This is a genomic window from Alteromonas halophila (assembly GCF_014651815.1).
GTDB classification, from domain to species: domain Bacteria; phylum Pseudomonadota; class Gammaproteobacteria; order Enterobacterales; family Alteromonadaceae; genus Alteromonas; species Alteromonas halophila.
On record NZ_BMXP01000001.1, the window covers coordinates 1 to 57,671 of the forward strand.

53 protein-coding genes, 1 tRNA gene and 1 pseudogene (1 of these 55 running past the window's edge) are annotated in these 57,671 nt (G+C 52.2%); 23 read left to right on the forward strand and 32 right to left on the reverse strand.

The genetic code is table 11. The annotated features are described in order from the left end of the window. The first annotated feature begins 218 nt into the window (after positions 1-218). The 3 genes from IE054_RS00005 to IE054_RS00015 are packed head-to-tail and all read left to right on the forward strand — an operon-like array spanning position 219 to position 3,091. Positions 219-1,106, forward strand: a complete 888-nt coding sequence (locus IE054_RS00005) for a sce7726 family protein (protein ID WP_189403042.1) — start codon at positions 219-221, stop codon at positions 1,104-1,106. A 3-nt stretch (positions 1,107-1,109) separates the two neighbouring features. Continuing rightward, the gene (locus IE054_RS00010; protein ID WP_229804947.1) at positions 1,110-2,060 is read left to right on the forward strand and encodes a sce7725 family protein; all 951 of its coding nucleotides are present in this window, start codon (positions 1,110-1,112) and stop codon (positions 2,058-2,060) included. An 8-nt stretch (positions 2,061-2,068) separates the two neighbouring features. After that, on the forward strand, positions 2,069-3,091 hold the full coding sequence (locus IE054_RS00015) for an RES family NAD+ phosphorylase (protein ID WP_189403043.1): 1,023 nt from the start codon (positions 2,069-2,071) through the stop codon (positions 3,089-3,091). 274 nt (positions 3,092-3,365) lie between these two features. Here the strand turns inward: IE054_RS00015 and IE054_RS00020 are convergent. Both IE054_RS00020 and IE054_RS00025 read right to left on the reverse strand, forming a co-directional pair. Then, positions 3,366-3,442: transfer RNA gene (locus IE054_RS00020), tRNA-Ile, on the reverse strand. Positions 3,443-3,583: 141 nt separating this feature from the next. Next, a complete protein-coding gene (locus IE054_RS00025) occupies positions 3,584-6,346 on the reverse strand; it encodes a choice-of-anchor B family protein (RefSeq protein ID WP_189403044.1) in 2,763 nt (920 codons plus the stop codon). A gap of 68 nt (positions 6,347-6,414) precedes the next feature. Here IE054_RS00025 and IE054_RS00030 point away from each other — a divergent pair, with 68 nt between their 5' ends. The 3 genes from IE054_RS00030 (at position 6,415) to IE054_RS00040 (ending at position 8,744) form a co-directional block, all read left to right on the forward strand. Continuing rightward, positions 6,415-7,212, forward strand: coding sequence for an MbnP family copper-binding protein (locus tag IE054_RS00030; protein WP_189403045.1), 798 nt, complete (start codon positions 6,415-6,417; stop codon positions 7,210-7,212). Beyond that, complete coding sequence (locus IE054_RS00035; RefSeq protein ID WP_189403046.1) at positions 7,194-8,288, forward strand: methanobactin export MATE transporter MbnM; 1,095 nt, start codon at positions 7,194-7,196, stop codon at positions 8,286-8,288. The genes IE054_RS00030 and IE054_RS00035 overlap by 19 nt, the downstream gene beginning before the upstream one ends. A 126-nt stretch (positions 8,289-8,414) precedes the next feature. Then, on the forward strand, positions 8,415-8,744 hold the full coding sequence (locus tag IE054_RS00040) for a hypothetical protein (RefSeq protein ID WP_189403047.1): 330 nt from the start codon (positions 8,415-8,417) through the stop codon (positions 8,742-8,744). A gap of 25 nt (positions 8,745-8,769) precedes the next feature. Here the strand turns inward: IE054_RS00040 and IE054_RS00045 are convergent, their stop codons facing one another. Continuing rightward, positions 8,770-9,429, reverse strand: coding sequence for an NlpC/P60 family protein (locus IE054_RS00045; RefSeq protein ID WP_189403048.1), 660 nt, complete (start codon positions 9,427-9,429; stop codon positions 8,770-8,772). A gap of 217 nt (positions 9,430-9,646) precedes the next feature. Here IE054_RS00045 and IE054_RS00050 point away from each other — a divergent pair, with 217 nt between their 5' ends. From IE054_RS00050 to IE054_RS00080, 7 genes are all read left to right on the forward strand, one after another. Beyond that, positions 9,647-9,967 carry a DUF3718 domain-containing protein gene (locus IE054_RS00050; protein ID WP_189403049.1) on the forward strand — a complete coding sequence of 107 codons (321 nt, stop codon included), beginning with the start codon at positions 9,647-9,649 and terminating at the stop codon, positions 9,965-9,967. Positions 9,968-9,978: 11 nt separating this feature from the next. Then, positions 9,979-10,887, forward strand: coding sequence for a LytR/AlgR family response regulator transcription factor (locus IE054_RS00055; protein ID WP_189403050.1), 909 nt, complete (start codon positions 9,979-9,981; stop codon positions 10,885-10,887). A 117-nt stretch (positions 10,888-11,004) separates the two neighbouring features. Next, positions 11,005-11,373 carry a CidA/LrgA family protein gene (locus tag IE054_RS00060; protein WP_189403051.1) on the forward strand — a complete coding sequence of 123 codons (369 nt, stop codon included), beginning with the start codon at positions 11,005-11,007 and terminating at the stop codon, positions 11,371-11,373. Between the two features lies 1 nt (position 11,374). Next, a complete protein-coding gene (locus tag IE054_RS00065) occupies positions 11,375-12,097 on the forward strand; it encodes an LrgB family protein (protein WP_189403052.1) in 723 nt (240 codons plus the stop codon). A gap of 298 nt (positions 12,098-12,395) precedes the next feature. Next, positions 12,396-13,394, forward strand: a complete 999-nt coding sequence (locus tag IE054_RS00070) for a response regulator (RefSeq protein ID WP_189403053.1) — start codon at positions 12,396-12,398, stop codon at positions 13,392-13,394. Beyond that, positions 13,391-13,900, forward strand: coding sequence for a PAS domain S-box protein (locus tag IE054_RS00075; protein WP_189403054.1), 510 nt, complete (start codon positions 13,391-13,393; stop codon positions 13,898-13,900). The genes IE054_RS00070 and IE054_RS00075 overlap by 4 nt, the downstream gene beginning before the upstream one ends. A gap of 124 nt (positions 13,901-14,024) precedes the next feature. After that, positions 14,025-14,831, forward strand: coding sequence for a DUF2884 family protein (locus IE054_RS00080; RefSeq protein ID WP_189403055.1), 807 nt, complete (start codon positions 14,025-14,027; stop codon positions 14,829-14,831). A 37-nt stretch (positions 14,832-14,868) separates the two neighbouring features. Here the strand turns inward: IE054_RS00080 and hemW are convergent, their stop codons facing one another. The 4 genes from hemW to IE054_RS00100 form a co-directional block, all read right to left on the reverse strand. Then, on the reverse strand, positions 14,869-16,008 hold the full coding sequence (hemW, locus tag IE054_RS00085; RefSeq protein WP_189403056.1) for a radical SAM family heme chaperone HemW: 1,140 nt from the start codon (positions 16,006-16,008) through the stop codon (positions 14,869-14,871). After that, entirely contained in the window at positions 16,001-16,603 is a 603-nt protein-coding gene (gene rdgB / locus IE054_RS00090; RefSeq protein WP_189403057.1) for an RdgB/HAM1 family non-canonical purine NTP pyrophosphatase, read from the reverse strand. The genes hemW and rdgB overlap by 8 nt, the downstream gene beginning before the upstream one ends. Before the next feature lie 9 nt (positions 16,604-16,612). Continuing rightward, positions 16,613-17,815 carry an ATP-dependent RNA helicase SrmB gene (gene srmB / locus IE054_RS00095; RefSeq protein WP_189403058.1) on the reverse strand — a complete coding sequence of 401 codons (1,203 nt, stop codon included), beginning with the start codon at positions 17,813-17,815 and terminating at the stop codon, positions 16,613-16,615. Positions 17,816-17,886: 71 nt separating this feature from the next. After that, the gene (locus tag IE054_RS00100) at positions 17,887-18,987 is read right to left on the reverse strand and encodes a tRNA nucleotidyltransferase/poly(A) polymerase-related protein (protein ID WP_189403059.1); all 1,101 of its coding nucleotides are present in this window, start codon (positions 18,985-18,987) and stop codon (positions 17,887-17,889) included. A 174-nt stretch (positions 18,988-19,161) separates the two neighbouring features. Between IE054_RS00100 and IE054_RS00105 the strand changes: the two genes are divergently transcribed. Both IE054_RS00105 and IE054_RS00110 read left to right on the forward strand, forming a co-directional pair. Beyond that, positions 19,162-20,073 carry an ExeA family protein gene (locus IE054_RS00105; RefSeq protein WP_189403761.1) on the forward strand — a complete coding sequence of 304 codons (912 nt, stop codon included), beginning with the start codon at positions 19,162-19,164 and terminating at the stop codon, positions 20,071-20,073. Beyond that, entirely contained in the window at positions 20,066-21,184 is a 1,119-nt protein-coding gene (locus IE054_RS00110) for a general secretion pathway protein GspB (RefSeq protein ID WP_189403060.1), read from the forward strand. Before IE054_RS00105 ends, IE054_RS00110 begins: the two co-directional genes overlap by 8 nt. Positions 21,185-21,205: 21 nt before the next feature. On the opposite strand, the gene IE054_RS00115 is transcribed toward IE054_RS00110, so the two are convergent. The 9 genes from IE054_RS00115 to mutS all read right to left on the reverse strand — a co-directional run bounded on the left by IE054_RS00115 (position 21,206) and on the right by mutS (position 34,106). After that, positions 21,206-22,405 carry a cyclic di-GMP phosphodiesterase gene (locus IE054_RS00115; protein ID WP_189403061.1) on the reverse strand — a complete coding sequence of 400 codons (1,200 nt, stop codon included), beginning with the start codon at positions 22,403-22,405 and terminating at the stop codon, positions 21,206-21,208. Positions 22,406-22,646: 241 nt separating this feature from the next. Then, positions 22,647-23,258: a 3-isopropylmalate dehydratase small subunit gene (leuD, locus tag IE054_RS00120; protein ID WP_189403062.1), complete on the reverse strand. Its 612-nt coding sequence runs from the start codon at positions 23,256-23,258 to the stop codon at positions 22,647-22,649. 3 nt (positions 23,259-23,261) lie between these two features. Further along, positions 23,262-24,662 (reverse strand): 3-isopropylmalate dehydratase large subunit, encoded by a 1,401-nt coding sequence (leuC, locus tag IE054_RS00125; RefSeq protein ID WP_189403063.1) that lies wholly within the window; start codon positions 24,660-24,662, stop codon positions 23,262-23,264. Positions 24,663-24,665: 3 nt separating this feature from the next. Next, positions 24,666-25,772, reverse strand: a complete 1,107-nt coding sequence (leuB, locus tag IE054_RS00130; protein WP_189403064.1) for a 3-isopropylmalate dehydrogenase — start codon at positions 25,770-25,772, stop codon at positions 24,666-24,668. Then, positions 25,773-27,332, reverse strand: coding sequence for a 2-isopropylmalate synthase (gene leuA, locus IE054_RS00135; RefSeq protein ID WP_189403065.1), 1,560 nt, complete (start codon positions 27,330-27,332; stop codon positions 25,773-25,775). It abuts the gene before it with no gap. Between the two features lie 328 nt (positions 27,333-27,660). Continuing rightward, positions 27,661-28,308 carry a hypothetical protein gene (locus IE054_RS00140; RefSeq protein WP_189403066.1) on the reverse strand — a complete coding sequence of 216 codons (648 nt, stop codon included), beginning with the start codon at positions 28,306-28,308 and terminating at the stop codon, positions 27,661-27,663. A gap of 79 nt (positions 28,309-28,387) precedes the next feature. Then, complete coding sequence (gene eno, locus IE054_RS00145; protein WP_189403067.1) at positions 28,388-29,680, reverse strand: phosphopyruvate hydratase; 1,293 nt, start codon at positions 29,678-29,680, stop codon at positions 28,388-28,390. 58 nt (positions 29,681-29,738) lie between these two features. After that, complete coding sequence (gene pyrG, locus IE054_RS00150; RefSeq protein WP_189403068.1) at positions 29,739-31,370, reverse strand: CTP synthase; 1,632 nt, start codon at positions 31,368-31,370, stop codon at positions 29,739-29,741. Between the two features lie 189 nt (positions 31,371-31,559). Beyond that, the gene (gene mutS, locus IE054_RS00155; RefSeq protein WP_189403762.1) at positions 31,560-34,106 is read right to left on the reverse strand and encodes a DNA mismatch repair protein MutS; all 2,547 of its coding nucleotides are present in this window, start codon (positions 34,104-34,106) and stop codon (positions 31,560-31,562) included. 144 nt (positions 34,107-34,250) lie between these two features. On the opposite strand from mutS, the gene IE054_RS00160 reads away from it, so the two are divergent. Together IE054_RS00160 and recA are read left to right on the forward strand one after the other, a co-directional pair. Beyond that, the gene (locus IE054_RS00160) at positions 34,251-34,757 is read left to right on the forward strand and encodes a CinA family protein (protein ID WP_189403069.1); all 507 of its coding nucleotides are present in this window, start codon (positions 34,251-34,253) and stop codon (positions 34,755-34,757) included. 109 nt (positions 34,758-34,866) lie between these two features. Further along, a pseudogene (gene recA, locus IE054_RS00165) lies at positions 34,867-35,834 on the forward strand (recombinase RecA). A 189-nt stretch (positions 35,835-36,023) separates the two neighbouring features. On the opposite strand, the gene galE reads toward recA, so the two are convergent. The 8 genes from galE to IE054_RS00205 form a co-directional block, all read right to left on the reverse strand. Continuing rightward, entirely contained in the window at positions 36,024-37,043 is a 1,020-nt protein-coding gene (gene galE, locus IE054_RS00170) for a UDP-glucose 4-epimerase GalE (RefSeq protein ID WP_189403070.1), read from the reverse strand. Beyond that, positions 37,040-37,342 (reverse strand): DUF6170 family protein, encoded by a 303-nt coding sequence (locus tag IE054_RS00175; RefSeq protein WP_189403071.1) that lies wholly within the window; start codon positions 37,340-37,342, stop codon positions 37,040-37,042. The genes galE and IE054_RS00175 overlap by 4 nt, the downstream gene beginning before the upstream one ends. Before the next feature lie 79 nt (positions 37,343-37,421). After that, positions 37,422-38,951, reverse strand: a complete 1,530-nt coding sequence (locus tag IE054_RS00180) for a peptide MFS transporter (protein WP_444541875.1) — start codon at positions 38,949-38,951, stop codon at positions 37,422-37,424. 211 nt (positions 38,952-39,162) lie between these two features. Beyond that, on the reverse strand, positions 39,163-40,281 hold the full coding sequence (locus tag IE054_RS00185; protein ID WP_229804949.1) for a KpsE/RkpR family capsule polysaccharide export protein: 1,119 nt from the start codon (positions 40,279-40,281) through the stop codon (positions 39,163-39,165). An 18-nt stretch (positions 40,282-40,299) separates the two neighbouring features. Beyond that, the gene (locus IE054_RS00190) at positions 40,300-40,956 is read right to left on the reverse strand and encodes an ABC transporter ATP-binding protein (RefSeq protein ID WP_189403073.1); all 657 of its coding nucleotides are present in this window, start codon (positions 40,954-40,956) and stop codon (positions 40,300-40,302) included. Continuing rightward, positions 40,953-41,693, reverse strand: a complete 741-nt coding sequence (locus IE054_RS00195; protein WP_229804950.1) for an ABC transporter permease — start codon at positions 41,691-41,693, stop codon at positions 40,953-40,955. The genes IE054_RS00190 and IE054_RS00195 overlap by 4 nt, the downstream gene beginning before the upstream one ends. 45 nt (positions 41,694-41,738) lie before the next feature. Further along, a complete protein-coding gene (locus tag IE054_RS00200; RefSeq protein ID WP_189403075.1) occupies positions 41,739-43,559 on the reverse strand; it encodes a polysaccharide biosynthesis/export family protein in 1,821 nt (606 codons plus the stop codon). A gap of 3 nt (positions 43,560-43,562) precedes the next feature. Then, entirely contained in the window at positions 43,563-43,934 is a 372-nt protein-coding gene (locus tag IE054_RS00205) for a hypothetical protein (RefSeq protein WP_189403076.1), read from the reverse strand. A 362-nt stretch (positions 43,935-44,296) separates the two neighbouring features. On the opposite strand from IE054_RS00205, the gene wecA reads away from it, so the two are divergent. The 6 genes from wecA to IE054_RS00235 all read left to right on the forward strand — a co-directional run bounded on the left by wecA (position 44,297) and on the right by IE054_RS00235 (position 51,062). Next, positions 44,297-45,361, forward strand: a complete 1,065-nt coding sequence (wecA, locus tag IE054_RS00210; protein WP_189403077.1) for a UDP-N-acetylglucosamine--undecaprenyl-phosphate N-acetylglucosaminephosphotransferase — start codon at positions 44,297-44,299, stop codon at positions 45,359-45,361. Positions 45,362-45,462: 101 nt separating this feature from the next. After that, positions 45,463-46,362 carry a glycosyltransferase gene (locus tag IE054_RS00215; protein ID WP_308428259.1) on the forward strand — a complete coding sequence of 300 codons (900 nt, stop codon included), beginning with the start codon at positions 45,463-45,465 and terminating at the stop codon, positions 46,360-46,362. Continuing rightward, the gene (locus IE054_RS00220) at positions 46,359-47,219 is read left to right on the forward strand and encodes a glycosyltransferase family 2 protein (protein ID WP_189403078.1); all 861 of its coding nucleotides are present in this window, start codon (positions 46,359-46,361) and stop codon (positions 47,217-47,219) included. The genes IE054_RS00215 and IE054_RS00220 overlap by 4 nt, the downstream gene beginning before the upstream one ends. Positions 47,220-47,328: 109 nt before the next feature. Then, a complete protein-coding gene (locus tag IE054_RS00225) occupies positions 47,329-48,675 on the forward strand; it encodes a UDP-glucose dehydrogenase family protein (protein ID WP_189403079.1) in 1,347 nt (448 codons plus the stop codon). Further along, entirely contained in the window at positions 48,672-49,562 is an 891-nt protein-coding gene (gene galU, locus IE054_RS00230) for a UTP--glucose-1-phosphate uridylyltransferase GalU (RefSeq protein ID WP_189403080.1), read from the forward strand. The genes IE054_RS00225 and galU overlap by 4 nt, the downstream gene beginning before the upstream one ends. 336 nt (positions 49,563-49,898) lie before the next feature. Next, positions 49,899-51,062, forward strand: coding sequence for a hypothetical protein (locus tag IE054_RS00235; protein ID WP_189403081.1), 1,164 nt, complete (start codon positions 49,899-49,901; stop codon positions 51,060-51,062). A gap of 312 nt (positions 51,063-51,374) precedes the next feature. On the opposite strand, the gene IE054_RS00240 is transcribed toward IE054_RS00235, so the two are convergent. The 8 genes in view from IE054_RS00240 to IE054_RS00275 are tightly spaced (at most 30 nt apart) and all read right to left on the reverse strand, a layout consistent with a single transcriptional unit that may run on beyond the window. Further along, positions 51,375-52,205: an MlaA family lipoprotein gene (locus IE054_RS00240; RefSeq protein ID WP_189403082.1), complete on the reverse strand. Its 831-nt coding sequence runs from the start codon at positions 52,203-52,205 to the stop codon at positions 51,375-51,377. Then, the gene (ccmI, locus tag IE054_RS00245) at positions 52,202-53,449 is read right to left on the reverse strand and encodes a c-type cytochrome biogenesis protein CcmI (protein WP_189403083.1); all 1,248 of its coding nucleotides are present in this window, start codon (positions 53,447-53,449) and stop codon (positions 52,202-52,204) included. Before ccmI ends, IE054_RS00240 begins: the two co-directional genes overlap by 4 nt. Continuing rightward, a complete protein-coding gene (locus IE054_RS00250) occupies positions 53,446-53,877 on the reverse strand; it encodes a cytochrome c-type biogenesis protein (protein WP_189403765.1) in 432 nt (143 codons plus the stop codon). Before IE054_RS00250 ends, ccmI begins: the two co-directional genes overlap by 4 nt. 14 nt (positions 53,878-53,891) lie before the next feature. Next, complete coding sequence (locus IE054_RS00255) at positions 53,892-54,491, reverse strand: redoxin family protein (RefSeq protein ID WP_189403084.1); 600 nt, start codon at positions 54,489-54,491, stop codon at positions 53,892-53,894. Next, a complete protein-coding gene (locus IE054_RS00260) occupies positions 54,488-56,491 on the reverse strand; it encodes a heme lyase CcmF/NrfE family subunit (protein ID WP_189403085.1) in 2,004 nt (667 codons plus the stop codon). Before IE054_RS00260 ends, IE054_RS00255 begins: the two co-directional genes overlap by 4 nt. Positions 56,492-56,494: 3 nt before the next feature. Then, positions 56,495-56,959 carry a cytochrome c maturation protein CcmE gene (gene ccmE, locus IE054_RS00265; RefSeq protein WP_189403086.1) on the reverse strand — a complete coding sequence of 155 codons (465 nt, stop codon included), beginning with the start codon at positions 56,957-56,959 and terminating at the stop codon, positions 56,495-56,497. 30 nt (positions 56,960-56,989) lie between these two features. Continuing rightward, complete coding sequence (ccmD, locus tag IE054_RS00270; protein WP_189403087.1) at positions 56,990-57,187, reverse strand: heme exporter protein CcmD; 198 nt, start codon at positions 57,185-57,187, stop codon at positions 56,990-56,992. Further along, on the reverse strand, positions 57,177-57,671 hold the 3' portion of the coding sequence (locus tag IE054_RS00275; RefSeq protein ID WP_189403088.1) for a heme ABC transporter permease. The gene runs 261 nt beyond the window's last position; only the last 495 of its 756 coding nucleotides appear in the window; its start codon lies off the right edge, out of view — the gene reads right to left on this strand; the stop codon is at positions 57,177-57,179. Before IE054_RS00275 ends, ccmD begins: the two co-directional genes overlap by 11 nt.

Sequence of the window (57,671 nt, forward strand, 5' to 3'; positions counted from 1 at the left end):
TAAAATGTCTTCTGGTGAATCACAGCCGTCAAGCAGTTGGTCGATGAGTTTGTCTGATAATGGCATTCTGATATCCTTCTAAGGAGTTGATAAGAATGCCATTTACACAGATATTTTTACACTCTCGCACCTCAGCCGTATTTTCATTGCAATTAACACCCTATACAATACACTTGAAGAATACATGGAGTAGTTAAAAGCTATAACAATATTTTACTGTGAACCTATCTCAAGATTACAACATTTCAGCCATATCCAGGCTCTTCTCTTCCAGCGTTGTTAAGGAACTTGCGCGCAAAGGTAAGTCTCCGCTGTTTGCTCGGCTGATTAGTGAAGCAGGGGGAATATCTCAGAAATCACATGGAAACGTTGCTGATGCCTTTGAGGATGCTTTCTCTATTCTGAAAAAGAAAGATAACCGACATGAGTACGTTTATAAATCTGCTTTAACCCAAAATGTACTGCTTGGCCGCCACTCTTTAAATACAGCGTCGATGCTTACAGAGTTCAGAGTAGGTGATTGCAAAGCAGATGTTGTCATTTTAAACGGCACCGGAACCGTTTACGAAATCAAGTCAGAGCGTGACTCTCTGACCAGGCTTACCAAGCAGGTCTCAGCGTACCGCAATGTCTTTGCTAAGGTTTATGTCATTACAGGCGAAAATCATCTGGATGCTGTTTTAAATAGTGTTCCGGAAGATGTAGGTATAAATGTTTTGACTAGTGGGCACAATATTTCTGAGGTAAGACGAGCTCAGGAGTTACCGGAACGTACATGTTCATCTGCTATATTTGATTCGTTAAGAATTAACGAGGCAAAACTGATTTTGAATAAAGCTAGTGTCGAGTGCCCTGATGTGCCAAACACCGAACAGTATGCAGTGTATAAAGAAGCCTTTTCTAAACTATCCTCCACGGAAGCACATAAAGGCTTGGTAGAGGTTTTGAAAAAAACTCGTAGCCTGTTGCCATTAAAGCAGGTTGTTGACAACCTTCCTTTGTCACTACGTTCTGCAGCATTAACAACTCCCATAAGAAAGTCAGATCAACAAAGGCTTATTGATGCGGTAAATACTCCGTTAGATGAAGCGTTACAGTGGATGTAGAAAATGGCGATGTATTATCCTTATTTTCGTGGTAAGCAGAATGAGCTAATTACCATTCGAAATAATGCTGAGTTAATGGCGCAGGCCAACTTCGTTCCTATTATTGAGCCGGTAAAAGAAACACTTAATGGACTTAAAAGAGCCTTAGAGGCTGTGGTTGAGGCGGGAGGGAAAGCAGTTGTTATCGTAAACCCTTTCCATGGTGACTATTCCGGGAACGGAGATTCATTAACACAACTTCTGGCAGACCATTTTGAAGATGAAGACGGTGTCTCTGCGGGAATACTTCTGACCGGCGACATGTCATTAGTAGAGGCAACGAGCTGTTGCCAAACACATGAAAATCATGCTCTTACACTCATTCATTCCGGGTTTTCTAACGCAAAAGCGTTAAGTCAGGCTCTTGGGGATAAGCTTAACGATATTACTCATTGTTTCTATGACGATAAGGCGGGCAAGCTTTATCAGAAATACTTTTTTAGTGCTACCACGAAAATCCTGATCCGTGACGGCTTTGAAAAGCGGAAAAACAGAGAGCATCCCGACGTTGAGTTTTTCTCTGATCTGCATGCAACTTATTCGATGGAAAACATGCAAGGGTTTGGCGACTTTCTTATTGTGGGAGATGAGTATTCTGAAAGTGGTGGCCCTGCTTATGCGGTTGCAATACATTTAACATTTATTGACGATGAACAAGATGATGCAATGTTTGTTTATCATTTTATCTCCGACCGCCAGGATACACCGCAAGATCCCGCAGGGAAGTTTCTGGAAGCCCTGAATAAACTAATTCACAAATTGGATGAACCTGATTCCAAGATTCTGGCTACAAATGCGATTGCAGAGTTTCGTGACTTTCACACAAGAAAGCACTTTCCTGGCTTAGGCTACGTTAAGAAGCTCTCGATGCAGCATCACATAGAAGTTCTCGCTGACTACTTTAAAGACAAGTAGGTTTTATAATGAACTGTTGTCCAAATTGTTTTGGCGATAGCGGCCTCAAGTCCCATATCGAATTTTTATCAGAAGCTGTTGGTGTATGTGATTACTGTGGTTCTCGCAATGTGGCTCTTGTCGCACCGTCTGAATTAGAAGATAAATTTGCCTCTCTGCTTAATACCTACGATATGAGTGAACAAGGCGAGTTAATAGCTGAGTTACTCAAAAACGATTGGAGCTTATTTGCACACGAGCGAATGACGATAGCTCAAGTACAGATGTTACTTGCTGATGTACTCGATGATGGTGAGTTTGTGCGTAAAAGTTTTGTGCCCTCAGAACTCTATAGATCAAACCGGCTTGGGAAATGGGAAGAGCTTCGACTTGAGTTGATGCATAAAAATAGGTATTTCCCTGAGACAGAGATTGATTTGGATCGTCTTGAAGAGCTTTTGTCGCACATATCAATAGGTACCAATGAGTTACAGAACAGATGGTTTCGTGCCCGTACAAAGACAAAAGACGAGCTTTTCACGAACGTAGAAATGTCCGCGCCCCCTTCGAAGGTGGCATCTCATGGTCGAGCTAATCCTGCCGGGATCCCATATCTTTATTTGGGCTCGACCGTCGAAACGGCAATATCGGAAATCAGACCTCATACTGGTGACATGACCTGCGTTGCGAGTTTTGACATACCAAACACACTTAAGCTGGTTGACTTGCGAGCCCCAAGACGGTCTGTATCTCCTTTTATGCTGGAAGATGAACAAGACATTGGAATGATGCGAACTGACCTGGTGTTTTTAGAGCGTTTAGGGCATGAGCTTACGCGCCCTGTAAGACAAATGGCTGCCGCTTTTGACTATACGCCAAGTCAATATTTATGTGAATTTATTAAGAAAAGTCGGTATGACGGCGTTATCTATAGCAGCTCAGTAAGTGCTGGATTCAACCTTGCGCTATTTGACCAGTCAAAGGCGGTTATTCGAGCGATAGGGCAGCGCCGAGTTGAACAAGTAAGTGTTTCGATATCAGAAGAAATTTAAAGTTCTTGTTATTTATTAATGAGGTCACATTAATGTTGATTGATGTTTGTACATACAAAAGCATAGGTAGATATCAGTTTCAAAGATGGAGCTGTATATCTCTAATACAGAAATGGAGGAGGAACTACAGAGACCTTTATAACGTTGATAGATAAGGGACAATTGAAGCGAAAAATATTATCGCTGAGCTAGGTTGTGATAAGGTACTAAGTAGCACAGAGGTAGCACCAACCAAAACAGGTTAGTAGTAACTATCGTCGAAGAGTAGGAAAAATGGTGGCCCCACCCTGACTTGAACAGGGGACCTGCCGATTATGAGTCGGATGCTCTAACCAACTGAGCTATGGGGCCTTTGATGTGATGTGTTGTAAAAACGGAAGTTTTCACAAGCGGGGCGCAGTATAAGCAGTTTTTTTTTACTTGTCACCCCATCTGTGACGCAATCTGACATGCCCGTACAAAACCTCGACAGCCTTATACGGGCACGCCTGTTTATCGGTACCGGCGTCGCAGGGCTGCCAGGCTTATCAGAAGCAGGGCAAAGATACCTGTACTGCCGCCACCGCCACTGTTGCTGGTAGTGTTAGCGGGCGGTGCTGGTGTGTCATCGCCATTTTCGCCGCTGTCGCCACCTCCGCCTTCTTCGCTGGCTACCACTTCAATATTTACGGTATCAGAGGCCTGCACCCCAAATTCGTCCGTCGCAGTAAGGGTAAAGGTCAGCGACGCATCGGCGTCTGGCGCGGTAAAGCTGGGGCGTAGGGTGTCAGCATCATCCAGCGTCACGGCTTCGCCACTGGTTTGCGACCACTCGATGCCGGTAAGCCTTTCCTCCGGATCGCTGGCCGCGCCATTTAATTGTACGCTGGTCCGGGTGTTCACTTCCTGATCCGCACCAGCGTTAACGACGGGCGCTTCATTAGCCTCGTCATCGCGAATGGTGATTTCGGTTTGCGCAATATCACCCAGCATGTTTTCACTGGCGGCGTTTAATGCCACAACCAGGATTTCATCGCCCTCGTTATCCTCGTCATTTACTATCGAGACTGCAATAAATTTGTCTTCGGTCTCGCCATCGGCCCAGGTCAATTCCTGTGTATCCAGGGTGAAATCCTCACCGGCATTCGCGCTGCCGCCAGTGATTTCCGCGCTCAGGCTCAGTTCGCCTTCGCTGCCGCCAAGGCGCTGCACAAGCAGCGCAATACTGCCATCGGTTTCCAGCACGGTCACGTTATCGCGCACCAGCCCGGCAGAGCCGGCGAAGCTGTCAGCGCCTTCGATGGTGACCACTGTCTGGCCCTTACCTGGTTGGATTGAGCCGCCCTGCGGGTTTTCAAGGCGCACCATAAATTGTTCATCACCTTCGTCATCGGTGTTCGCGGCCACGTCAACCTCAATGGTCTTATCGGCGGTGTCACCGGCACTCCAGCTCAGTACACCCTGTTGCAGGGTTATGTCAGTGTCGGTGGTCGCGCCGTACAGGGTGCTATAGCCGATGTCCAGCGCATCACTGCCGGTACGTGTTACCGTCAGGCTCACGGTAGTCGCATCGCCGGTGAGCAGTTCGGTCTGTGTCAGCGCCACGGTGTTGGTCTCCATATCGACAGACTCGTCGTTTAAGATGTACAGCCCGCCCTGAATATCACTGACCAGCAGGTTGCCGCTGGGCAAATAGGGGTACACGCCCCAGGCACCATTGAAAGCGGTATTGTCTGACCCGGGGAAGGTATCGAAGCTGGCAATTTGTGACGGCGCGGTCGGGTCGCTGATATCCAGCACGGTCAGGCCTTTTTCGTAATTCGACATATAATAGCGGTCGCCGCGCACAAAGCCGTTGTGATCGATGGCCTTGCTGTCGCCGGTCCAGGTGGCCACCAGTTGCGGCGCAGTTAAGTCACTGATATCGAAAAAGTGCACGGTAGTGTTTAAGGCTGACTCCGACTCGTCCAGCTCATCGTGCACAATCACGTAGCGCCTATCTTCGCTCCACCAGCCGCTGTGAGTGTACGCTGCATTGGGGTAGGATTCGCTTGAAAGCTCTACCGCATCATCTGTCTGGCTGTGATCCCACAGCCGCAGCATGTTTTCGTTAAAGTCCAGCATTACGCTGCAACCACTGGCTGTGGCATTTACGCAGTCGGTGGTAGCGCGGCTGTCACTGATAAACAGCGATGAGGCATCATGGGTATAGTCGGAACGGGAGGCTTGTGACTGCACGAAGCCCAGTTCCGGCTCAGCCGCGTCATCCAGCGAGTATGAGCGCCATGCGCCGCCATTATTTTCAGAGCCGGTCAGGTGTACCTGCGGTGTGCCTTCCGGCAGTGCGGTGTTAAAGGTGTAATCAATGTTGGAAATATACACGTTGTGCGCACGCCGGTCGCTGGTCACCGTGGTGGCAAGCGAAATACTGTCAGGCAGGTTATTCAGGTCAATAACACGCAGGCCGTCACTGGCCAGGTCGGCGGTAACATAGGCATAGGCGCGCCACTCGCGGGCATTATGTTTGTAGTACTGATACACCTTGATGTCCCGCCATGTGGTGCTGGTACCGCTGATGCTGCCGATGACCGCTGGGCTGGTGGGGTCAGTCACATCCACTACCGCCACACCGCGGCGCAGACCAATGATGGCGTACTCGCGCATGGTATTAAGATCAACATGGCCCCAGATATCGCTGGCGGAACTGGACCCGGTGGGTAGTTCACTTAACGGCACATGACCCAGCAAGCTCAGATTGTTGCACTTAAAGCCGGCTGACTCGCCGTTGGTGCAGGCTGCTGCTGACTGCGGCTCGTTCATCAGTGACATTATATGATCGGCATAATCGGCAATTTCCTGCGCCTGTCCGGACTTGCCGTCGGTAATAACACTAAACCCCTGGTTATACAGAGCCTCGCTGAAGCGGCCGGGGACGCCCGACAGAAACGTTTCATTGCCGTCAGCATTTTGTACCTGAAAATGATCAAGGCGTGAATAGCCGCCTTTCACCGGTACCAGTTCGCTGACCAGGTAAAATAAATCCTGCTTACTGGTGAGGGGATAGTGTCCGTCTGCCACCAGGACGGTATCGCCCTTGCTGGCCTGACTGGCCGCATAGGCAATAGTTTTACACGGTCGAAAGCGGTTGTCACAACGGCCACTGTCGCTGCCGCTACTGGCAACAAAGCGTGCCTTGTCGTGTTCACTGTGTGCATGTGCTGCTTGACTGAGTGTCCCTGTAAGCAGCACTATTGTGAGTATCAGGCAAGTGCGCATATCAACGTTATATCCTATAAATTACTTATCGATAACGTAGCAGAGAAGTGACGACAGTGGAATTTATCATGGCAATAAGCAAAATCAGACTGGCTGCGTTGGTTGCCATTGTCCTCCTGGGGGCCAGTGGCTGCGGGCCGCTCACCGACTCACGCAAGGCGGGGGAGATCCCGGTTCACTTAAGTGGTGTGAATGACAGTGTGTGCCCTATGACGATGTCTGTCAGTAACCGCGACTGGCAAATTAACTATCTGGGGGTGTATGTCAGTAACCCGGAAGTGAGGATTGACGGGCGCTGGCAGGCGCTGAATTTTCAGAAAAATGACTGGCAGACGAAAAAAGTGGCGCTGCTGAAGTTTCACGGCATGTGCGAAGAGACGCCTGAGGGCAATACCCGATTACTGCTCGACGCTTCAGAAAAGCTGATGAAGCTGGCCACTAACCTGCGATTTACTATCGGTTTGCCTTTCGAACAAAATCACGCCAATCCGTTATCGCAACCGTCACCGCTTAACGACAGCAGTATGTTCTGGTCATGGCAGGCCGGGCACAAATTTATTCGTCTTGATTTGACCAACCCTGACACTCAGCACAATTTCTCCTATCACCTTGGCAGCATTGGCTGTGAATCAGACGCGCCGGTACGCCCACCAGAGAAAGCCTGTGCGTTTACCAACCGGGTTGAGATGATCCTGCCCATGACCCAGCTGGATACCGAACTGGATTTGTCTTTGTCGGTGTCGACCATGGTTGCTCAGGTGGCATTACCCCAAACCGAAGGCTGTAAGTTTGATCCACCCAGTGAAGGTGTCTGCAAGCAACTGCTGCACAACCTGTTGCATCGTCCGTGGCTCGACTGGGAATAGTGCTGCTGGTTGCGCTGCTAAGTGCCTGCGACCAGCCTGCGACACCGTATCAATGGCAACTACCGTATAACGTGCCTGAGCCTGTAGTACCGGCCGAAAACCCGATGACGGTGGAAAAGGTGGCGCTGGGGCGTGCGCTGTTTTACGACACCGCCTTATGCCGCAACAGCACGCAGTCCTGCGCAACCTGTCATCAGCAGGCCTATGCTTTTGCCGAACCGCGGCGACATTCCGTGGGCGCAACGGGCGATAAAGTATCACGCAACGCACTGGCACTGGTTAATGTGGCGTATAACGGCAACTTTACCTGGGCGCACAAGGGCTTAGCCGATATTGAGCAACAATTGCTGATCCCGCTGTTTAATGAAGATCCGGTGGAACTGGGCGTTACCGGCCATGATGAAGCCATGCTGGCGCGTTTCGACACTGAGGCCTACCGCGACCTGTTCGATGCTGCCTATGGCGATCCTGCAGCGAGCTGGGATCGCATCGTGAAGGCTCTGGCCAGTTTTGTGCGATCGCTGGTGTCGTTTTCCAGTCCGTTTGATGACTATGCTTACGGGGGCGACGACGAGGCATTAACCGCGCGCCAGATTGACGGTATGAAGCTGTTCTTTTCAGAGCGTCTGGAGTGCTTTCATTGCCACGGCGGCGTGAATTTTACGCAGTCATCAAAACATGCCAGACAGGCGCTGGATCTTCGCCCGTTTCATAATACCGGTTTGTATAATGAGGATGGCCACGGTGCTTACCCCGCATCCGACCAGGGGCTCGCCAGTGTCACCACACGGGCCGATGATATGGGCATGTTTCGCGCGCCCACCTTGCGTAACATTGCTGTTTCTGCACCGTATATGCACGATGGCAGCGTCGCGACGCTGTCTGAAGTGATTGATATTTATGCGGCCGGGGGGCGTGGTGACGGGATCACCAATCCGTACAAAAGTCCTTTTATAAAAGGTTTTGCGCTAACTGCAGAAGAGAAGGAAGCCCTCATCGATTTTCTTAACAGCCTGACCGATCAGCAGTTTCTTCACAACCCCCGGCACGGCCCGCCGCCGCAGGGTTCAGAATGACGGTAGTGATATTTACTTCTAGCTAAATAAGTGACTAAAATCAGTGCCGTAAGCAGTGCAACATTGCACATAATTTGATATCTTCATCAAATTGAAGACGTTAGCTAAGCCAGCACGGAGATAATAATGACAGAAAGACCCTTTCTGGTAAGCGGTCGTAACACCATTATTCACAAAATTCGTAAACTCGATCTTCTGATTGTGAATGGTGATGACTTTCATCCAATTATTGTTACCTATAAAGGTATCAAGAAATACGAAGGTAAGATCCCTGAGAACAAGCGGGACGCCAAGATGATGGATTTGGAGCTGGTGGATGTAACCTCCAGCGAGGTGTTTGGTGATGAAAAAACACTGTTGTTTGTGCAATTGCTAAACGGTAAAGAATACAAAGTCGATTACAGCAAGCAGGACACTTCACTGTTTATCCGCATTCATCAGGACAGTATTTTTTAGTACTGTCTTTTCTTGCCCGGACAGATCACGCGATTTGGCCCCAGTTGTCTGCACGCATTGAATTAAAGCCGGTTATGGGCCTGAGATCGCCTTTGAGCTGTACATATTTAGTGTCGTAAATTGAGAAGCGGCACACATCAATGGGTGTGACCTCTGACGCATTGACGCCATTCACCACGCCGGCGGTTTCCAGTCCTTCTGCAATAAGCTCTGAGCAAAACCAGCTGCTGAAGTCCTCATTGTTGTAGCTGAGACGACCAAACAGCGGGTGGCTGTCCAACGCATCTACGGTCGAGCCAAACAACTGCAGGATATCGTATTTCATTCCCTGCTGGGCAAACATAAAGTTGAAAAACGCGGTTTTATGCTGCTCAAACAGTGCCCGCGCGCTATCGCCGAGCGGTAACCACCACATGTCGCCGTCGTATTCGTTAAGCCGTTCGCTGAGCCGGTTGACCATCACTCCGCGTTTGCCATTATGCGATGTGGCTTCCATTACCTGATTAAAATAGCGGCCTGAGCTGTCGTCCAGCACCTTGGTATGCATCACAATGGCAACGTGCGTAACGACAGAGCGGGTGGTTAATTTGGTCCAGCGTGAGAACAGACTATTACCGCCAAATGCAATGACATCGCCTGGGCGCATATCGTGCCGCACTAAATGGTAAGCCTGATTTTCCAGCATGTGACATCCCTGTTGTATCGAAATGTGTCGTACGTGCGACCAACTCCTGTTGCACGCGTCTAATAATCTGAAGTTATAGCGTCTTTATCGCAATATCTCAAATAGCGGCGGTTTACCGTTTTTACAAAGGTTGTTCAGCAAAACTTCACTAGGGTAAAAGTGCAAGAACAAAAAGGCAGCCACATCGCCTTACCCTGTATCTACCTGGAGAAAGAGCATGAAACGCGTATACACACTTGGTTTAACCGGATTACTGGCCGCCACCCTGCTTAGTGGCAATGTGATGGCAAACTCCCTGCCTGAAGACCTTGAAAATGATTTGATTGCGGTGTGCAAGGCAATTAAAAGCGATAACCGCCTGGCCATTCACCGTGCCGTAGCAAAAAGCCGGCTAAGTTACCGTGCGTTGCATGATGGGCTGGTGTGCAACGGTGAAGATATGATGACCTTTGCTGCCACCAGTAACGCCCAGGCAAGCAATGACTTCCTCGCCCGAAAAGTCCGTCGCGATCCCCGCGTACTTACTGCAAAAAGATAGGGGCTTCTGTCATGCAGACCATCGGACACTCCCTGGGCCTTGGGCTGACGCCGTTCCGGTTAGCCCGTTTTTCTTCAAACGTCACGCCAGCTGGCCACGAAGCTGGCGTGACCGAGGAACTGGTTATGAGAGCGCTGGTTTATTACCCCAACCCAGCCACAAGCGACAAACTGGTATTTGCATTAAAGCAGACCAAGCAGTTTGAGACGGTTCGCAGTTTTGATGCGCTGGCCAGGTTACACCATGACATCTCGCGCTTTCCTGATGCCATTGTATTTACCGACTTGCCAACTATTCGTTGCTCACAGCAGTACATTACCAATCGCCACGACTGGATTGTGCTGGGCGAGGGCAACAGAGATGCACTGGAAGCCTTCTCTACGCACGCCATGAGTTTTCTGTGTGTGCCGCTGGACGAGAGCCAGATTACGACATGCTGCAACCGCCTGGTTAAGCTTCAGCAGACCCGTCACCGGCAACGTCAGTTTTCGGCTTTAAAGTCAGGACTTTGTCAGCAATATGGTATCGGTGAAGCGGCACTGGCGGCCATGCTGCGGCGTCAGCATCATGCTCAGGCCAAGCCGGATGTTGTCGGTGTGCGCAGCGGCAACTCGTGGTGTTGCGTGTCTGCATCGGAGGTGCGCTGGATCGAAGCGGCCGGCGACTATATGTGCGTGCATACTACTCAGGACCAGCATATTGTTCGCTCAACACTGGGCGCCCTTATCAAACGCTTTGCCGATACCGATTTTGCGCACTGCAACCGCTCTACCGTCATCAATCTGGCTTATTTGCATGACTTAGTGTGGCTGGATTCCGGTATGCTGGTAGCTGAGCTTGCCGATGGCACACGCATCAAAATAAGCCGTCGTTGTTTTGCCGCATACTGGCAGCGACACCCGTTACTGTCGGAGACATGATAAAACCCTCTTCGTTCAGGCCCGGGTTCTGCGACCATAGTCGGCTGGCAGACCCGGCCTTAAGTCAGGTACACTGCTTATTCTTTCAGGCTGGATGGGAATAATACAGGAGTGGCGATGGGTCGAGCTGGAACCTGGCTGACCGGCTGGATAGCAATTCTTGCCTGCTACTATGCAGGCAAAGCGTTGGTCATTGGCCTGGCATTGCCCCTGCCGCCGGCGTTGCTCGGCCTGTTGCTGTTATTGGCAGGATTGATGCTTCGCAGCAGCTCTTCCCGTGCAGTGGCGCAGGCCGCCTCGCCGTTACTTAAGCACATGTCAGTACTGTTTGTGCCCGCCGTTATGGGCGTAGGCATGTACGCTGCACCAATCCGTGAGTATGCTCTATCCCTGTTTATCGCTATTGTGGTTACCACCGCTGTCAGCCTTGGTCTGACAGCGTGGGTGACCAGCAGAATTCTCGCCAGCCGCCTGGGGAAGTCCTGACATGCACGCCTTATTTGACCCGCTTGTTCACGTCGTTCAGAACACCTTAAGCATTGCTGGTTTGCTATGGCTGGGCGTCACGCTTTTTGTGTATGCTGTCGCAATACGTATTCACCATGCCGCCCGGGCGACCCCTGCACTGCATCCGTTGCTGCTCACGGTCGTGATCGTAGGTGCGGCATTGTGGTTAAGTAACACGACAATCGCAGAGTATCAGCGCGTTGCCGGGCTGTTACACTGGTTGCTGGGCCCTGCCACGGTTGCCCTGGCGCTGCCAATGTACAACCAGTGGCAACGCATCCGTCATCATGGCTGGCGTTTGGTTGTGGCCATTGCTGCCGGCGGGGTTATAGCGCCGCTGCTGGCCTGGCTTACAGTCTGGGTGGTTGATGCGCCTGTCGCAATGCAACTGACGATGCTGCTGAAATCCATCACCACGCCGCTGGCCATGGAAGCCACTCGACTGATTGGCGGCATACCGGCACTGGCGGCTGTGTTTGTCATTATCACTGGTATTGTCGGCGCTATGGTGTCGGGGGCAGTGTTTCGGCTTGTCAGGGTTGATGATCCTCATGCGCAGGGGATTGCACTGGGGACCGTTGGGCATGCAGTCGGCACCGCCCGCGCGTTGCAACTGAGTGAACAAACCGGCGCGATGGCGACGCTGGGTTTATGTGTTAACGGCATTATGACCGCGCTGGTTGTACCGCTGCTGTTTGCCTGAGCCTTCGGCTGGGCCTTCGCCTGGGCCGCTGTTATTGTTGCTTCAAATGGTAAAGGCGGACAAATACTGCTATGCCTTAATAACGGTTACAGGCTAATTCAGCCTTTTGGCTAATGACGACAGTGACCGTTTTCAGATAGTCTTGAGACAGAATCGGCCAGGCCGGGTTTAGTTTTCGTCTTTGGTGTCGATAACAGACTCAGGCACAGAGGCGTGCTGGCACAGTCAGACAACGCCCGGCATAGTAGTTAGCATTTACGCAGCGCAAATCTCCAGAGTAGGGTGGTAGCAATTCCATATGTATTCAGTGTTAGTGTGTGATGATTCACTGGTCGCCAGAAAACAGGTTGCCAAGTGTCTGCCGCAGGACTGGGAGGTAGCGCTGCACTTTGCCAGGCATGGTGAAGAGGCCGTAGAAGCCATCGCGCAGGGCAAGGGGCAGTTGTTGCTGCTGGACCTGAATATGCCGGTGATGGACGGCTATGCAACACTTGAAGAAATCAGAGCGCAGGGTTTTAATACCAAGGTAATTGTGATTTCTGGCGACATCCAGCCAGAAGCGCATCAGCGTGTTACTGCACTGGGCGCCATCGATTTTATTCGTAAGCCGGTCAACCCGGAAACACTGTTTGAAGTGTTAAAGAAGCACCATATCCTCGAGCAGGGCGAAGACGCCGCTGCCGAAAATAGACTGCTGGCACCGGAAATCCGTGATTGTTATCAGGAAATCACCAATATCGCTATGGGACAGGCGGGCGATCACCTGGCCCGCATTATGAACGTCTTTGTGCGCCTGCCCATCCCCAATGTAAACCTGATCGAGGTGAGCGAGCTGCATATGATGCTCTCTGACATAGATAGCCACGAAGAAGTAACAGCCGTATGCCAGGGGTTTTTGGGGCCGGGCATACGGGGCGAGGCCCTGTGTATTTTAAGCGACTCGAGCTTTGAGGATGTCGCAAAGATCCTCGACATCAAACAGGAAGTGGATGACCGCCTGCAACTGGAACTGCTGATGGACGCGGCCAGTATCCTCATCGGCACCTGTTTGTCGGGACTGGCCACGCAGATGGACATGAATTTTAGTCAGGGGCATCCCATTGTGCTGGGGCAGCACCGGGCGATCACCGAAATTATTGCCATGAACCGTATTCGCTGGAAGCGAACGCTGGCCATCGAGCTCAGTTACGGGCTGGAAGGCTACAATGTGCAGTGCGATCTTATCCTGTTGTTTACAGAAGAGTCCATGCAAACCATGAACTCAAAACTGTCTCACCTGCTGGAGGACGATCTATGAGTACGTCGGCCTTAGACGATCTTCAGGAATTCCACTGGATGATGGACATGCTGCAAAGCGTGGACGTTGGAATTGTGGTGCTGGATCGCCGTTACGGTGTCAAAGTCTGGAACAGTTTTATGGAAAGTCACAGCGGTATGTTGCCCAGTGAGGTCCGGGATAAGTCGCTGTTCAATCTGTTTCCTTCGATCAACCAGGAATGGTTTGCGCAAAAGGCAAAACCGGTTTTCGAATTGAAGACCCGTGCATTTATGACCTGGGAACAACGTCCCTACCTGTTTAAGTTTCCCAACTACCGTCCCATTACCGGCAGTGAGTCGTTTATGTATCAGAACATCACGTTGTCACCGCTGACCTCCGCTAACGGCAAGGTCGAGTTTATCAGTATGATGATTTATGACGTGACCGATATCGCAGTGGGCAAGAAGCAACTGGAAGCCCTGCAGGTGCAGATAAGCGAAGATCAGGAACGCACCAGACAGACCCCGGACAGAGGGATGGGGTAGGCGTTTTCGACTACCTCCTGACCTGCAGGCGTGTTACCGTAGCGCCCCTTTGTTCACCCTGAATTTTCGCGTGTTAGCCTCATGAACTCTTCCTATTTGTGGGCCGACTGTTCACAATAATGTTATGAAATTGCCAAATTCCCAAATTTTTGCACTGCTGTGTGCCGTGCTCGCGATAAGCTGGTCGGGTAAAGCGTCTGCAGAATTTACCTGCGACATCGATTTTGCTTACGGTCTGGCTGTGAATGACTCACAGCTCAGAGTCATGGATAAAACCCGCACTGTGCTGCAAATTAACGATCAGTCCCAGCTATTTATTGAAGGGCGCTGGCAGTCTCTGAATCCGGAACAGCAGCGCTGGTTGAATGACTACGCGCTGGGTCTGCATTATGTGGTGCCCAAAATGATTGTGCTGGCGACCGAAGGGGTTGATCTGGCCATTGAGACTATTGACCACGTCTATCTTGGGCTGGTTGGCAGTGATCATGACAGTTATGAACGTCTGCACAAAGCCATGGGCAGGGTTAAAAACCGGGTTAAGGACAAGTTTCGTCACGCCAGCAACCACTACTTTATTGGTCCCGGATCGCTGGAAAGTGTCGACGAATTTGTCGACAGTGAGATTGAAGCGCAGCTGGAAGAAGCCATTTCCACGTCGATCGGCGGGATCCTGTCTGCCATCAGTGGTATTAATACCAGCAGTAATGATGTCAGCAGTGAGCGCGTTGCTGAGCTGACCCGTCAGCTTGAGGCAATGGGCGAGTCCATTGAACCCCGGGCCTCGACGCTTAAAAATAAAGCGCAATGGTTTTGCAATAAGCTCAGGCACTTAAACGAGCTGGAAGAAAAGCTGCGCGACACCGTGCCGGATTTTAAAGAGTATAATGTCATCACCTCGCAAAAAGTGGCGGACGAGTCAAACCGGCGCTAGGCAACATGCTGTGTTGCCGCAGTATCAGCACCCATCGCTACACAAAGGCACTGAGCAGCGAATTTAAATAGCGGCGGCCTTTGTCGGTGACCTGCCAGTAGTGAGCACTGTCCTTGAGCAATCCTTTATCGCATGCGTCATCCAGTGCGTGTTGCTGGGTGTCACTCAGCGTCATGCCGGTGAAATCCTGCATCTCCTGTTTAGGGCAGGCTTCAACCAGGCGAAATCGGTTCATAAAATACTCAAACGCCAGATCGTCGGTTTCGACAGGCGTTTCGCTGTCCAGGTAGGGGCGGCTGAGCTCCATATAGCCGCGCGGGTGCTTTACCTTAACGGTGCGCACAATACGGCCGGATTCGGCATGAGTTATTTTACCGTGAGCACCACAGCCTATCCCCAGGTAATCGCCAAAGCGCCAGTAATTGAGGTTATGGCGGCATTCGTGACCGGGGCGTGCATAGCCGGAAATTTCATACTGTTTAAGTCCCGCCTGACTTAGCAGCCGGTGGCCCTGCTCCTGGATCTGCCACAAAATATCATCATCGGGCAGGGTCGGCGGTCGCGAGGCAAAAGCAGTATTCGGTTCAATAGTAAGCTGATACCAGGACAGATGCGGCGGGGTATGGTCAATCGCCTGCCTGAGATCGCTTAAGGCGTTTTCAACCGACTGGTCGGGCAGACCGTGCATCAAATCCAGGTTAAAGCTTGGCAGCCCGGTACGTTTAGCCTCAACAAGGGCCTGATGGGCCTGCGCATCATCGTGAATACGACCCAGCGTGCGCAGATGACCTGGCTGAAAGCTCTGCACACCTATCGAGATGCGATTGATACCTGTGCGCTGAAAGCCGCTGAAGCGATCGGTTTCCAGCGTCCCGGGGTTAGCTTCCAAGGTAATTTCAGCCCCTTCTGCCAGCGCAACGCGCGCCCGGATGCCATCCATCAGCCGCGCCATGCCACCTTCGCTGAACAGGCTGGGCGTACCGCCGCCGATAAAGATGGTCTCAATCTCACGTCCTTCAATGCGTTTTGCATCGATGGCCAGATCATCAAGCAGGTGCGAGATATATTCGGCTTCCGGAATGGTGGATTTGACACCATGGGAATTAAAGTCGCAGTACGGGCATTTCTGCACACACCACGGAATGTGCACATACAGACTTAGCGGGGGATTACGCAAGTGACTGCCTCATGATATCCAGCAAGGTGGCTAATGCCTGGCCGCGATGACTGATGGCATTTTTGGTGGCTTTGTCCAGTTCAGCGGCAGTTTTGCCCCTCTCGTCAACATAAAACACCGGATCATAGCCGAAGCCGCCGTCACCGCTGCGCGACGAAAGAATGCTGCCCGGCCATTTACCCTGGCTGACCAGGGGCACCGGGTCGTCCGCATGGCGCATAAATACCAGCGTACAAAAGAAATGAGCGCTACGGTGCTGGGTATCACCCAGTTCATGCAGCAGTTTGTCAATATTGTCCTCGTCGCTGGCGCTTAACCCGGCAAACCGCGAGGAGTAAATACCCGGCGCGCCGTTAAGTGCATCGACCACCAGCCCGCTGTCATCGGCAATGGCAGGCAGTCCGGTCACGCTGGCGGCATGGCGGGCTTTAATAATGGCATTTTCCACAAAGGTGGTGCCAGTTTCAGGGATATCGCTTACGCCCAGTGACTTTTGTGGCACAACCTCGGTATCAAAGGTTTCAAACAGACTGGCGAATTCACGGACTTTACCCGGATTACCGGATGCCAGTACGATTTTTTCAGGAAATCCCATCGATTCTCCTTATTTGCGTTTCTTCGCGGACGATTTTTTCTGCTTTTTCTTTTTCGGCGCGGCTTTAGGCGCTTTGTTTTTGGGGCGCAGTGTCTCTATCACCCGGGGCTTGATGGCCTCGCCGGTGTAGCGGGTAACCTTGCCGAGCATAGCAAAATCATGGGCTTCAATCAGTGAAATGGCCGTACCTTTGGCCCCCGCACGACCGGTGCGGCCTATACGGTGCACATACACATCGGCGGTGCGCGGCATATCAAAATTGATGACATGACTGACATTGGGCACATCAATACCCCGGGCCGCGACGTCGGTAGCCAGTAATACCGGTACCTCACCACTTTTAAAGCGGGCCAGTGCCGCATTACGCTTGTCCTGCGGCATCTCGCCCTGCAGCCAGCATACTGCAATGTCTTTTTCGGCCAGCGCGTCTTTGAGCGCCTGAAGACGATCGCGGGTTTTCACAAACACAATCGACGAGCTTGCCTGCTGGGTAAGAATATACTCCAGCAGCGCCTGCTTGTGCGCCATGTCATCGGCCAGGTGGTACCACTGATGAATTTTGTTGCTTTCTTTTCGGGATGGCTCGGCTTCAATGATGGCCGGTTCGCTGAGAATGTCGCGGGCGAAGGTCATGACACCACTGCCTTCCAGCGTTGCTGAGAACAGCATATTCTGTTTGCGCCAGCGTGCTTCATTGGCAATCTGGTTGACCACACCCGAAAAACCCATATCCAGCATGCGGTCAGCCTCATCCAGAATCAGGCATTCAATATCGCGGCAGTCGGCTTTTTCTTTCTGAATATGCTCAAACAGACGGCCCGGAGTGGCGATCAGAATGTCCAGCGATTTACTTAATGTTTCGCGGTCGGTGCCGTAATTAATTCCGCCGGTGATAACGCCACACTGCAAACTGGTATGGCGGGTCAGGGCAACCGCCTGATCATAAATCTGCAGCGCCAGCTCTCGGGTCGGCGTTAAAATAAGAATGCGGCTTGCGCCCGGATTTTTGCGTGGGAAGTCCAGCAGAAACTGGCAGGCTGGCAGCAAAAATGCTGCGGTTTTGCCTGTGCCGGTTGGTGCACTGGCAAGGATATCTTTGCCTTCCATCGCGACCGGGATCACGCTGGCCTGAATGCTGGTGGCCTTTGAAAAGCCCATATCAGACGTGGCCTGACACAATGCATCATCAAGTTCGAGTTCGTCGAAGGTCATGGGGTATTACACTTTACCGTATTTTTTAATTGCGCGTATTGTAGCATTTCACTGTCACGCGCGGCGTGAAATTATGGCATTGATTGTTCGATGGCACGGATGCGCGCATCGCGGATCGCATCGCGGATCTGCGGCCCGCGCAGGCCACTTTTGGCAATGGCGCTGGCATCCACTGACAGTGCTGCATTCAGCGCTGTCTGCAGTTGCTGCTGCGCGGCAGACACCTGTGTATTATCACCCCTGACGCAGGCATTTAATGTCAGTAACTGCGTGAAGCGATCGGGTTTTCGCCAGGCGTCGGCGCCATCCAGCACAGCCAGTATGGCAGCACCGTCGTGTAAGGGCGCGGAAATGACCTCAGAGAAGCGACTGGCGAGCACCACCAGATCAAGCACTGTGTTGGGCGTTTTTAGTCGCTGGCACAGCTGCCGGGCCGCATCAGTTGACAGTCCGGCACACAATACTGCCATACGCTGCGCCTCGTCCAGTGAGGCTCTGGCAGCGCGGGTCAGTGCATCATAGCAGGCTGACGGTGGTGCCGGTAACTCGCTGAACCAGTCGTTAAGCGCATGCGCGTTTTCCAGTGTCGTGAAAAATACTGCCGGATCCGGCTCCATCAGGCTGCGACGCGTTTCCTGCCAGACCCGCTCTGCGGTCAGCGTGGCCAGCTCGCCACTTGCGGCCATTTGCTGCATACGTTTGGTCGTATCGGCGTGCACCGTGAAGCCTAGGTGTGCATAGCGTGCGGCAAAGCGGGCAACACGAAACACCCGCAGGGGGTCTTCATTAAACGCCTCACTGACATGACGCAGCACCCGGGCGTTAAGATCGGCCTGGCCATTGAACGGGTCGACCAGCGTGCCGTCGTTCGCTCTGGCCATGGCGTTCACTGTCAGATCGCGGCGCAGTAAATCCTCTTCCAGCGTAACGTCAGGCGAGGCATCACAGACAAACCCCGTGTATCCCGCACCGCTTTTACGCTCAGTACGGGCCAGCGCATATTCTTCGCGGGTGTCAGGGTGCAAAAACACCGGAAAGTCTTTGCCGACCTGCGTAAAGCCTTTGTCGAGCATCTCACCGGGGGTACTGCCTACGACCACATAGTCGCGCTCTGTTACCAAGCGCCCGAGCAGTTCATCGCGCACTGCGCCGCCGACCAGATAGGTTTGCATGCGTGTCTTATTGCCTCTAAGTAATTATCGTTGCATAACGGATTAAACCACTATTATGCCGTACTCAATACGGCTTTGCTGGCAAGTTTTGACATCAGTGATACCTGCCGGTACTTTATAGCAATTCTTCACGGGATAAACCCGTTTGACGTTTCAACTCCAACCTGGCATCACATGTATCTGAATTATTACGGGCTGAATGATAACCCGTTTTCTATTGCGCCAAACCCTGACTATTTATATATGAGTCCACGGCATAAAGAGGCGCTTGCACATCTGACTTTTGGTCTGCGGGAAAGCGGCGGATTTGTCATGCTCACCGGCGAAGTAGGAACCGGTAAAACCACGGTGTCGCGAAAGCTGCTTCAGCAGTTACCCGATAATACGCAGGTGGCGATGATCTTAAATCCCACCTTGTCGGCACTGGAGTTGCTGGCCACGGTGTGTGATGAGCTGGGGCTTGAGTATGATGCGGAGCGCGCCAGCCTGAAGTATTTTACTGATCGTATTCTGAGTAAACTGGCTGACAACCATCAGGCGGGAGTGAATACCGTGCTAATGGTCGATGAGGCGCAGCACCTGATGCCGGAAGTACTGGAACAACTAAGGCTTCTGACTAACCTTGAGACCAACCGTGAAAAACTGCTCAAAGTGGTGCTGATTGGACAGCCTGAGTTACAGCAGTTACTTAAACGCAATGAATTACGCCAGCTGGCACAGCGAATTACCGCGCGTTATCACCTGCTGCCGCTGACGTCTGATGAGGTTTCTTCATATATTGCTCACCGTTTATCGGTGGCCAATGGTGATATCAGTATTTTCAGTAAATCCACGCTTAGAGCCGTACATCAAATTACTGGCGGTATTCCGCGGGTAATTAATCTGTTGTGCGACCGTGCACTGACCCTGTCGTTCACTAAGCAGCATGCAGTGGTAAAGAAGTCACTCTTTATCGCGGCGGCTGAGCAGATCCTGGGGGCGGATGTGGTCGCACAACGTATTCAGCACCAGAAAAAATACTATCTGGCAGCCAGCTTCGTGCTCGCGCTGCTTGTTGGTTATGGTATAGGGGGCTGGTATGTCTGAGCGTATCCGGATTGAGGCACTGAAACCGGGCATGGTGATTGTGCAGGTTACCCAGCAAAACGGGCCTGTAAAAATTCGTAAATCCGGTCTGGTTTCCAGTGACGCCATGGTGCAGGGACTGGCAGAAATGGGTGTCCAGGAAGTCGAGATTGATCCCGAGCAGACGGTCGAAGTAGATGCGCCGGTCCATCACCGTACGCAAACTCAGGCCTTGCTGCGCGGGCAGCACGACACCTCTGCCAAGCTCGACCACACGCTGTCGGATCAGTTTAACCGTAGCCTGTTTCTCCCTACTGTGCAGAGTCTGCCTTCAACGTGGCGGGTATATGGTAAGCAGGTACTTACTTATCTTGTCGTCTTGGCAGGCGGCGTCAGTATTGGCTTTACAGCGGCAACGCATTCGCTGTGGTGGCCACTGTTCGATGCAGCCGATCCGGCCCCGGTGGTGGCATCATCACCGGCTAAGACGACGGACGCTGACTCAGCGAAATCTACCTCTAAAGACACTGCCAGCGCAGATCTGGCGCAAACCGCTGACGCACAACCAGACACACCGGCCGCGGATGAAACTGAGCCAAATACGTCGCCTCAGGCAGGCGCACAGCGCTCATCCGAACAGCAGCAAACAGCCGCAGCGGCGCAGGCCGGGAACGCGCAGGATGCTCAGGTTGCCGCGAAGCAAACTTCGCCGGCTCAAGCCCAGAGCAGTAACGAACCTGCGGAGCCGGAGGGGCGGGTGTTGAATCAGCCTGCTGATACTGATGTGAACGTGTCTGCAGAGCTGATGGCGCGCTTTAATAAAGCCGTCGAGGCGCTGGACAACGAACCTGAACAGGCGCGGGAGCCAGAAACGCAGGTCACCGTACGCGATGGTATTATGCGGGTAGATCAGTTGCCTGCACGGTTGCTTACCCGCTTACCTGCGATGAATTTCAGTGCGCATATGTACGCGTCGCAAAAAGAAGACCGCTGGGTGCGGGTAAACGGCGTGCAGATGATGGAAGGTGACTGGATTGATGACCGGGTCGAAATTATCAGTATTAAAGCCCAGCATGTGGTGCTGGGCTTTGAGAACGAAACCTTTAAAATGGCCGCACTTACTGATTGGTAAGTGCTTGCTAACCAAAACAGGTCAGCCCGGTACCTGATGAATAAAGACTTCGCGAAAAAACTTCGGTAAATCAATATTAAAGTCATCCGGGCGTACGCCTGATACAATTTCATCATCGGTCAGGCTAAGATCGACGCGTTTGATTTCCCGGTAACCTCCGCCACTGTTGACGCTGTAGAACGTCATCACAGTAGGGCTCAGCACATCTTTAGTGCCAGCCTGACAGACAATACCCAGCTTACCGCTGGCAAGACGCACCAGTGAACCAATCGGATGGACCCCCACACACTGGATAAACTGCTTAACCAGTTCCTGATCAAGATTAGCCTGCTTTGTCAGACGCTTGAGTGCCTGTGAGGGGGTGATAGCCTCCCGGTGAGGGCGGTTAGACGTCATGGCGTCATAGGAGTCGACGATAGCCGCCGCGCGGGCCAGCGGTTCAATGGCGTCGCCCCGCAGCCTGCGAGGGTAACCACTGCCATCAACGCGTTCATGGTGTTGCTCAATAATATGCAGCACCAGATCAGAAATGTCGCCGCACTGCTCCAGCAATTCAAGCCCCAGCTCAACATGTGACTGCACGATCGCCCAGTCATCGCCGGACAGGTTGTCCGTGCTCATACGCAGTTCCTGTGGCAACGCTGACATGCCAATATCCATTAGCATAGCGCCAAGGCTTGCCTGCTCGATGGTGTCGCGGTCATAGCCTAAGTGCTGAGTAAAGATCCCCATCATTACCGAGCAGTTAATTGAGTGCTCCAGCAGATACGCGTCGGCATCTTTGATCATGGTCAGACAGGACAGGGCATCCTGATTATCAAACACGCTGTCAATCAGGCTTTGACTAAGCTCAGTGAGCGGTGACAAATCTTTAGGCGCGTTTGTGCTCAGTGATTTGATAAAACCACTCTGAATGGACACGGCCTGCTCGTACAGATCGTTGGCCTGTGAGAATTTCTCCTGATTACTGCGATGTGGCTGGGGAGAGGGTTTTGTGTCTTCAATGGTGTCTTCGGGGGCTGGCGCGCTTTTCTGCTCAGGCAGGCGTGATTTGTCCAGATCAATCTCCACCGTGAGGATCCCTTTGGCTTTTAAACTCTCAATAACTGACGCGGATTTTACCAGCCCCTTGGAGCGCATCCTGAGTTGTCCGGTCTGCTCGAGCACCTGGCTGACATACATACCGGGTACCAGCTCGTCGATTGAGACCTGTTTAAGCATGAAAACTCCTGTTGTTCATAGACACACGGGTAAAGAAGATACTGACTGCTGCCGGTCACTTACGTCTCCGGTAACAGCAGATTTCTGTTAAGAATAACAGCAGTATAACACTGGCATTTAGTGTAATGCGCTTAAGTGTAAATATGTTCCCACAGGGCCGTTGGCCAGCACACCGGATGAGTAACAGGCCGCGGCGGTCACAACAGTGTCGCGCCGCCGCCATCAGCCATGGTACAGACCGCTATTGCCAGGCTGCCCGGGTCGTTTCGAACTGCGCAATCCTGTCTTCGAGTTCCAGGGTCTGACCAATGGCGTCCAGGCCTTTTAGCAGGCTGGTCTTATGGTGCGGGGCAATGCTGAAGTCAAAGCACAGGTCTCCAATGCTCACCTGTTGCGCCTCAAGATCCACGGTGACCGGCGTTTGCGGATGGGCATGAACCGCTGTAAACAGTGTATCCATATCGTTGCTGTCAAGTGCGACTGGTAACAACTGGTTGTTAATGCAGTTCCCGTAAAAGATATCGGCAAAGCTGGTGGCGATGATGACGTTAAACCCGTAATCGGCCAGCGCCCATGGTGCGTGTTCGCGGCTGGAACCACAGCCAAAATTTTCGCGGGCCAGTAAAATACTGGCTCCGGCGTAGTCAGGCTGATTCAGTGCAAACTGCGGGTTTAACTCCTGCTCATCACTGTCAAGGTAACGCCAGTCATGAAACAGGTGGCGGCCAAAGCCTTCGCGGCTGACACTGGTCAGAAACTGCTTAGGAATGATCTGATCGGTATCCACATTAGCCTGATCGAGTGGCGCGGCTGTGCCGGTATGGGTCGTTATGCCCGGTGAGGATTGCGTCATTGTTTACTCCTGAAATTCTCTGACATCGGCGAAACGCCCGCGTAAGGCGGCAGCTGCGGCCATGGCGGGGCTTACCAGGTGGGTGCGTGCACCGCGCCCCTGCCGGCCTTCGAAGTTACGATTACTGGTAGACGCACAGCGGTCGCCGCTTTGTAAAATATCATCGTTCATGCCCAGACACATGGAACAGCCCGGCAGCCGCCATTCGAAGCCTGCATCGGTGAAAACTCTGTCCAGACCTTCGCGTTCAGCCTGCTGCTTTACCTCACCGGAGCCGGGCACCACAATGGCGGTCACCCCCGGTGCTACCTGGCCCTGCCGGGCAACACTGGCAGCGGCGCGCAAATCTTCAATACGCCCGTTAGTGCACGAGCCGATAAACACATGGTTAACCGGGACGTCCGATAACCGGGTGCCCGCCTGTAGTGCCATGTATTTCAGGGCTTTTTGGGCACTTTCTTTTTCAACCGGATCGTCAAAGTTATCGGGGCCGGGCACTGGCGCATTAACGCCGATGACCTGACCGGGATTGGTGCCCCAGGTGACCTGCGGGGCGATGTCGGCAGCCAGTAGCTCGACTTCGCTGTCAAACTGCGCGTCGGCGTCACTGTAAAGGGTTTTCCAGTAAGTCAGTGCAGCTTCCCAGTCCTCCCCCTTAGGGGCATATTCTCGTCCTTTGATATACTCAAAGGTGGTGTCGTCCGGCGCGATCATGCCGGCTTTTGCGCCTGCCTCAATGCTCATATTGCAGATGGTCATGCGTTCTTCCATCGACAGACTACGTATAGCATCACCGGCATACTCAATCACGTGACCGGTGGCGCCGGCATGGCCAATTTTACCAATGATGGCCAGAATGATGTCTTTGGCAGTGATACCGGTCGGCAGCGTACCACTGACCGTGATCCGCATGGTTTTGGCGCGACTTTGCTTCAGGGTCTGGGTAGCCAGTACATGCTCTACCTGTGAGGTGCCGATACCAAAAGCCAGGGCGCCAAATGCACCATGGGTCGCAGTATGTGAATCGCCACAGACCACCGTCATGCCGGGCAGAATCAAGCCGCGCTCCGGGCCCATTACGTGCACGATCCCTTGTTTCTGATGGCCCACCGGGAACAGCTGAATGCCATGTTGCTCACAGTTGTCGGCCAGCGTGGAGAGTTGCAGCGCATTTTGCGGGCCGCAGGCATCAATGGCTAAAGAGCGGGTTGAGATACTGTGATCCATGGTGGCGATGGTCAGATCCGGGCGCCTTACGCGGCGCTGCTTTTCTTTCAGTCCGGCGAACGCCTGCGGGGAGGTCACCTCGTGAATAAGGTGACGGTCTATATAAATCAGGCTGTCTTCGCCAATTTCATCGACGATATGCGCCTGCCAGACTTTGTCATAAAGGGTGTGTGCCATGATTTAGCTCTCCTTCGCGTGGCGCTGTAATTGTCTGACGACTTCATCGCCAACTTCACTGGTGCTGGCGGCCCTGTGCTGCTCGGATGCAGGCAGGAGTTCTGCAGTCACCACGCCGGCTTCAAGCGTGGCAATCACGGCCTGCTCGATGGCATCGGCTGGCGCTGTCTGATTCAGGCTGTAGCGCAGCATCATGGCGGCAGACAGGATTTGTGCTATCGGGTTGGCAATGCCCTGACCGGCAATATCCGGGGCAGAGCCGCCCGCAGGCTCAAATAAACCAAAGCCGTCCTCATTCATACTGGCCGAGGGCAGCAGACCCATGGAGCCGGTCATCATGGCGCACTCATCGCTGATGATATCGCCAAACAAATTTGAACACAGCAGCACATCAAACTGGGCCGGGTTTTTCATTACCTGCATGGTGGCGTTATCAATGTAGATATGCTCCAGGCTGACATCCGGGTAGTCGTTGGCGACGGCCTCGGTCACTTCGCGCCAAAGGCGGCTGGTCATCAGGACATTGGCTTTATCGACCGACGTGACTTTGCCCTTACGTTTTTGCGCCGCTTCAAACGCAGCCACCGCTATACGCTGTATTTCCCGGCGTGAATAACGCATGGTGTCAAAGGCAAACTCCTCATCGCCCTGACCTTCACGGCCTTTTGGCTGCCCAAAATAGATCCCACTGGTCAGTTCGCGCACAACCAGTACGTCCACCCCGCTTTTGGCGATATCTTCGCGCAATGGGGACAGTGATTCGAGGCCAGGATAAATACGCGCCGGGCGCAGATTGCTGAATAAATCAAAATGACTACGCAGGGTCAGCAGAGCGGCACGCTCGGGGCGCTGTTCAAGGGGCAGGGTGTCCCACTTGGGGCCGCCTATAGAACCAAATAAAATGGCATCGGCCTGTTCGCAGCCTACCAGGGTAGTAGCGGGCAGTGCCTCGCCGTGGTTATCGATAGCATACCCGCCAACCGGAAACGCCTTGCGGTTTAATGTTATCCCAAAGCGCTCAGCGACCGCGGATAATACTTTGTCGGCCTCTTGCATGATTTCCGGACCAATACCGTCACCGGCAAGTACGGCAATTGAATACTGACTCATTTATACTCCTGCTATGCGATCCTGTTGATGGCGTTGTAAGTCGATCTGGTCTGCCAGGTGGGTGTTATTCAGCACATAAATCAGCGCTTTCACACCCGCTTCGACGATATCGGTAGCCAGGCCAATACCGTGGAAACGCCGCCCCCGGTATTCTGCAATAACGCTGACCTGCGCAAGGGCGTCTGCGCCTTCCCCTTTTGAGTCGAGCTTAAAGTCCACCACATCAATATTATCGTGACCGACCATTTCCATAATAGCCTTATACGCGGCATCGACCGGCCCGTTACCTGTGCTCGCCCTTGTCACACTGTCACCGCCAATGGTCAGCTTGACCGTTGCGCTGGGCACGATTTCCCGGCCAGAGGTTGCCTGCAGGTACTCAAGCTGATAGTACGCGTGGTCGTGCTTTTGTTTATCAAAAAACAGTAACGCTTCCAGATCGTAGTCATAGACCTGGCCTTTTTTATCGGCCAGTTGCAGGAAAGCCTCGTAGATGGCTTCCAGATCATAATCCGCGCTGGTGTAGCCCAGTTCGGTCAGGCGGTGTTTAATGACATGCCGGCCTGAGCGTGACGTGAGATTAAGGTTATTTTTATTAATACCCACACTTTCCGGGGTCATGATTTCATAGGTGTTCTGAGACTTCAGCACGCCATCCTGATGAATACCGGAAGAGTGGCTGAATGCATTGCTGCCGACAATGGCCTTATTCGACTGAATGGGCATGTTGCACAACTGACTGACCAGCTTTGACGAGCGTGATATTTCTGATGAATTGATATTGGTCGTGAGTCCCAGCATGTCTTTGCGGGTTTGCAGGATCATGGCAATTTCTTCAAGCGCCGCGTTGCCTGCGCGCTCACCAATACCGTTTAATGTACATTCAACCTGTCGGGCACCCTGCTCAACAGCCGCCAGTGAGTTGGCGACCGCCAACCCCAGATCATTATGGCAGTGCACCGAGATAATCGCCTGGTCGATATTAGGCACCCGGTCAAACAATGATTTGATGATCCCACCAAACTCAGTAGGGGTGGTGTACCCCACTGTGTCAGGAATATTTACCGTGGTGGCCCCGGCTGCAATTGCCGCTTCGACCATTCGGCACAGGTAATCGATATGGGTGCGGCCCGCATCTTCACAGGAAAACTCCACATCATTGGTGTAGTTACGGGCATGTTTTACGGCGGCGACGGCCATCTCGACAATGTCGTCCTGCGATTTTTTCAGTTTTGAATTAACGTGAATGTCAGAGGTCGCAATAAACGTATGAATACGAAACTGCTCCGCTACCTTCAGTGCCTGTCCACAGGCATCGATATCGGCCGGCAGGGCCCGGGAAAGTCCGCACACGGTGGAGTTTTTCACCTCCCGCGCGATCATCTCAACTGACTTAAAATCGCCGGGTGAAGAAACCGGAAATCCGGCTTCAATCACATCTACGCCAAGGCGTTCAAGCGCCAGGGCAATCTGCAGCTTTTCTTTGGCACTCAGGCTGGCCGGCAATGCTTGCTCGCCGTCGCGTAAGGTTGTATCGAAAATCTTGACCTGATTTGTCATGGCACACTCGCTTGTCTGGTGGCAAAAAAAAACCCGTGCAAGGCACGGGTTTTGGTAACTGGTTGCTGGTCGCAATCTACCCGTGCAGTCTCGCTGCCTTGAGAAGTAGGATAGATAGAAGCAGGGTATATCGCATCATGGCGGTTTTGCCTGTGTGGTGACCAGTAAGTGCGTTCAATGTAGCGGGGCACCGGTTTCAGGTCAACCTTTCTTTACAAGGTCGCTTATAAGGTTTTGTTATATAAAATTTATCAGGCTGCTTATGATGTATTTACGCCGTCATACGGTGGCTAAGCGTTAGCTATCAATGTGAGACGTGTATTACGCCTTACAAGTAGAAATGACGCCAGTTTATGGTGGTGGACAACAGCATTTCACGCAGTGCCAGTGCTCTGGGCAGGCTGCGGCCTTTGTGATTCCAGGTATGGCCGCAGCACGCGGCGGTCATGATCGTTTTGGTGGGCTTGAGTACCCAGCTTTCCCCCGCCATTTCTCTGATCTCAACGGGGGCGCCGGAGAAGGCGAACCAGCCATATTTGTTGATGTGCATTTGCTGCGCGTGCTTATCCACGCGGTCAACGGAGTCCAGTTCGATATGCTGACGATCCAGCTCGGTTACCCGCACCGGGACCACCAGCCCGGGCGTGGCATGCCGGTAAAACCAGTCACTGGTTTTGGCAGCGTCGGTTTGGCTGCCAGGACACTTTGCGGCCTGTCTGGCCTGCCAGCTGGCATTATGAACATCCACACTGATAGGGCTGTCGTTACTGGCCAGAAAGTAGGCGGCGCGCCGGATGTGATGCGACAGGCCTTTTAAGCGACGGCGTAGCAGAGCAATTTGTGAGGGACCCTGGGTGGCCAGGTAGTGGAGTTCCCGCTCATACAGCGCATTGCAAAGCTCGGCTACGTGTTTGAGTTCGCCGCTGCTGGCAAAAAAATCTGCCTGATCTGCTGAGGTGTCAGAGACGTCTGTCATAAAACGGGTGTGATTGCCTGGATAGGCTTAACGTACCAGCAAAAAGAAGGGATAGCCATGGCTATCCCTTTACTTCGTGTTACTGGCCTTTGATTTCACTGCGGCCACGGTAGCTTGCCTGTGAGCCAAGTGCTTCTTCGATGCGCAGCAACTGGTTGTACTTGGCGACGCGATCTGAGCGGCACAGAGAGCCGGTTTTGATTTGGCCTGCGGCAGTACCAACGGCCAAATCGGCAATGGTGGCATCTTCGGTTTCACCGCTGCGGTGAGAGATAACCGCCGTAAACCCAGCGTCTTTGGCCATCTTGATGGCGTTCAGAGTTTCTGTAAGCGAGCCAATCTGGTTGAACTTGATAAGAATGGAGTTACCGATATTCTCATCAATACCGCGCTTTAAGATTTTGGTATTCGTCACAAACAGGTCGTCCCCGACCAGCTGTACCTTATCGCCAATCTTTTTGGTCAGGCTGGCCCAGCCGTCCCAGTCACTCTCGTCCATGCCGTCTTCCACTGAGACAATAGGATATTGCTCGGTAAGATCGGCGAGATAGTCGACAAAACCATTGGCATCAAAACTCTTGTCTTCACCGGACAGCACATAGTTGCCGTCTTTATAAAATTCAGACGACGCGCAGTCCAGCGCCAGGGTGACATCGTCATTCATTTTATACCCGGCACTTTCTACCGCTTCCACAATCACGGCCAGGGCTTCGGCATTCGAGCTTAAATTAGGTGCAAAGCCACCTTCGTCACCCACGGCGGTGTTAAGACCTTTACCGTTCAGCACTTTTTTCAGGCTGTGGAAAATTTCCGCGCCCATGCGCAGTGCTTCCTTAAAGCTGGCTGCGCCGACAGGCTGGACCATGAACTCCTGAATATCGACGTTGTTGTCGGCGTGCTCACCACCGTTGATGATATTCATCATCGGTACCGGCATTGAATACTGCCCCGGTGTGCCGTTCAGTTCGGCAATGTGCTCGTACAGAGCGACACCTTTGTCTGCCGCTGCGGCTTTGGCTACCGCCAGCGATACCGCCAGAATGGCATTGGCGCCCAGGTTTTCTTTATTGTCTGTGCCATCTAAGTCCAGCATCAGATTGTCCACGTCTTCCTGAGCCAGCGGATCTTTATCAATCAGGGCCGGGGCAATCACATTATTAATAGCGGCCACAGCCTTGGTCACACCCTTTCCAAGATAACGTGACTTGTCACCATCACGCAGTTCCAGTGCTTCACGGGAACCGGTAGAGGCGCCAGAAGGTGCTGCTGCGCGACCCATAGCACCCGAGTCCAGATAAACATCTGCTTCGACCGTGGGGTTACCACGTGAATCAAGAATTTCACGACCGATGATGCGACTGATTTTCGCCATAGTATTTCCTCAACATGTTGTCGGAACACCACGGGAGCGAGTGTTCCGTTTTTCTACATTAATGATTTTCTTTTTGATACTTGCCAGCGGCGGCGACAAAACCGGTGAATAACGGGTGACCGTCACGCGGTGTCGACGTGAACTCAGGGTGGAACTGACTGGCAATGAACCATGGATGGTCAGGGATTTCGATCACTTCCACAAGACGTTTATCAGTGGACAAACCACTGACTTTTAGCCCGGCGCCTTCGATCTGGTCACGCAGGTTGTTATTCACCTCATAACGGTGGCGGTGGCGCTCGTAAATTTCTTCACTGCCATACATGGCATGTACCTTACTGTCCGGGATAAGGTGGCAAAGCTGGCTGCCAAGGCGCATGGTGCCGCCCAGGTCCGACTGTTCATCGCGAATTTCGGTAGAGCCATCGGCGTCCAGCCATTCGGTGATAAGGCCCACGACCGGGTAGGGGCTATCCGGATCAAACTCGGTGGAGTTGGCTTTTTCCATGCCCGCAACATTGCGCGCATACTCAATCAGCGCAACCTGCATGCCCAGACAAATGCCCAGATAAGGCACCTTGTTTTCACGGGCGTAGCGGGCTGCCGCTACTTTTCCTTCAATTCCTCGTTCACCGAAGCCGCCAGGCACCAGAATGGCATCCAGCTTTTCAAGAATTTGTGTGCCTTTGCTAACCACATCCTGCGAGTCGACATAATGTATATTTACCGTCAGGCGGTTTTTTAGGCCGGCATGTTTAAGCGCTTCGTTCACTGACTTATAGGCGTCGGGCAGTTCAACATATTTACCGACCATGCCAATATTGACTTCAGCGGTAGGGTTAGACTCGGCATACAGTACCTGTTCCCACTCGGTCAGATCGGCCTCTTTGCAGTCAAGGCGGAAACGGTCTACCACCAGTTCATCCATGCCCTGTGCTTTCAGTGCGGCCGGGATCCGGTAGATGCTGTCGACATCTTTGAGTGAGATAACCGCTTTTTCTGCCACATTGGTAAACAGGGCGATTTTCGAACGTTCAGTAGCAGGCAGTGAGCCCACAGAGCGGCACACCAGAATATCAGGCTGGATGCCGATTGAGCGCAGCTCTTTAACCGAGTGCTGAGTAGGCTTGGTCTTAACTTCACCAGAGGCGGGCATATAGGGCACCAGGGTCAGATGCATATACATGGCCTTGTCCCGGCCAAGCTCAGTACCAAGCTGGCGTATCGCTTCCAAGAATGGCTGTGACTCAATGTCGCCCACGGTACCGCCAATTTCGACAATGGCGACATCGTGCCCTTCCGCGCCTTCGATAACGCGACGTTTGATTTCGTTAGTGATGTGCGGGATCACCTGAATGGTGGCGCCAAGGTAGTCACCGCGGCGCTCACGTTTAAGTACTTCTTCGTACACCCGGCCTGTGGTGAAGTTATTTCGCTTCGTCATGCGGGTACGGATAAAGCGTTCGTAGTGACCAAGGTCGAGATCGGTTTCGGCACCGTCATCAGTAACAAACACTTCGCCGTGCTGGATGGGACTCATTGTACCGGGATCGACGTTGATGTACGGATCCAGTTTTAACATGGTGACAGAGAGGCCACGTGCTTCAAGAATGGCGGCAAGGGAGCCTGCAGCAATACCTTTACCAAGTGATGAAACGACACCACCGGTGACGAAAATATAGTTTGTCATGCGAAACCTAAGGCGTTGGGTTGTATGGGTAATGTGTTTGGCAGACGCAATGGGCAGCGTCACACCAGGACGGGGTAATAGTATAGCGAATCAGCGCCGGGCAAACAATCGCTTTGCCCGGTTTACCAGGAGAAAAGCCACGCTGACGGCGCAGACAGCGCCCCAGGGCCTGCCCCCGCCGCATCTTCCCTAGCTCTGGCTCAGTCGCTTCAGCGTATAGACAAGATCCAGGGCCTGGCGAGGGGAAAGTTCATCAGGGCTGAGCTTCTCCAGCGCTTCCAGTACCGGGTTTGGCTTGTCCGGAAAGTGCAGCTCCGACTGAGCCGGATCATCAGCTTGTGGGGTATCAGCGGCACGCTCATCCAGGACTTTTTGCGATTCCAGCGCACGCAGCTTATGCCGCGCAGAGGCGATCACCGGCTTGGGCACGCCCGCCAGTTGCGCCACCTGCAACCCATAGCTTTTACTGGCCGCGCCGGTTTCAACGGTATGCATAAAGCGGATGGTCTCATCGTGTTCAACCGCATCCAGATGCACGTTGACCACCTGCGAGTGGGAGTCGGGCAGGGCGGTTAGCTCGAAGTAGTGGGTGGCAAACAACGTGTAGGCATTCAGTTTCTCGGCCAGATAGCTGGCACACGCCCAGGCCAGTGACAGTCCGTCATAGGTACTGGTGCCACGGCCAATTTCATCCATCAGCACCAGCGAATGAGCAGTGGCATTATGCAGAATATTGGCGGTTTCGGTCATTTCGACCATAAAGGTAGAACGGCCGGACGCCAGGTCGTCCGACGCCCCGATGCGGGTAAAAATACGATCAACCGGGCCAATGACGGCATCACTGGCGGGCACAAAGCTGCCAATGTGGGCAAGCAGCACAATCAGCGCCGTCTGGCGCATATAGGTCGATTTACCGCCCATATTGGGGCCGGTGATGATTAGCATGCGCTGCTCATCATTGAGCATCAGCGGGTTGGCAATAAACGGGTCACGCATTACCTGTTCCACCACCGGATGGCGGCCTTCCTGGTAACAGAGTTTGTTGTCGCCGGTGAGTTGTGGCCGATGCCAGTCGAGGGTCATGGCGCGTTCAGCAAAACAGGCCAGCACGTCCAGCTCACTGAGCGCTGCCGCCGTATCAATGAGCGGCTGAATATGTGGGGCAAGCTCATCGAACAGGGCGTCATATAATTGTTTTTCCAGGGTCAGCGCGCGGCTCTGGCTGGTTAATACCTTATCTTCATGTTCTTTGAGTTCCGGGGTGATAAAACGCTCGGTATTTTTCAGGGTCTGGCGGCGGATATAGTCGGCCGGTGCATTGGCACTGGCAGCCCGGCTGATTTCGATAAAGAAGCCATGCACCTTGTTGTACCCTACTTTTAGCGTGCTTATCCCGGTGCGCTCGCGCTCACGCACTTCCAGCGCATCGAGGTAATCGGTGGCGCCCTGCGACAGGGCTCGCAGTTCATCAAGCTCCGCGTTATATTCAGGGGCAATCACGCCGCCATCGCGGATCACTACCGGCGGATTATCGATGATTGCACGGTTGAGCAGTGCACTGACGTCGTCATAGCGACCAACTTTCTGAGCAAGCGAAGTAAGCAGCGGTGCGTCATAATCACTCAAGCTCGCATGCACATCATCCAGTCGGTTTAATGCATTACGCAGTCTTGCAAAATCCCGCGGACGTGCCGAACGCAGGGCCAGACGCGCCATAATACGCTCAATGTCACCAATGGCCTTTAATTCTTCGCGCAGTGCATCCGGCGGCAGCGCGATCATCGCGGACACCACATCATGACGCTGTGTCAGCGTGTGCCGGTCGGTCACAGGCGCATGAATAAAGCGCTGCAGCAGACGGCTGCCCATGGCGGTGCAGGTGGTATCCATGACACTGAACAGGGTATTGTCCTGGCTGCCGGAGAGGCTGTGAGTCAGTTCCAGGTTACGGCGGGTGGCAGCGTCGAGTTGTACGAACGCCGACTGCTGCTCCTGCTGGATCTGGCGGATATGAGGCAGGGCAGTGCGCTGCGTGTCTTTCACGTACTGCAGAACACAGCCAGCGGCGCCCAGCGCTTTACTTAAATCGTCGACACCAAAGCCGGACAGTTCGCGGGTCTGAAACTGCTCATTAAGCTGTGAGATTGCCGTATCCGTTTCAAACTCCCAGTCAGGGCGGCGGCGCAGACCACGGCGCTGTTCAATCAGTGGCAGACTTTCAAAGCCTTCCGGATAGAGCAGCTCAGCCGGGTTGACACGCTGCAGCTCTGCCAGCAATTGTTCGTCACTGTCCAGTTCGCTGACCACAAAGCGGCCGCTGGCGACATCCAGTGTAGCAAGGCCGTATTGCAGGCTGTGGCCACAGACGGCGGCCAGAATATTGTCGCGGCGCTCTTCCAGTAGCGCTTCGTCGGTAACAGTACCGGGTGTGACAATGCGCTGCACTTTACGCTCTACCGGGCCTTTGCTGGTGGCCGGATCGCCTACCTGCTCGCAAATGGCTACCGATTCACCCATTTTCACCAGTCGCGCCAGATAGCTTTCTACCGCGTGGTATGGCACCCCGGCCATGGGAATAGGATCACCGCCCGATTTTCCTCGTGCGGTTAATGAAATATCCAGCAATGACGCTGCACGCCGGGCATCGTCATAAAACAGTTCATAAAAATCACCCATGCGGTAAAACAGCAGGATAGTCGGGTGCTGCGCCTTAATTTCAAGATACTGGCGCATCATCGGGGTGTGTGATTCCAAGCCGGCCTCGTGTTGTGCTGTAGCGATAATTTAAAGCGCTAAGTGTACCATTGCCGGGTCGGAAAAAAACAAGGCTGTGGTACACTTCTGTGTAGTTTACTCATTTTTTTAAGGCCGCTGACCGCGATGGAAAACCGCTTTGCAATCAACCCGCAAGACATTGCTACTCTGGGCGACAAGCTGCGTGCCCGGGGCTGGAACGTATCCTGCGCCGAGTCCTGTACTGGCGGAGGCCTGGCCTATTATTTCACGCAGGTTGCCGGCAGCTCCGACTGGTTTTCGCAGTCATGGGTCACTTACTCCAACGCCGCCAAACAGTCGGCACTGGGCGTCACGGCGGAAACATTGCAGCAACACGGTGCGGTTTCCCGCGAAACCGTGCGCGAAATGGCCAACGGTGTACAGCGCAACACTGGTGCTGAAGTGGCGGTGTCGGTGAGTGGTGTGGCCGGTCCCGGCGGCGGTAGCGCGGAAAAGCCGGTGGGCACGGTCTGGTTTGGCTTTTTAATCGACGGCCACGCCGAACAAATCCATATGCAGTTCGACGGCGATCGTCAGTCTGTGCGCGAACAGGCGATTGGCTTTGTGATAGCGCATTTGAATAATCAGATTGAAACGTTGCCTCAAGAGTAAAAAAGCAGAAATCTGGCTTGAAACTGTATGCTTGTACAGTATAGAATGCGGTCATTCGTTGGTACCATGCCAACCCAGTTTATAACCGCAACTCCCAGAGGATAGTTACGTGGACGATAACAAATCAAAAGCCTTGTCAGCGGCAGTCGGACAAATCGAAAAGCAATTTGGCAAAGGCGCCATTATGCGTCTGGGTGACAACCAGGCGGCGGATATTGAATCTATTTCTACCGGTTCACTGAGCATTGATATTGCGCTGGGAATTGGCGGCCTGCCATGCGGTCGTGTGGTTGAAATCTACGGGCCGGAGTCATCCGGTAAAACTACCCTGACGCTGCAGGTCATTGCCGAAGCTCAGAAAAAGGGCAAGACCTGTGCCTTCGTGGATGCCGAGCATGCTCTGGATCCGGTATACGCTCAAAAGCTGGGCGTGAACATCGATGATCTGCTGGTCTCTCAGCCGGACACGGGTGAACAGGCACTGGAAATCTGTGACATGCTGGTGCGCTCCGGTGCGGTAGATGTGGTAATTGTTGACTCGGTCGCCGCACTGACCCCGAAAGCCGAAATTGAAGGTGAGATGGGTGATTCACACGTTGGCCTGCAGGCCCGACTGATGTCACAGGCACTGCGTAAGCTGACCGCGAATATCAAGCGTTCTAACACCCTGTGCGTGTTCATTAAATCCTGAAACTACCACCGGTGGTAATGCCCTGAAGTTCTACTCGTCAGTGCGTCTGGATATCCGTCGTATCGGTGCGGTAAAAGAAGGTGACGAAGGTGGCACCGCCGTTCAAGCAGGCTGAGTTTATGATCCGTTACGGTGAAGGGATCAGCAAAGAAGCCGAGCTGATTGATCTGGGCGTGAAACAGAAGCTGGTGGACAAAGCCGGCGCCTGGTACAGCTACAAAGGCGATCGCATCGGTCAGGGTAAAGCAAATGTGATTAATTTCTTAAAAGATAACCCTGAAATTTCTAACGAAATTGAGACCAAACTGCGCGAAGAGCTGTTGCTGGCGAAGAAGAAAGAGCAAGAAGAGGCAAAGGACGAGTCTAAAGACTCTGTGTCGGAATAGCCGTCTCGCAAACGTACTCAAAAATGCCCGCCTTGCGCGGGCATTTTTTTAGCAGTGTCTCACCTTACATACTGCACTTGTTATCAGGTGCATTGCCGGCCAGCCGGGCTAGTGCCTTCTAACCAATAATAAATTAGTTTCTAACCGCTACCTGCTAAACCTGCAAGTGCGCCTGATATCATTATGTGATTACTTCGGATACCCGTTCGGGTTATTCGACTGCCAGTGCCAGGTGTCTGCACACATGGCCTGTAATCCTTTGTCGGCATGCCAGTTTAACTCTGTGGCGGCCAGTGTCGGGTCGGCATAGCAGGCCGCAATGTCACCGGCACGGCGCGGGGCAATGGTGTAAGGAATGTCTTTTCCGGAGGCGTCACTAAACGCCTTAACCATGTCCAGGACGGAATAGCCGGTGCCAGTACCGAGGTTATAAACGTCATAGCCCATATTCAGTGACAGGCGATCCAGTGCTTTAAGGTGGCCATTGGCCAAATCTTCAACGTGAATATAGTCGCGCACGCCGGTACCGTCGGTTGTATCATAGTCATCACCAAACACGCTGAGCTTTTCCAGTTTGCCAGTGGCGACCTGTGAAATGAAGGGCATCAGGTTGTTGGGAATACCATTGGGATCTTCACCTATCTGACCGGAAGCGTGTGCGCCGACGGGATTAAAATAACGCAGTACGACAATATTCCAGCTGTCATCCGAATTGTACAAATCGCTGAGCACATGCTCGACCATAAGCTTTGACATGCCATACGGATTGGTCGGTTGGCCGGTCTGCATGTCTTCGCTGAGCGGTAGTTTTTCCGGATCGCCATAGACGGTAGCAGAAGAGCTGAATACCAGATTTTTGACCTGGTGCTTGCGCATAGCCTTACACAGAGTCAGCGTGCCGAAGACATTATTTTCATAGTATTCCAGAGGCTTTTCTACCGATTCGCCTACTGCCTTGAGGCCGGCAAAATGGATCACCGCATGAATGGGTTGCTGGCTGAATATATCATCAAGCACCGCGGTATCGCGGATATCACCCTGCACAAAGGTGACAGATTTGCCGGTGATGCTTTCAACCCGCCTCAACGATTCCGGACTGGAATTTGAAAGATTATCCAGAACAACGACATGGTAGTCTTCTTCCAGCAGTTGCAATACGGTATGGCTGCCGATGTAACCGGCTCCTCCGGTAACTAAAACAGTTCTCATGCTTGCTCCTTGTCGTCATTGTCTGGCAGATATTTCGCGCTGATGGAATACTGTAACGGCTTTACCAGAAGCGGGTAAAGTAAAAATACCAGCAATGCCCACAGTAATGAGGTCCAGTCGGTAGCGGTACGCAAAATGAGCGCAAATACCGGCACAATCACCAGCAGCTTGAGAATATTCAGTAAGGTCTTTTCCGGAATAGACATTTGCCTGGCAGCCTGATCCAGCCGGGTCATCCGCTCTTTCAGGGTAAGGCCTTTGAGCGCCGGAATGTCGCGAGGAAACAAATAGAAGTTCATGGTAGTCCTAGATAAAAAATAACCGCCTGACGGCGGTTATTGTAGGGGATTGTCAGGCCGGTGCAAACCGGCCATTAAACTAACCTTGCTGAGACACCGGATGTGGCTCTGCATTGTGATCTTTCTCTGCCAGTTTTTCCCAGTAGCGGGTTTTCAGAGACAGCAGTAGTACCACAATACCGACCGCAATACTGAACAGGCTGATTTGCAGGTACAGGTTCGGCATTTCATCCAGACGGCTTGGGTCGAAGCTGCCTGCCAGCAGGCCCGCAATGACGTTACCGATAGAGTAGGTCAGTACGAAGACCCCCATCATCTGACCGGCAAAGCGTTTTGGCGACAATTTGCTGACCGCACTTAATGCAACCGGGCTTAAGCAAAGCTCACCCACGGTATGCAGGAAGTAAGTCATGACCAGCCAGTAAGGGGCGACTTTCAGTCCGCTGGCAGCGATCTGCGCGGCGAAGAACATCACGATAAAGCCTGAAGCCATGATGATAAGACCAACGGCACACTTGGCACCGTAAGACGGGTCCAGCATGCGTTTACCCAGATTCACCCACAGTGCCGCAAAAAACGGTGACAGCAGAATTATGAAGATAGAGTTTGCCGACTGGAACCAGGCTGGGGGGATCTCCATACCGTTGACGATGCGATCGGTATAATCACGGGCAAACAGGTTCAGAGACGACCCGGCCTGTTCAAAGCCGGCCCAGAAGCAGGCTGACGCAATACAAATAAGCAACAGGGCACCCATGCGTTTTTTCTCGGCTGAATTCAAGTTACCGAGGAAGAAAATTGCGCTAAAGTAAATCACAAACGTTGCGGTGAAGGCCATGGCGACATACGCAGCTAATGCAACAGCATCAATCACTAGGTAGCCCATGGAGGTCAGTGCGGTGACAGTGGCGAGCGCACCTAACAGTAAACCAATGATGGTCCAGCTGCGCTTTCTGGCTTTGGGGCTCATATTGGTCGAGGGTTCGGCGGATGCGCCGTTAAGACGTGGCTGGGTCGCCCGGTACTGTACCAGGCCGATAAACATACCGACCGCTGCGGCACCGAATGCCCAGTGGTAACCCATATTGGGCGCCAGCCAGCCACACACGCCGTAGCCAATCAGCGAGCCAATGTTGATGCCCATGTAGTAAAGGGTATAACCACCGTCGCGGCGGCTGTCTTCTTCTTCATACAGCTGACCAACCATGGCACTGATGTTTGGCTTAAGCAGACCTGTACCCAGTACGACCAGAATAAGACCGATGAAAAATGTGCTGTGTGAGGGAATAGCCAGAACAATATGGCCGCACATAATGATAATACCGCCATACCAGACTGCGCGCTGGCCGCCGAGCAGGCGGTCAGCAATCCAGCCGCCGGGCAGACCCATGAAATAGACCGCACCGGTATACAGACCGTAAATAGCGGTTGCCGAAGCGACGGTGAAAGCCAGGCCTTCCTGCTGCAGACTGGCTGTCATGAACAATACCAGCAGCGCACGCATGCCGTAATAGCTCATGCGTTCCCACATTTCCGTGAAAAACAGCGTTTGCAGGCCTCCTGGATGGCCGAAGAAACTTGTGTCGTTAGATGCTTTAGTATTCACAATGAGATTCCGTAGATTTGATTGAATATCGAAGCGTTTAGGCGTGGTTGCCGCGCTTTCTTATTTACTATCCCAGTTTTATGGAATTGCGTTATGGACACGACTTTATACTAGAGGATGGTGCGCGACACAAGCTGAGTAACACTGTATTAACCTTATTTCCGGGCAGATGCGCCGCATTCTGTTGCATCTGCCGGATATTTGTTCCAACCACTTACAGCTCGCGGATAGTGGCAACGACAATCCGTGCGATGCCGTAAAACAACAGCAGGATCACACCAAACAACGCGAGGTTGTAAATTATCTCTGGGTATTGATTGTCCTCCGGCAAAGTCGGACGCTCCACAGTCACCAGATGCTGAAGTTTTTCATACGTTTCTACCCGGGTATTTTCCAGAGAGACCAGTGACGCAGAGTAGGCTTGAATAGCCAGTTCCAGCTCAACTTTCATATTGCTGTATTGTGCCATGAGCTCGCTCACTGACAGATCTCCGGCTCGGCCGTCTTTGTCGCTGAGTTTTTGTTTTTGCTCCTGGATCTGGCGCTGAATCGCACTGATTTGCCGTTTGATATTCTGCATCTCAGGCGCGTTACCCGACATCATAGTACTTAGTGTATTAAGCTCAGCTTTTTTCTGGGCCAGGGTGGCTTCCAGGGAAAAGGCAATTTGCTGAAATGCCGCGCCTTCAGCCATCGGATCCAGCACATTGTATTTAGCCTGAAACTGCAACAGCTCTGTTTTCGTCGCCTGTAACTTTTCCTCGACAATCTGATGCTCCTGCCTGGCAAAGGTCAGCTTAGACTTGGCAAGGTCATTATTAATCTCATTAATAAACGCTTCTGCGCGCGACACCATAGCCTGATTGATTTTCTGTGCATACTCCGGCGTGAAACCACGGGTTTTTACAGTGATCACCGATGACGTAGAATCGACCGTGACGTCAATGTGCGACAAGTAATACTGTAAAAAGTCCTCTTTTGTTGCAAACGGTGACAGGGCACTGAACAGGTCTGCCTCATCAGAGCGGTAGTGTTCACGTAAATTCAGTTCCTGATCAAGGTAGGTAAGCATATCGGACGACAGCATAAAGGCTTCAACCAAATCACTGTCATTACTAAGACCGGATGAGGCGACACTGGATAACATCAGTGCAGACGGGTCAAAGCTGCTGGTGCCATCACTGGATTTTACGATTAGCTGGCTTTGACTCTCATACTGCGGCGCAGCCATCAGTACCAGATAAAGGGCATAGATCAGCCAGGGCAGGACGAGTAACAGCTTCTGCCGCCGAAGAATAAATGCTTTGATGGTATTCAGGTTTTTTTCCACCATTTCTTACCTTTTATTTCTTTAGGTTGCGCCCTGGGTATAGGCCTCAATGCCCTCTTCCAGGTCTGAGTAATAGGTTAATTCGCCGTCCTCAATAATCACTGCGGAGGTACAGAATTCGCGAATTTGATCAAGTTCATGACTGACCATGATAACGCCCGCCGTTTGACTTTTCTCTTTTAGCGCCGCTCTGGCCTTTTTACGAAACATGGGGTCCCCGACGGATGTCGCTTCATCGATCAGGTAGATATCAAAGTCAATGTTCATGCAGCAGGCAAATACCAGCTTAGCGCGCATGCCTGATGAGTAATTTTTCACTGGCAGGTCAAAATGTTTACCGATCTCGGCGAACTCCCTGACTCTGGTTTCATAGTTTGTCAACGAGCGCACGTTATTGATTCTTCCAATAAACCGGGTATTTTCCCGACCGGTCATCTGCGGATGGATGCCAGTTTGCAGGGCCACCGGCCATGACATGGCTTTGTTGGTCAGGATTTGTCCCCGATCCGGATATTCGCTTTTTGCCAGCATCCGAAACAGCGTTGATTTACCGGCCCCGTTTTTACCCAGAATGGCCACATTATTTTCAGTAGGAAAGTTAAAATTCAGCCCCCGGAAAATATACTGCGGGCCTAACTGACTAGAGTAGCTTTTGGTTAGGTTTACCAGTTTGATCATCGTGACAGCACCCGTTTCCAGGTAATGTGATAAAGCGCCAGTGAGAAAAATGTGAGCACCACGGTTAATTCCAGCACATATGACAGGCTTACGCCCCGGCTACCGTACGATTCAAAACAGGCGTACCGGGCCAGTTCGATAAAATGCACCAGCGGGTTCCAGGTCAGCAGGTACCAGTATTCTTCAGGGATATCCTGGAGCGAATAAAATACGCAGGAAATAAACATCAGGGGGCGCAGCAGCATGGCTTTAATTTTGTCGATCTCCGGCACAAACGCTGCTGCGATAGCGAATATCAGGCCAAGGGCAACCGACATGACCCATAACAATGCAAAGAGGCTCAGTAGTAACAGGGGATCATTTACTTCAAAGGACTCGCCCATCAGATACAATGCAATGGCCAGCAACACAATCACCACCGATTTAATACACAACTCCAGAAAGCCCGACGTGATGACGGCTGCCATGGGTTGCACCTGCCGAAACGCATATAGCGGCTTATTCCTTTTGATTGAGACAGAAACGTCCTGCAGGCAGCCGGTCATGGTACGTAGCCCGACCAGTCCAATCATCATAAAGATAAACAATGGAATGGAGTGGACCATGTCGCCACTGATGATCCCGCGCAGAAACGAGAGTACAAAAATAAACAGGAAGGGTTCGAAGAACGCCCATGACAGGCCAAACTTGTCGTTAAACTTACTTTGTAACTCACGCAGGAAAAGCGCGAATATCACGCTTCTCCATGCATAAAGTTGCTGTTTAACCGTTACCATAATGGGTTAATCAATAGCGACGTTGGCCGCAACGGCAATCTGATAGATGATTTGTGTTATATCTTTCACTGCCTGCAGGGTCTTAGTGTCGATGGCGGGCATGACGACGACCTGATCGCCGGCCTCAAGGTTCGCTGAGTGGCTGTCAGACAGCCAGTTTCCTTTATCGATGCTATCAAACTCGACATTGCCGTTCTTGCGGATGATGAGGATGCGCTCGTCATCGGCGCGCTGTGTAAAGCCGCCGGCCCAGGCCACGTAGTCTTCGGTTGTGGCGTCCGGGTTAAACACCACAGACTGTGGCAATAATACTTCTCCGCCGACATGCACCAGATCAGACACTTCCGGGATCACCACAGTGTCATTCGGCTCGAGCAGAATGTTCGCAATATTGCCGTTTTCCGAAACAACCACACGTCCCAGTGGCTCAATTTCTCTGGCCCTGGCAACAAAGTCAGTCACCAACTGGGCTTCTTGCGCCCGGATCGTGCCCTCACCGCTGGAGCTGATTGGCGCTGTAAATACACTGCGTTCGAGACGCTGTAGTGACTGTTCAATGATCTCTTTTTGCTTTTGTGCAACACTCTCGCGACGCAGATACACATTACTGGTATCAGCAAGTTTGGGGTCGACTGCGATATGGTCAAGCACATCCAGTAATCGTGTTCCTTTGTCGACCATAATTTGCGATGCACCGGCGTGCGCGCCTGCAATGTTGATGCGGTATATTTGTGGTTCATGGTCATCGACGTATTCGACCGTGTCGCCAGGACGTAACGCCAGTGACTCAAAGTCATCAACGGTAAGGTAGCGGGCGTACTGGGTACGATTTCGGATTCCCGCTACGGAAACATGGCTGATAAATTCGCCGGGTCTGGCAAAGTAGTTAACCGTCTTACCCTGTAACTCCTCATCGGAAAACTCAAAAGTAAAACTGTTTCGTGCTCCGGTTTCGACCACAATGGTATTGCCGATAGGATGAACCAGAATTACGTCGCCGTCTTTAAACGCGACTTCAGGCAATTCTCCATCCCGCACAAACTGATATAAATCGGCGGAGGCGATGACTTTATCATCGCGGATAACCTCTATCTGTCGAAAGCTGCCACGGGTAAAATCAATACCCCCCGCTCGTTTAAGATAATACAGCACACTGTCTGAGGCTTGTCCCGCATACTGACCCGGACGCAGCACCGGCCCTGAAACAAAAACCGATACCGGTGTGGATGTCAGCAGATTAACGTAGATGCTGACATCGTTGGTATACACCTGACGAATATGACGGGTGACGGTTTGATTGACTGAGCCTGCTGGCGTATTCGCTACGCGTACGGGGCCGATATTGGGGATGAAAATATTGCCCTGATTATCCACCGTTACCACATCAGCAAAATTCACGGCTCCCCATAACCAGATAGAAATTTTATCACCCGGCGCAACCAGGTAATTGTCATTCAGACCTGTGCTGCGTTCCGATTCAAACCCCCCAATAAACAGATTAGCCGCGAAGGGCGGATTATCCATGGGATCCTGTTGCGGAAAAACAGTTTCAAAGGTTGGCTCACCGGGAAGTGGCTGCCCGTTGCGGGGTTGTGTGACATACTGGCCGGTCTCTGGGAGCCCACTACCGCCACCAGGCAATGTTCGCTGTGTGTTGACCGACAGCGGCGACACAGCGCCAATGGCAGAAGTACCGCTGTTTGACGTAGATTGCTGTTGCTGCCCGTCACGAAGTTGCTGCAATTGCTCTAAACTCTGAGCGGCACTTATCATCGGCAGCAGCATGAAAAGTGTAGCCAGAAGGCGACAGAATATGCGTTGTTTCATGGGTTACCAATCCTGCTTGTCAGGAGAAGACACCAGTGGCTCAAGCAGTTGCCACTGTCCGTTCCGGTTACATAAGGCACGGTGCGCCTGCACGTTACTGGCAGCGCTGCTCTGATTGAGGCGCCGGCACTGATTACCCGATGCGGAGATATAGGTGCCAAGCACAACATATGCCTGACCACCAATCTGTACTGTTCCGGATGAAGGCGAACCGGAATCAGGAACGTTTTTTGCTTTATCTGATGATCGAGAATAGGAAATCGAATCGTGAACCAGTGGAATATCTGCATGGGTTTCCTGCGGAACACTGGTGCAGCCGCTGATGACTGAAGTAAGTCCTAACAAATAACAACAGGCACGTGTCAGTTGAATCATCGATGGTTTGAATATGTTATTTCAGTTTGGCGCTAGGATAACACCAACATTGGAAAAATACATAAAATCAGCGCGGGCGGGATACGATGGATTTGTAGAAGTGCGTGAAATATGAGCAAAATGGGCAGTTAAGGTGCAGATAATGGTAATATCGAAAGTTTTTTATAGTGTAAGGGTAGCCACTGTTTTGAATGTTTACTATTATTCTGAGCGTTCTGGGGGCCGCGCATGATGCAGGCTTCCACATCCGTTTTTTCACTTAATGTAAATGCCAGAGCAAGCCATCTAGTAGCCAGGACAATAACGCGTCATAGCCGAATGTTTAGCGGCTATAGGGACAGTGGCACAGGATCTTACGAAGAATGTTAAATTATTTGCAATTCGTACCGTTATTTACAGCGTTTTTCGTTGCTCTGATCCTGTTGATCGTCATGACTCCCTTGGCGCATCAGTTTGGATTTGTCGATCAGCCCAGTATTCGTAAACGTCATTCCGGAATTGTGCCTCTGACTGGCGGGGTTGCCATTTTCATGGCGGCGCTGGTAGCCAGTGTCGCTACCGACGTATGGATGAAAAATAATCCGCTGTTTTTTACCGCATCGGCATTTATAGTATTGCTTGGCATGCTGGATGACCGCTTTCAGTTGAGCGCTAAAGGGCGGTTGCTGTGTCAGTTCGGCGTCGCAGCTATTATGGCCTGGAGCGCGCAAAACTATATTACCTCGCTGGGAAATATCTTTGGTTTTGGCGATGTGTTTTTCGGACTGGGTGGCTATTTCTTTACCGTGGTGTGTGTGGTTGGCGTGATTAACGCGTTCAATATGATCGACGGTATTGATGGTCTAGCTGGCGGTATGAGCCTTATTGTATTGCTGACCGTGGTTGGCTTTTTGCTGGCTGCGGGCAACGGTGGTGCCATTATGGAACCGCTGATCATTGTTGCTGCTATTGTGCCATTTCTGGCTTTCAACCTTAGCTGGAAGGGCTTTAAAGGCAATAAAATCTTTATGGGCGACGCTGGCAGTATGTTTGTCGGGCTCACCATTGTCTGGCTACTGGTTGATCATACTCAGGGTGAGACAGCAGCGTTCCGGCCTATCACGGCAGTATGGCTGATTGGTCTGCCGCTTATGGATATGGCGGCGATTATGTACCGCCGTGCGCGGAAGGGGCAGTCGGTACTGCGACCCGATCGTAAACACCTGCACAACATCTTTATGCGCGCAGGCTTTTCTTCACGACAGTCACTGGTTGCGATTCTGTTTATCGGCGCCTGCTATTGTCTCATTGGGATTATGGGTGAGATTTATGCGGTGCCTGAATACCTGATGTTTTGGGGCTTTATGGCGTTGCTGGTCATATACAGCTTTATTATTCAGAATATCTGGACGGTCATTCGGTTCATGAAACGTCGCCTGCATCAATAGAAGGACGCGGCGTTTGGTTTTTGCTATCATCGATCCGTTTACAGCACGGAAGAATCAGGCTCGCTGACGACGTATGCGCTTCTTCCCAGGAAAAAAACGAATTGGCGGCACGTTTGGCTAAGCACTACACCATCTTACATAATCAGTTCCCCTCCAGACATACCGAAACACTGGTCGCAATGGCGGTCTATCATAAGGATCGGCTGGACTGGGTGTGTCAGGCGGTGCGCAGTATTCTCTCGCAGACTTACACCGACTTTGTGTTTTTTGTCATCCTAGATGGTGAAGTGCCGGCGAAAATGGTGAGCGAGCTAAAAGACTTTGCTTTTCAGGACAACCGGCTGGTACTGGCACAAAACGAAAAAAACAGTGGTCTGGCAGCGTCAATGAACCATGCACTGGAATGGGGGATGACGCTCTCTCCCGAATATTTCGCACGTATGGACGCCGATGATGAGTCAGTTAAAAACCGGCTAGAGCGTCAGATCAGTTACCTTAACAAGCACAGAAATATAGCCGTACTGGGCACTGCACTGACCGAGTTTGATGAACAGGGCCGTCAGGTCGGCTCGCGGACTATGCCCGCCTCACACAAACAAATTGTACATATGTTGCCCCGCCGCTGCTCGCTAAATCATCCTACTGTGGTGCTGCGCTATCAGGTTTTTCACGATGGATATCGCTATGACAGCGATCTTAATAACACCCAGGATTACTTTTTGTGGATAGAACTGGCGAGCCAGGGCTATGTGTTTCGGAACCTGAAAGATAAACTGCTCAATTTCAGACGGGTGAACGATTTTTATAAACGGCGCGGGTTCAGCAAGTCCGTCAATGAGTTTCGGGCGCGTTTACGCGCCATGCGTCAGTTAAGTCGGCTGTCACTGTTTAACCTGGTGTACGCCTGTGGGGTGCTGACATTACGTGTTATGCCTGCAAAACTGGTGAAACTGGCCTACCGCATCGACAGACATTTTCTGGAGAGGTTTGTTAAGCATTGAACGTCGCGGCTGTCATTATTCTGTATTACCCCGATCTGGCTCACTGCAATGCGCTGCTGACGGCGCTGCAGAAGGCGAATGTCCCCGCCGTTCTCGTTGATAACAGTCCAACGTCACATAAGCAGGCTTTTTCAGGTGCTTACCATTATTTACATTTCCCAGACAATGCAGGTATTGCCAAAGCGCAGAACGAAGGGCTGAAGTACCTGTGCGGGCAACACTTTTCCCATGCTGTGCTGCTTGATCAGGACAGCCACTTGGATGGCCAGATGATCGCGCGCCTCAGTGACCACTTCCAGACACTCAATAAACGTCAGATACGGGTCGCGGCGCTCGGCCCCAGCATACTTTGTTCATTTACAGACCGCCCGGTACAGGCGAAAGTACAAACACCCCGGCCTGTTTCTGAGAGCCTGTCAGAAGTGTCGCAGCTTATTGCGTCGGGTATGATGATTCCACTGTCAGTGTTACCTGAGATTGGCCTGAAAGAAGAGGGCTTGTTTATTGATGGTGTCGATCATGAGTGGTGCTGGCGCGCCAGAGCGAAAGGCTATCGCGTATTTCAGGCTGTTGATGTGTTAATGCCACACCGTCAGGGCGACGACCGGAAACGTCTGCTGGGTATAGAGTTCAAAATCGGCGCCCCCATCCGGCTCTACTATCAGGCCCGTAATGTCTTACTGCTGGTTCGGCGAAGTTATGTGCCGAGGTATTGGAAGCTGCGTAATCTTGTTGCGCTGCCGATTCGCTACCTGGTCAATCGCTGGTACTTTCCGGAAGGACGAAAACGAGGGCGCTATCTGATGACAGGCGTGAAAGACGGACTAAAGCGAAAGGCGGGTAAATTCTTCGACTAAGTGTCAAAATCCGGTCACGGTTTGTTGCTAGGCTAAGTGTCTGGTGACAGAGACTGCCGTCGCAGGGCAGTGACTGTTCAATTGATGGCGCGAAGAAAAAGGGATAAATGTGAAAGTTACAGTATTTGGCGTTGGCTATGTAGGGTTGGTTCAGGCCGCCGTGTTTGCGGAGGTTGGTCACGATGTGGTGTGCGTTGATGTTGATGAGAACAAAATTGATGACCTGAAAAATGGCATCATTCCTATCTTTGAACCGGGGCTGACGCCACTGGTGACGTCAAATTACGACGCGGGCCGGCTGGTTTTTTCTACACAGCCACGCCATGGTGTCGAACACGGTGATCTGATCATTATTGCCGTTGGTACGCCGCCTGACGAGGATGGCGCTGCTGATCTTTCTCATGTGCTGTCGGTTGCCACGGCGATCGCGACTCATATGCAGACGCCCAAAATCATTATCACCAAATCGACCGTACCCGTTGGTACTGCAGACAAAGTCAGGCTTAAGCTACGTGAAGTACTCGATGAGTTAGGTAAGCCGACGGATTTCGACGTGGTATCGAACCCTGAGTTTCTTAAAGAAGGTGCCGCCGTCGGCGACTGCATGCGCCCAGATCGCATTATCATTGGAACAGATTCGACAAAGGCTGAGAGCAAGCTACGGGAGTTGTACGCGCCGTTTAACCGTAACCACGACAAAGTGATTGTTATGGATATACGTAGTGCTGAACTCACCAAGTATGCTGCAAACTGTATGCTGGCAACCAAAATCAGCTTTATGAATGAGATGGCAAACCTGGCGGAGTATTTTGGTGCAGACGTCGAACATGTGCGCCGTGGCATTGGCTCTGATCCCAGAATTGGCTATCAGTTTATCTATCCGGGATGCGGTTACGGAGGCTCCTGTTTCCCCAAAGATGTGCAGGCGCTTATTCGTAGTGCACATGCGGTGGGATACCCCGCGAGGATCCTGGAGTCGGTGGAAGCGGTGAACAAAGAACAAAAAATGAAGCTGTTTGACTACATCTATCGCCACTTTAACGGACACCTGGCGGGTAAAAAGGTGGCCTTATGGGGGCTGGCCTTCAAGCCCAATACTGATGATATGCGCGAAGCATCCAGCCGGGTGTTGATGGAACAGTTGTGGCAGGCCGGGGCGACGGTACAGGCTTATGATCCTCAGGCGATGGATGAAGCGCAGCGCATTTACGGCTCCCGCAGCGATTTAAAACTGATGGGGACAAAGGAGGCCGCACTGGATGGTGCCGACTTCTTAGTTATTTGTACCGAGTGGCAAGTCTTTCGGGCACCGGATTTTCCGTTAATTAAAGAAAAACTGAGCGAACCATTAGTATTCGACGGACGTAATCTTTACGAGCCCGACAGAATGTTGGAATATGGTTTGCTTTATTACGCCATTGGCCGTGGATTATCAGTACAAGGACACAAACTATGAGTCAGGTTAAGAAAGCCGTTATACCCGTTGCCGGACTTGGCACACGGATGCTTCCCGCAACAAAAGCGATCCCCAAAGAAATGTTGCCAGTGGTCGACAAGCCACTGATACAGTACGTGGTGAGTGAGTGCGTTGCGGCGGGCGTAAAAGAAATAATTCTGGTCACCCATGCCAGTAAAAACAGCATAGAGAATCACTTTGACACCTCATTTGAGCTGGAAGCGACCCTGGAGGCCCGGGTGAAGCGACAGTTGCTTGAAGAAGTGCAGTCGATTTGCCCGAAAGATGTGACCATCATGCATGTGCGTCAGGGCATGGCCAAGGGGCTGGGGCACGCTATTTTGTGTGCACGTCCTCTGGTCGGTGAAGCGCCGTTTGCCGTGGTGCTGCCCGATGTCATTATTGATGACGCCGCGAGCAACCCGGCGAAGGATAACCTGGCAGACATGGTCGCCAAGTTTAACACCAGCCAGGTCAGCCAGGTGATGGTGGAACAGGTGCCCAAGGAGCAAATCAGTAAATTCGGTATTGCTGATCTTGATGGTGCTGAGATAAAGCCGGGTGAGTCTGCCAAAATACACAAAATGGTTGAAAAGCCGGAACTGAAAGAAGCCCCGTCAGATCTGGCGATTGTCGGGCGCTACGTATTGTCTCAGGCTATCTGGGATCTGCTTGAAAGCACCCCGCCAGGGGCCGGTGGTGAAGTGCAACTGACCGATGCCATTGATTCACTGATGAACATCGAGCAGGTAGATGCCTACTATATGAAAGGCAAAAGCCACGACTGCGGCAGCAAACTGGGCTTTATGAAAGCGAACGTCGAATACGCAATGCGCCACCCTCAACTGGGTAAAGAATTTAAGGCTTATCTGAAAAGCCTTTCGTAAAAGCGGGATAAACAACGTATAGGATCTTGCGGATTTATTGCATGCATTAAGTCATCGACGATCCGGGCGTTACGATAATAGCGAAAATCCGATATCAGTCACTGATATCGGATTTTTTAATCTGTATATGTAGCATGTGGCTTCTTCTGGCTAAACGTGCCATATGTGCAGCAAAATCCTCACGAGCTGAAAATTTTCAGTTCTTTGCCTCCATTCTCATTGAAGTCTGAATGTTTTGTGTTCTGACTCCTCATATTATTAACCTGTCCGGGTGAATCAGGCTCGTTTCGGCTACTCTTATTGTTCGAATAGTAAATCACTCGCAGGGAGCAAATTGTGTTGACTCGCATCGTGTGCGTTTTGTTGTTATATGGCCTGTGCGCGCTCGCTTTTGGCGCCAGTTCATTGGCAGAAGAAGACCTTGAGAAAAAGGGGCTTGCCGGGTTGCATTATCGAATGGGTACGTTTGAGAGCAGGCTTGCGGAGTTAGAGCACAGTATGCTGCCTCACCGTGAACTCGATGCAGAGCTAAAGAGACTGGCTGAACAAGTTAGAGATAGCCGGCATGCTAATCAACCACCAACTCCGAATCAGGATTACACTGCGCCGGTGTTGGTGAAGGTGACACAGCCCGATAACCGGACTAAGTCAGCAGGTACTGCCGACAAAAATGCCGAATCTCTGTCACTGTTTTCACTGTTTGTGAATGGTGGAATTTTCTCACTGGCGATCACAGCACTGGTGCTGACCATCCTCGGGCTATTCGGCGTCTATACTGTCAAACGTGTTAAAGAAGGCCTGCATCGACAAATTGAAGATGCGAAAAAAGGCCTTGTGGCGCGCGCCAACATTGAGGCAACGGGTAAACAACTCCAGTCTTTTGCCAATCAGGCTTATCACGCCTACAACACATATAAACGCTGTGCTGAGCACACAAAAAATAAGCGCAAGCCGGGTGACAACAAGGGGGACAAATACGATACCGACGCCTGGCAAAATTATGCTTTTATGGACATCGCCATTTCGCTAAGTGAAATGGCTATTGATTCTGCAGCGGTTATAAACGAGCAGTTCGACAACGGCGATCATCAGCAGGATATGAGTTATACCTATTATGAGTTACTGGATGTGTATGCCTATTGTAACCTGTGTTTTTATTATGCTGAACGACTTCAGGACAAGTGCTTTTTCTCTACAAATGAGCTTAAACCATCGCGCGCACAACTAATCAGTCGGCTTAAGGCTGCAACAGAAAAGCTGGATAAGGCTAATAAAACCAATGCCCGGATTAACAAAGCCTGGCATCACCTGAAAGAGAGTTTAATTCACGCCAAGTACTTTGTTGATGCAGACTTTGTTCATCGAACACCGGCTCTGAAAGAAACGTTAATAGCAGACATCCACGCTGTGTTAGCGCGTGCATTAGCGTTAGACGAAAGAGACTGGTATAACGCAACCAGACAAAAATGGGCTGATCTTGGAATGTATACAGACCCCTAGAAAACGATAGGGGGCTTAATGGGATCTGCTGTTGACATAGTACGCATTAAAATAGAAAGCCTTAAATATGAAAAAATTAAAAAAGTGAAAAGCAGGGTAAACATACCCTGTATAAAATTATAGTACCATGTTACAAAACTACAAGATAGCTGCTGGTAACAGGCTTCGTTCTTTCTACAAAACCTCATGTTACGTCGGCAACAGCGCTTCACATAAGGCAGCAAAATGAAGCGCTCTTCCAGATGGGAACCGGGTCTTTAATTACCACGCATGGTCAGCGCCGGAACTGACGCTAACCTCACTGCAGCCCGCTTATTGCGGCTGGTCGGCCTCGTCGTATTCACCGGATTCCATCTCATTTAGCATGGACTCAAATTCGGCAAAGTCATCAAGTTGCTCGTCTTCTAATTCTTTGTCACCACTTTTACCATCGGTGACTCTGAACTTCAGGTTCTCAAAGTAGGCATTTTTAACAAAGGCGTAATCATCGACCGCCTGTTCAATTTGCTGTTCCTGATCGATAAGCGCAGCGCGTGACTCCAGCGCTGACACGACATAGCGGGCGATCGCGAAATTACTGTTGATAATCGCCATGGGCCATACAGTGCCATCGACAACTTCACCGCCGAAACTACGTGGGTCGTTGGGCCCTAAGAAGGGAAACATCAAAAATGGCCCGGTCTCTACACCCCAGGTGCCCAATGTTTCCCCAAACTCTTCTTCCTGACGTGCAATGCCTATTTTCTTAGCCACATCAATGGTGCCAAGTAACCCTACCGTGGAGTTCAGCGTGAAACGGGCGAGGCTGTCCATGCCCTCGTCGGCTTTACCCTGGAAAAAGTTGTTGAGCATATTGGCGGGCTCGGCCAGATTCTGGGCGGCGTTGAGCAGGCCGGTGCGAGCGAAGTCAGGCATTACGGTTACATAGGCAACCGTTACAGGCCGCAGTATATATGCATCGATGACCTCCCAGTTAAGATCCCACATTACCCGGTTCACCGGCTCCAGCGGGTCACGGTTATCGCTCTGGCTGGCCTGTGCTTCTGCCTCGGCCTGCTGGCCTGCCTGCTGACTGGCACAGCCGGTCAGGCCAACGCTACTGAAAAAAATAAAAAAAGCGATAAGCTTGGATGTTGAACTCACAGCAGTTCCTCGTTAATCGTGATAGTCAGTGCAGGCATTTCGCCGGGGCGCACTTGTTCAGTTACTTCTCCCTGCCACTCGCCTTCGGCAGCAGCAACGTCGCCATCCAGCGACACTCTGGCGACAATGCGGACATTTTTCAGCTCCTGCAATGTATATTGCGGCATCATTGCATTATCTGTACTCAATTGTACCGTACTGGGTAGGTCTGGCAGTGGAATTTTGATCACTGCAGCGGGCATCCGGTTGTCACTGTCTGCATCCTGTGCAAAGACAATCAGGTAGCCTGTGTCGGGCATAGCATCACGGGCCTTGTCACCCGCGGTAACGGTAATGGAAAATCCGGTGGCTGCTTCTCCAGAGTCGGGGGTCGGCGCACCCTGCGCTCTTGCGGTCAGCGTGGCAATCCGGTTTCTGAGATTGTTAGCGACGGTGCCGTCTGCGGGTAACTTGTCTTTTACTTGTCCGAAATACTGTTGTGTGGTCGCCAAATCGCCCAGTTGTGCAGACACAACGGCCATCATCAGCGCCAGATTATCATTTTGTGGTGTTTGTTTCAGTGAATCGGCAAGTATCGACTGAGCACGCGTGAGTTGCGCGGCCTCACCGGAAGACATCAGCATCTGTGCCAGTGTAATACGGTTTTCCCGGCTCTGCGGGGCAAGTTTCACGGCGCGTTCGATGGCGTCCAGTGCCTGCGCATCCTGCCCCAGCGACATCATCAGACGACCCAGATACATCCAGCCGCGGTCATCCTCAGGCTGCTGACGCAGGCGCTGACGGATCGCCAGGGTCAGATCTGCCACATCCTGCTGGGTGAAGCTGGCCATATCGCCGCGCGCAAGCCGTTCACTGAGCGTGGGCAAATTATCAATAGCGTCCTGTGCACGTTTCAGTTGCGGTAAATGACTGACGCTGGCATACACCGCTACGCCGGCAGCGATAGCCAACACGGCCCCCGTAATTAGTGGCCCGCGAGCACCTTTGCGGCGCTCGCTGACAAACGCAGACTCATCGACCAGCGCCAGTTTCAGTTCCTGCTCGGCCTGCGCTTTGTCAGCGTCAGAAATAAGCCCTTCGCTGTATTCGCGCTCAAGCTCAGACAGACGCTGACGAATAATTTGCGTGTTACTTAAGTAGTCTGCTTTTGCGTGCTGACGACGGATAAACCAGGGCGCTGCAATTAACACCAGTACCAGTGTCAGTAACGCCGAGACAATCAGGTAAAATACAGCCCAGCTCATTCTTTCTCCTGTTTCAGCATGGCGTCGGCTTTCGCAAGCTTTTCTTCTATATTGTCGTCATCCACTGTTGTGCGGCGTCGAATCAGCACCACACTCATCGCCACCACAATAAACGCGAAAGGGATAGCCCACAGCCACAGCGTGGCCGCAGTAACCGGTGGCTGGTAATGGACGAAATCACCATAGCGGGCCTTCATGTAGTCGATCACCTGTTGCTCAGATTTGCCCTCTTTAAGCAGTGCGTACACTTTGCGACGCATATCGTGGGCAATCATGGCGTTGCTGTCAGCAATGTTCTGGTTCTGACACATCGGGCACCGCAACTCTTCTGTTAAGCGAAGAAACTGCGCACGGGTGTTGGGGTCGTCAAAAGCGTAATTGTCTTCGCTGGCGGTCACGTGCGAACTGAGCAGTAACGCCAACAGCATCAGTAGAACATGTTTCACTCGGCAGCCTCCAAAGAACGGTTTTGCTGACGAAGGCGGTTATACAGCGGGCCAATCTTATTGTTCCAGACGCGTTCGTTAATATCGCCAATGTGGTGCATACGTATAATGCCTTCTGCATCAATGACAAAGTGCTCAGGGGCGCCGGTGACGCCTAGATCCAGCGACATATCACGGTAAACATCAAAAATATTAAATGCGTAAGGGTTGCCATAGCGTGACAGCATATCGGTGACTTCCTGCTGAACCCGGCTGAGTGTTTTGGTACCAAAATCCGGATCCAGATCCTGGTCAAAATACAGGCCCACAAATGTCACATCCTGTTCGCGGCTCAGCTTTGTCAGGTAGGGCAGTTCAACGGCGCAGGTCACGCACCACACACCCCATACATTCAGAATACGAACCTTGCCAGTAAGATCGTCCGGGCCGTATGAGGTATCCGGTTGCATCAGATCGGGCAGACTGAAATCGGGAAGTGGCTTACCGGTTGCCTGCGAATCCAGTTCGCGGGGGTCTGAAAACAGCCCCTGAAATAAGAACACGATCAATACGGTAAATAACAGCACAGGGACGGCGACCAGAGGGAATTTTTTCATGATTGTTCTCCCGTCTGAGTTGTTGTCTGAGGATGCGAAAATGTCTGCTTGAGTCTGGCCAGCTTGGCCATCCGGTAGCGCCTGTCGCTAATTGAGCAGGCACCGCCAAGCGCCATGATCGCCGCGCCGCACCAAATCCAGATCACAAACGGCTTAATGTAAATTCGCACTGCCCAGGCACCATTCTCGAGTGGTTCACCCATGGCGATAAACAAGTCCCGGGTCAGCGTAGAGTGGATCCCCGCTTCTGTCATTGGCATCCGCTGTACAGTGTACATCCGCTTCTCTGGCTCCAGGTGTACGACTTTTTCGCCATTACGGAAGACATCAAAGATCCCGATGTCAGCATCGTAGTTGGGTCCCTGATGCTTGACGACGTCACGGAAGGTGAATTCATACCCGCCCAGTGAGACAGTTTCACCCGGAGCCATCCGGACATCACGTTCCACCTCGTAATTCGACACCAGTGATATGCCAATCAGCGTCACGGCAAAGCCTAAATGGCCAAGCACCATCCCCCAGTGGCTGGGCGTGAGTTTGCGTAGCCGCCTCAACATGCTGTCATTATCCTGCATAGCGCCAATGCGCTGTAAGACTTCCTGAATGCTGGTGATAAGGATCCAGAACGCCATGGTCAGACCAAGTGCCGCCATATAGCTTGGCTGGCTGTAACTCATGGAAACCAGGAACGCCGCACTGATACTAAGACCAAAGGCCAGCAGCAGCTGGTTACGCAGCGCAGCAACATGCTGCTGCTTCCAGCGCGTCAGCGGGCCTAGCCCCAGAAACAATACGAAGGGAACAACCAGCCACGTGAACATCTGATTAAAGAAGGGGGCACCGACAGAAATTGATCCCAGTCCCAGTTCTTTGTGGACCAGCGGCAGTAAGGTTCCCAGCAGGACCACCAGGGTCGCCGCGCATAGCAGCACATTATTGCCCATGAGCAGCACTTCACGGGAAAACGCCTGATAGCGACCGGGACTTTTGAGTTGAGAGGCCCGCAGGGCATAAAGCAGCAGACCAAAGCCCGACAGAATTACCAGGATCCCGAGGATAAACAGGCCCCGGGTGGGATCACTGGCGAAGGAATGCACTGACACAATCACGCCGGAACGGACCAGGAACGTGCCCAGCAGACTTAAGGAAAACGCGGCAATGGCCAGCAGCACGGTCCAGGACTTAAACGCTTTGCGCTTCTCGGTGACGGCTAATGAGTGCATTAGCGCGGTTCCTGCCAGCCAGGGCATGAATGACGCGTTCTCTACCGGATCCCAGAACCACCAGCCGCCCCAGCCAAGCTCGTAGTATGCCCACCAGCTACCCAGTGCAATGCCGACACTTAAGAAGCTCCAGGCAGCAATTACCCATGGCCGTGACCAGCGCGCCCAGGTAGAGTCCAGCTGGCCGGAGAGTAACGCCGAAATGGCAAAGGCAAAAGCCACAGAAAAGCCCACATAGCCCATGTACAGCATTGGCGGATGGATAATCATGCCAAAATCCTGTAGTAACGGATTTAAGTCGCGGCCATCGACCGGAAAGAACGGCAGCATGCTGTCAAAGGGATTAGAGGTAAGCAGCATAAACAGATAAAAGCCGACCGACACCATACCCAGCACAGACAGCACGCGGGATACCATGGCATGCGGAATGCCGCGGCTGAATAGCGCGACGGCTACCGTCCAGATGGAGAGCATCAGCACCCATAATAAGAACGACCCTTCGTGACCGCCCCAGACTGCCGTGACTTTATAGTGCAGCGGTAACCGGCTGTTAGAATGCTGGGCGACATAAGCGAGACTAAAATCATCGGTAACAAAGGCATACACCAGGCACACAAATGAAATAAGCGTAAAGAAGAACAGACCAATCGCCAGAGGGCGGGCCGTGGCCATTAGCGTGTCATGCTGACGGTATGCGCCCCACAGGGGATAGACGGCCAACAGAATAGAAACAACCAGAGCCAGCGTCAGCGAGATATTACCTATTTCCGGAACCATGACTTAATTGCCTGCGTTGTCGGGTTTCACGTGTTTAATGCCTTTCATTTTTTCCGCTAGTTCGGGAGGCATGTATTCCTCATCATGCTTTGCCAGTACTTCCTGGGCCTTGATCGTGCGGCTATCGAGAAGGGTGCCGGTGGCGACGATACCCTGACCTTCGCGAAACAGATCCGGCAGGATCCCTGTATACTGCACCGAAACTTTGGGCCCCACGTCAATAAGATCAAAGGTTACTGCCAGCGTCTCACTGTCGCGTGATACGGAGCCTGGTACAACCATGCCACCAATCCGTAAACGCTGACCGACCTGCGGTTTGCGGCCGTCTTTTCCTTCGATAATTTCGCTGGGCGTGTAAAACAAATCGATACTGTCGGTCAGGGCATACAGCATCAGTGATACAGCCCCACCAATGAGTACCGCAATGGACAAAAACAGCGTAAGACGTTTTTTTCTGCGAGGATTCATAACTTCACTACTCTTGAGCAATACTAAGCATCAGGATGCGCGTCTGGCGCGCCGAATACGTTCATGACGGGCTTTTTCCTGCAGCACTTTTTTAAGCAGGCTGCGGTGTTGTACATGACTTTGCACTGCCAGAATACCCATTACCAGTGCGGTGACACCAAACGACAGCCAGACATAAAAGCCATAACCGCCCATGGCAATAAAGGCCGATAAACTTTCAAACTGCACGGCGATTCTCCCGTTGTTCTGCCAGCGCCTGTACCCACGGGCGATGCACGTCGCGGCGCAAAATTTCACTGCGTAGCCGCACCACCGTGACCGCCGCAATAAAGAAGGCGAAGCCGGCCAGATTGATTAGCAGCGGCCACAGCATCTCAGGCGCAATTGACGGCGTATCAAACTTGCTGATGGTGGCGCCCTGATGCAGCGTATTCCACCACTCTACCGAGTAGTGGATAATGGGCACATTGACGACCCCCACCAGGGCCATGACACCCGCGGCTTTGCCAGCCTGCTGTTTATCTTCGAAGGCGCCGTACAGAGCAATAACGCCCATATACAGAAACAGCAGGATCAGTTCTGACGTCAGGCGGGCATCCCATACCCACCAGGCCCCCCACATGGGCTTGCCCCAGGCTGCGCCGGTCACCAGTGCAATAAAGGTCATCACAGCGCCTACCGGCGCCATAGCGATCATTGCCATAAACGCGGT

What these genes read in the sequence shown, in the direction of transcription:
- wecA (WP_189403077.1), top strand. Translation starts at nt 44,297, where the DNA reads ATGTTAAATTATTTGCAATTCGTACCGTTATTTACAGCGTTTTTCGTT.
- IE054_RS00110 (WP_189403060.1), top strand. Translation starts at nt 20,066, where the DNA reads ATGTCTGAGCGTATCCGGATTGAGGCACTGAAACCGGGCATGGTGATT.
- rdgB (WP_189403057.1), bottom strand. Translation starts at nt 16,603, where the DNA reads ATGGGATTTCCTGAAAAAATCGTACTGGCATCCGGTAATCCGGGTAAA.
- leuD (WP_189403062.1), bottom strand. Translation starts at nt 23,258, where the DNA reads ATGACGCAATCCTCACCGGGCATAACGACCCATACCGGCACAGCCGCG.
- IE054_RS00255 (WP_189403084.1), bottom strand. Translation starts at nt 54,491, where the DNA reads ATGAAAAAATTCCCTCTGGTCGCCGTCCCTGTGCTGTTATTTACCGTA.
- IE054_RS00200 (WP_189403075.1), bottom strand. Translation starts at nt 43,559, where the DNA reads ATGAAACAACGCATATTCTGTCGCCTTCTGGCTACACTTTTCATGCTG.
- IE054_RS00160 (WP_189403069.1), top strand. Translation starts at nt 34,251, where the DNA reads ATGGAAAACCGCTTTGCAATCAACCCGCAAGACATTGCTACTCTGGGC.
- pyrG (WP_189403068.1), bottom strand. Translation starts at nt 31,370, where the DNA reads ATGACAAACTATATTTTCGTCACCGGTGGTGTCGTTTCATCACTTGGT.
- IE054_RS00080 (WP_189403055.1), top strand. Translation starts at nt 14,025, where the DNA reads ATGAAATTGCCAAATTCCCAAATTTTTGCACTGCTGTGTGCCGTGCTC.
- IE054_RS00105 (WP_189403761.1), top strand. Translation starts at nt 19,162, where the DNA reads ATGTATCTGAATTATTACGGGCTGAATGATAACCCGTTTTCTATTGCG.
- mutS (WP_189403762.1), bottom strand. Translation starts at nt 34,106, where the DNA reads ATGATGCGCCAGTATCTTGAAATTAAGGCGCAGCACCCGACTATCCTG.
- IE054_RS00175 (WP_189403071.1), bottom strand. Translation starts at nt 37,342, where the DNA reads ATGAACTTCTATTTGTTTCCTCGCGACATTCCGGCGCTCAAAGGCCTT.
- IE054_RS00030 (WP_189403045.1), top strand. Translation starts at nt 6,415, where the DNA reads ATGGCAATAAGCAAAATCAGACTGGCTGCGTTGGTTGCCATTGTCCTC.
- IE054_RS00050 (WP_189403049.1), top strand. Translation starts at nt 9,647, where the DNA reads ATGAAACGCGTATACACACTTGGTTTAACCGGATTACTGGCCGCCACC.
- galE (WP_189403070.1), bottom strand. Translation starts at nt 37,043, where the DNA reads ATGAGAACTGTTTTAGTTACCGGAGGAGCCGGTTACATCGGCAGCCAT.
- eno (WP_189403067.1), bottom strand. Translation starts at nt 29,680, where the DNA reads ATGGCGAAAATCAGTCGCATCATCGGTCGTGAAATTCTTGATTCACGT.
- IE054_RS00250 (WP_189403765.1), bottom strand. Translation starts at nt 53,877, where the DNA reads ATGCTGTTGGCGTTACTGCTCAGTTCGCACGTGACCGCCAGCGAAGAC.
- IE054_RS00260 (WP_189403085.1), bottom strand. Translation starts at nt 56,491, where the DNA reads ATGGTTCCGGAAATAGGTAATATCTCGCTGACGCTGGCTCTGGTTGTT.
- galU (WP_189403080.1), top strand. Translation starts at nt 48,672, where the DNA reads ATGAGTCAGGTTAAGAAAGCCGTTATACCCGTTGCCGGACTTGGCACA.
- IE054_RS00100 (WP_189403059.1), bottom strand. Translation starts at nt 18,987, where the DNA reads ATGCAAACCTATCTGGTCGGCGGCGCAGTGCGCGATGAACTGCTCGGG.
- IE054_RS00190 (WP_189403073.1), bottom strand. Translation starts at nt 40,956, where the DNA reads ATGATCAAACTGGTAAACCTAACCAAAAGCTACTCTAGTCAGTTAGGC.
- IE054_RS00015 (WP_189403043.1), top strand. Translation starts at nt 2,069, where the DNA reads ATGAACTGTTGTCCAAATTGTTTTGGCGATAGCGGCCTCAAGTCCCAT.
- srmB (WP_189403058.1), bottom strand. Translation starts at nt 17,815, where the DNA reads ATGACCTTCGACGAACTCGAACTTGATGATGCATTGTGTCAGGCCACG.
- IE054_RS00075 (WP_189403054.1), top strand. Translation starts at nt 13,391, where the DNA reads ATGAGTACGTCGGCCTTAGACGATCTTCAGGAATTCCACTGGATGATG.
- ccmI (WP_189403083.1), bottom strand. Translation starts at nt 53,449, where the DNA reads ATGAGCTGGGCTGTATTTTACCTGATTGTCTCGGCGTTACTGACACTG.
- IE054_RS00045 (WP_189403048.1), bottom strand. Translation starts at nt 9,429, where the DNA reads ATGCTGGAAAATCAGGCTTACCATTTAGTGCGGCACGATATGCGCCCA.
- IE054_RS00205 (WP_189403076.1), bottom strand. Translation starts at nt 43,934, where the DNA reads ATGATTCAACTGACACGTGCCTGTTGTTATTTGTTAGGACTTACTTCA.
- IE054_RS00055 (WP_189403050.1), top strand. Translation starts at nt 9,979, where the DNA reads ATGCAGACCATCGGACACTCCCTGGGCCTTGGGCTGACGCCGTTCCGG.
- leuC (WP_189403063.1), bottom strand. Translation starts at nt 24,662, where the DNA reads ATGGCACACACCCTTTATGACAAAGTCTGGCAGGCGCATATCGTCGAT.
- ccmE (WP_189403086.1), bottom strand. Translation starts at nt 56,959, where the DNA reads ATGAATCCTCGCAGAAAAAAACGTCTTACGCTGTTTTTGTCCATTGCG.
- IE054_RS00060 (WP_189403051.1), top strand. Translation starts at nt 11,005, where the DNA reads ATGGGTCGAGCTGGAACCTGGCTGACCGGCTGGATAGCAATTCTTGCC.
- IE054_RS00115 (WP_189403061.1), bottom strand. Translation starts at nt 22,405, where the DNA reads ATGCTTAAACAGGTCTCAATCGACGAGCTGGTACCCGGTATGTATGTC.
- IE054_RS00070 (WP_189403053.1), top strand. Translation starts at nt 12,396, where the DNA reads ATGTATTCAGTGTTAGTGTGTGATGATTCACTGGTCGCCAGAAAACAG.
- IE054_RS00010 (WP_229804947.1), top strand. Translation starts at nt 1,110, where the DNA reads ATGGCGATGTATTATCCTTATTTTCGTGGTAAGCAGAATGAGCTAATT.
- IE054_RS00025 (WP_189403044.1), bottom strand. Translation starts at nt 6,346, where the DNA reads ATGCGCACTTGCCTGATACTCACAATAGTGCTGCTTACAGGGACACTC.
- IE054_RS00040 (WP_189403047.1), top strand. Translation starts at nt 8,415, where the DNA reads ATGACAGAAAGACCCTTTCTGGTAAGCGGTCGTAACACCATTATTCAC.
- IE054_RS00065 (WP_189403052.1), top strand. Translation starts at nt 11,375, where the DNA reads ATGCACGCCTTATTTGACCCGCTTGTTCACGTCGTTCAGAACACCTTA.
- leuB (WP_189403064.1), bottom strand. Translation starts at nt 25,772, where the DNA reads ATGAGTCAGTATTCAATTGCCGTACTTGCCGGTGACGGTATTGGTCCG.
- IE054_RS00185 (WP_229804949.1), bottom strand. Translation starts at nt 40,281, where the DNA reads ATGGTGGAAAAAAACCTGAATACCATCAAAGCATTTATTCTTCGGCGG.
- IE054_RS00140 (WP_189403066.1), bottom strand. Translation starts at nt 28,308, where the DNA reads ATGACAGACGTCTCTGACACCTCAGCAGATCAGGCAGATTTTTTTGCC.
- leuA (WP_189403065.1), bottom strand. Translation starts at nt 27,332, where the DNA reads ATGACAAATCAGGTCAAGATTTTCGATACAACCTTACGCGACGGCGAG.